Origin of the sequence: Alcaligenes pakistanensis (genome assembly GCF_014652815.1) — a bacterium.
GTDB lineage: Bacteria > Pseudomonadota > Gammaproteobacteria > Burkholderiales > Burkholderiaceae_B > Alcaligenes > Alcaligenes pakistanensis.
Genome location: NZ_BMZN01000002.1, coordinates 786,366 through 844,036, shown reverse-complemented (window position 1 = coordinate 844,036; position 57,671 = coordinate 786,366). Strand labels below are relative to the sequence as shown.

The 57,671-nt window shown below is 55.9% G+C and carries 47 protein-coding genes (2 of these 47 cut by a window edge); 21 read left to right on the top strand and 26 right to left on the bottom strand.

The genetic code is table 11. From position 1 onward, the window contains the following. From lpdA to IE156_RS08775, 3 genes are all read right to left on the bottom strand, one after another. Nucleotides 1-1,363, bottom strand: partial view of a dihydrolipoyl dehydrogenase gene (gene lpdA, locus IE156_RS08785; RefSeq protein WP_189392124.1) — the 5' portion only. It extends 65 nt beyond the left edge of the window; only the first 1,363 of its 1,428 coding nucleotides appear in the window; it begins with the start codon at nucleotides 1,361-1,363; the stop codon falls past the left edge of the window. A gap of 161 nt (nucleotides 1,364-1,524) precedes the next feature. After that, a complete protein-coding gene (gene odhB, locus IE156_RS08780) occupies nucleotides 1,525-2,733 on the bottom strand; it encodes a 2-oxoglutarate dehydrogenase complex dihydrolipoyllysine-residue succinyltransferase (protein ID WP_189392123.1) in 1,209 nt (402 codons plus the stop codon). Nucleotides 2,734-2,767: 34 nt separating this feature from the next. Beyond that, nucleotides 2,768-5,635, bottom strand: coding sequence for a 2-oxoglutarate dehydrogenase E1 component (locus IE156_RS08775; RefSeq protein WP_189392122.1), 2,868 nt, complete (start codon nucleotides 5,633-5,635; stop codon nucleotides 2,768-2,770). Nucleotides 5,636-6,155: 520 nt separating this feature from the next. Here IE156_RS08775 and IE156_RS08770 point away from each other — a divergent pair. Beyond that, nucleotides 6,156-8,450: an NADP-dependent malic enzyme gene (locus tag IE156_RS08770; protein ID WP_189392121.1), complete on the top strand. Its 2,295-nt coding sequence runs from the start codon at nucleotides 6,156-6,158 to the stop codon at nucleotides 8,448-8,450. Nucleotides 8,451-8,672: 222 nt separating this feature from the next. After that, nucleotides 8,673-9,248: a hypothetical protein gene (locus IE156_RS08765; protein ID WP_189392120.1), complete on the top strand. Its 576-nt coding sequence runs from the start codon at nucleotides 8,673-8,675 to the stop codon at nucleotides 9,246-9,248. A gap of 128 nt (nucleotides 9,249-9,376) precedes the next feature. On the opposite strand, the gene gltA is transcribed toward IE156_RS08765, so the two are convergent. From gltA to IE156_RS08730, 7 genes are all read right to left on the bottom strand, one after another. Further along, nucleotides 9,377-10,681 (bottom strand): citrate synthase, encoded by a 1,305-nt coding sequence (gene gltA, locus IE156_RS08760; protein ID WP_189392119.1) that lies wholly within the window; start codon nucleotides 10,679-10,681, stop codon nucleotides 9,377-9,379. Between the two features lie 18 nt (nucleotides 10,682-10,699). Further along, nucleotides 10,700-10,960 (bottom strand): FAD assembly factor SdhE, encoded by a 261-nt coding sequence (locus tag IE156_RS08755; RefSeq protein WP_189392118.1) that lies wholly within the window; start codon nucleotides 10,958-10,960, stop codon nucleotides 10,700-10,702. Nucleotides 10,961-10,978: 18 nt separating this feature from the next. Beyond that, nucleotides 10,979-11,695: a succinate dehydrogenase iron-sulfur subunit gene (locus IE156_RS08750; RefSeq protein ID WP_189392117.1), complete on the bottom strand. Its 717-nt coding sequence runs from the start codon at nucleotides 11,693-11,695 to the stop codon at nucleotides 10,979-10,981. A gap of 13 nt (nucleotides 11,696-11,708) precedes the next feature. After that, nucleotides 11,709-13,487 carry a succinate dehydrogenase flavoprotein subunit gene (gene sdhA, locus IE156_RS08745; protein ID WP_189392116.1) on the bottom strand — a complete coding sequence of 593 codons (1,779 nt, stop codon included), beginning with the start codon at nucleotides 13,485-13,487 and terminating at the stop codon, nucleotides 11,709-11,711. A 3-nt stretch (nucleotides 13,488-13,490) separates the two neighbouring features. Beyond that, on the bottom strand, nucleotides 13,491-13,874 hold the full coding sequence (gene sdhD, locus IE156_RS08740; protein WP_189392115.1) for a succinate dehydrogenase, hydrophobic membrane anchor protein: 384 nt from the start codon (nucleotides 13,872-13,874) through the stop codon (nucleotides 13,491-13,493). Then, entirely contained in the window at nucleotides 13,874-14,287 is a 414-nt protein-coding gene (sdhC, locus tag IE156_RS08735; RefSeq protein WP_189392114.1) for a succinate dehydrogenase, cytochrome b556 subunit, read from the bottom strand. Before sdhC ends, sdhD begins: the two co-directional genes overlap by 1 nt. A gap of 102 nt (nucleotides 14,288-14,389) precedes the next feature. Continuing rightward, complete coding sequence (locus IE156_RS08730) at nucleotides 14,390-15,160, bottom strand: GntR family transcriptional regulator (protein ID WP_189392263.1); 771 nt, start codon at nucleotides 15,158-15,160, stop codon at nucleotides 14,390-14,392. 289 nt (nucleotides 15,161-15,449) lie between these two features. On the opposite strand from IE156_RS08730, the gene IE156_RS08725 reads away from it, so the two are divergent. After that, nucleotides 15,450-16,439 carry a malate dehydrogenase gene (locus IE156_RS08725; protein WP_189392113.1) on the top strand — a complete coding sequence of 330 codons (990 nt, stop codon included), beginning with the start codon at nucleotides 15,450-15,452 and terminating at the stop codon, nucleotides 16,437-16,439. A gap of 69 nt (nucleotides 16,440-16,508) precedes the next feature. On the opposite strand, the gene prpR is transcribed toward IE156_RS08725, so the two are convergent. Further along, complete coding sequence (prpR, locus tag IE156_RS08720; RefSeq protein ID WP_189392112.1) at nucleotides 16,509-18,422, bottom strand: propionate catabolism operon regulatory protein PrpR; 1,914 nt, start codon at nucleotides 18,420-18,422, stop codon at nucleotides 16,509-16,511. A gap of 256 nt (nucleotides 18,423-18,678) precedes the next feature. Between prpR and prpB the strand changes: the two genes are divergently transcribed. The 11 genes from prpB (at nucleotide 18,679) to efp (ending at nucleotide 31,670) form a co-directional block, all read left to right on the top strand. Beyond that, nucleotides 18,679-19,578 carry a methylisocitrate lyase gene (gene prpB / locus IE156_RS08715; protein WP_189392111.1) on the top strand — a complete coding sequence of 300 codons (900 nt, stop codon included), beginning with the start codon at nucleotides 18,679-18,681 and terminating at the stop codon, nucleotides 19,576-19,578. A gap of 102 nt (nucleotides 19,579-19,680) precedes the next feature. Continuing rightward, nucleotides 19,681-20,844, top strand: coding sequence for a bifunctional 2-methylcitrate synthase/citrate synthase (gene prpC / locus IE156_RS08710; protein WP_189392110.1), 1,164 nt, complete (start codon nucleotides 19,681-19,683; stop codon nucleotides 20,842-20,844). Nucleotides 20,845-20,932: 88 nt separating this feature from the next. Then, nucleotides 20,933-21,334 (top strand): hypothetical protein, encoded by a 402-nt coding sequence (locus IE156_RS08705; RefSeq protein WP_189392109.1) that lies wholly within the window; start codon nucleotides 20,933-20,935, stop codon nucleotides 21,332-21,334. After that, on the top strand, nucleotides 21,331-21,621 hold the full coding sequence (locus IE156_RS08700) for a GNAT family N-acetyltransferase (protein WP_373296506.1): 291 nt from the start codon (nucleotides 21,331-21,333) through the stop codon (nucleotides 21,619-21,621). The genes IE156_RS08705 and IE156_RS08700 overlap by 4 nt, the downstream gene beginning before the upstream one ends. A 141-nt stretch (nucleotides 21,622-21,762) precedes the next feature. Continuing rightward, entirely contained in the window at nucleotides 21,763-24,348 is a 2,586-nt protein-coding gene (acnB, locus tag IE156_RS08695) for a bifunctional aconitate hydratase 2/2-methylisocitrate dehydratase (protein WP_189392108.1), read from the top strand. A gap of 323 nt (nucleotides 24,349-24,671) precedes the next feature. Beyond that, entirely contained in the window at nucleotides 24,672-25,838 is a 1,167-nt protein-coding gene (locus IE156_RS08690; RefSeq protein WP_189392107.1) for a TRAP transporter substrate-binding protein, read from the top strand. A 139-nt stretch (nucleotides 25,839-25,977) separates the two neighbouring features. Continuing rightward, complete coding sequence (locus IE156_RS08685; protein WP_189392106.1) at nucleotides 25,978-26,610, top strand: TRAP transporter small permease subunit; 633 nt, start codon at nucleotides 25,978-25,980, stop codon at nucleotides 26,608-26,610. Next, on the top strand, nucleotides 26,607-28,529 hold the full coding sequence (locus IE156_RS08680; protein ID WP_189392105.1) for a TRAP transporter large permease: 1,923 nt from the start codon (nucleotides 26,607-26,609) through the stop codon (nucleotides 28,527-28,529). The genes IE156_RS08685 and IE156_RS08680 overlap by 4 nt, the downstream gene beginning before the upstream one ends. 158 nt (nucleotides 28,530-28,687) lie before the next feature. Then, nucleotides 28,688-29,899, top strand: a complete 1,212-nt coding sequence (locus IE156_RS08675) for a DUF2863 family protein (protein WP_189392104.1) — start codon at nucleotides 28,688-28,690, stop codon at nucleotides 29,897-29,899. A 1-nt stretch (nucleotide 29,900) separates the two neighbouring features. Beyond that, nucleotides 29,901-31,040, top strand: coding sequence for an elongation factor P maturation arginine rhamnosyltransferase EarP (earP, locus tag IE156_RS08670; protein ID WP_229841136.1), 1,140 nt, complete (start codon nucleotides 29,901-29,903; stop codon nucleotides 31,038-31,040). A gap of 72 nt (nucleotides 31,041-31,112) precedes the next feature. Continuing rightward, nucleotides 31,113-31,670, top strand: coding sequence for an elongation factor P (gene efp, locus IE156_RS08665; protein WP_189392103.1), 558 nt, complete (start codon nucleotides 31,113-31,115; stop codon nucleotides 31,668-31,670). Between the two features lie 93 nt (nucleotides 31,671-31,763). On the opposite strand, the gene IE156_RS08660 is transcribed toward efp, so the two are convergent. The 5 genes from IE156_RS08660 to IE156_RS08640 form a co-directional block, all read right to left on the bottom strand. Next, nucleotides 31,764-32,516 carry an SDR family NAD(P)-dependent oxidoreductase gene (locus tag IE156_RS08660; RefSeq protein WP_189392102.1) on the bottom strand — a complete coding sequence of 251 codons (753 nt, stop codon included), beginning with the start codon at nucleotides 32,514-32,516 and terminating at the stop codon, nucleotides 31,764-31,766. After that, nucleotides 32,516-33,343, bottom strand: a complete 828-nt coding sequence (locus IE156_RS08655) for a PPC domain-containing DNA-binding protein (RefSeq protein ID WP_189392101.1) — start codon at nucleotides 33,341-33,343, stop codon at nucleotides 32,516-32,518. The genes IE156_RS08660 and IE156_RS08655 overlap by 1 nt, the downstream gene beginning before the upstream one ends. Before the next feature lie 41 nt (nucleotides 33,344-33,384). Beyond that, a complete protein-coding gene (locus IE156_RS08650) occupies nucleotides 33,385-35,007 on the bottom strand; it encodes an acyl-CoA synthetase (RefSeq protein WP_308430471.1) in 1,623 nt (540 codons plus the stop codon). After that, nucleotides 35,004-36,173: an acetyl-CoA acetyltransferase gene (locus tag IE156_RS08645; protein WP_189392100.1), complete on the bottom strand. Its 1,170-nt coding sequence runs from the start codon at nucleotides 36,171-36,173 to the stop codon at nucleotides 35,004-35,006. The genes IE156_RS08650 and IE156_RS08645 overlap by 4 nt, the downstream gene beginning before the upstream one ends. A gap of 65 nt (nucleotides 36,174-36,238) precedes the next feature. After that, nucleotides 36,239-37,039: an IclR family transcriptional regulator gene (locus IE156_RS08640; RefSeq protein WP_189392099.1), complete on the bottom strand. Its 801-nt coding sequence runs from the start codon at nucleotides 37,037-37,039 to the stop codon at nucleotides 36,239-36,241. A gap of 230 nt (nucleotides 37,040-37,269) precedes the next feature. On the opposite strand from IE156_RS08640, the gene IE156_RS08635 reads away from it, so the two are divergent. The 4 genes from IE156_RS08635 to IE156_RS08620 all read left to right on the top strand — a co-directional run bounded on the left by IE156_RS08635 (nucleotide 37,270) and on the right by IE156_RS08620 (nucleotide 41,635). Then, entirely contained in the window at nucleotides 37,270-38,280 is a 1,011-nt protein-coding gene (locus tag IE156_RS08635; protein ID WP_189392098.1) for a TRAP transporter substrate-binding protein, read from the top strand. 17 nt (nucleotides 38,281-38,297) lie between these two features. After that, nucleotides 38,298-40,160 (top strand): TRAP transporter large permease, encoded by a 1,863-nt coding sequence (locus tag IE156_RS08630; RefSeq protein WP_189392097.1) that lies wholly within the window; start codon nucleotides 38,298-38,300, stop codon nucleotides 40,158-40,160. A gap of 11 nt (nucleotides 40,161-40,171) precedes the next feature. Beyond that, nucleotides 40,172-41,002, top strand: coding sequence for an SDR family NAD(P)-dependent oxidoreductase (locus tag IE156_RS08625; RefSeq protein WP_189392096.1), 831 nt, complete (start codon nucleotides 40,172-40,174; stop codon nucleotides 41,000-41,002). Between the two features lie 123 nt (nucleotides 41,003-41,125). Further along, on the top strand, nucleotides 41,126-41,635 hold the full coding sequence (locus IE156_RS08620) for a GNAT family N-acetyltransferase (protein WP_189392095.1): 510 nt from the start codon (nucleotides 41,126-41,128) through the stop codon (nucleotides 41,633-41,635). A 116-nt stretch (nucleotides 41,636-41,751) separates the two neighbouring features. Here the strand turns inward: IE156_RS08620 and IE156_RS08615 are convergent, their stop codons facing one another. After that, a complete protein-coding gene (locus IE156_RS08615) occupies nucleotides 41,752-42,900 on the bottom strand; it encodes an iron-containing alcohol dehydrogenase (protein WP_189392094.1) in 1,149 nt (382 codons plus the stop codon). 135 nt (nucleotides 42,901-43,035) lie between these two features. Next, a complete protein-coding gene (gene exaC / locus IE156_RS08610; RefSeq protein ID WP_189392093.1) occupies nucleotides 43,036-44,562 on the bottom strand; it encodes an acetaldehyde dehydrogenase ExaC in 1,527 nt (508 codons plus the stop codon). A gap of 242 nt (nucleotides 44,563-44,804) precedes the next feature. On the opposite strand from exaC, the gene IE156_RS08605 reads away from it, so the two are divergent. Further along, nucleotides 44,805-46,703 carry a sigma-54-dependent Fis family transcriptional regulator gene (locus tag IE156_RS08605; protein ID WP_189392092.1) on the top strand — a complete coding sequence of 633 codons (1,899 nt, stop codon included), beginning with the start codon at nucleotides 44,805-44,807 and terminating at the stop codon, nucleotides 46,701-46,703. On the opposite strand, the gene IE156_RS08600 is transcribed toward IE156_RS08605, so the two are convergent. From IE156_RS08600 to IE156_RS08565, 8 genes are all read right to left on the bottom strand, one after another. After that, the gene (locus IE156_RS08600) at nucleotides 46,654-47,133 is read right to left on the bottom strand and encodes a DUF1178 family protein (RefSeq protein WP_189392091.1); all 480 of its coding nucleotides are present in this window, start codon (nucleotides 47,131-47,133) and stop codon (nucleotides 46,654-46,656) included. The two genes, IE156_RS08605 and IE156_RS08600, sit on opposite strands and share 50 nt — an antisense overlap. An 87-nt stretch (nucleotides 47,134-47,220) precedes the next feature. Next, nucleotides 47,221-48,906 (bottom strand): ABC transporter ATP-binding protein, encoded by a 1,686-nt coding sequence (locus tag IE156_RS08595; protein WP_189392090.1) that lies wholly within the window; start codon nucleotides 48,904-48,906, stop codon nucleotides 47,221-47,223. Next, nucleotides 48,903-50,357: an ABC transporter permease gene (locus IE156_RS08590; RefSeq protein WP_189392089.1), complete on the bottom strand. Its 1,455-nt coding sequence runs from the start codon at nucleotides 50,355-50,357 to the stop codon at nucleotides 48,903-48,905. Before IE156_RS08590 ends, IE156_RS08595 begins: the two co-directional genes overlap by 4 nt. A 7-nt stretch (nucleotides 50,358-50,364) precedes the next feature. Continuing rightward, nucleotides 50,365-51,342, bottom strand: a complete 978-nt coding sequence (locus IE156_RS08585) for an ABC transporter permease (protein WP_189392088.1) — start codon at nucleotides 51,340-51,342, stop codon at nucleotides 50,365-50,367. Then, nucleotides 51,342-53,531, bottom strand: a complete 2,190-nt coding sequence (locus IE156_RS08580) for an ABC transporter substrate-binding protein (RefSeq protein ID WP_189392087.1) — start codon at nucleotides 53,529-53,531, stop codon at nucleotides 51,342-51,344. Before IE156_RS08580 ends, IE156_RS08585 begins: the two co-directional genes overlap by 1 nt. Next, complete coding sequence (locus tag IE156_RS08575) at nucleotides 53,525-54,097, bottom strand: thermonuclease family protein (RefSeq protein ID WP_229841133.1); 573 nt, start codon at nucleotides 54,095-54,097, stop codon at nucleotides 53,525-53,527. The genes IE156_RS08580 and IE156_RS08575 overlap by 7 nt, the downstream gene beginning before the upstream one ends. A gap of 103 nt (nucleotides 54,098-54,200) precedes the next feature. Beyond that, nucleotides 54,201-55,802 (bottom strand): acyl-CoA dehydrogenase family protein, encoded by a 1,602-nt coding sequence (locus IE156_RS08570; protein ID WP_189392086.1) that lies wholly within the window; start codon nucleotides 55,800-55,802, stop codon nucleotides 54,201-54,203. A 48-nt stretch (nucleotides 55,803-55,850) separates the two neighbouring features. Further along, nucleotides 55,851-56,855, bottom strand: coding sequence for a magnesium and cobalt transport protein CorA (locus tag IE156_RS08565; RefSeq protein WP_189392085.1), 1,005 nt, complete (start codon nucleotides 56,853-56,855; stop codon nucleotides 55,851-55,853). A gap of 92 nt (nucleotides 56,856-56,947) precedes the next feature. Here IE156_RS08565 and IE156_RS08560 point away from each other — a divergent pair, with 92 nt between their 5' ends. Together IE156_RS08560 and IE156_RS08555 are read left to right on the top strand one after the other, a co-directional pair. After that, a complete protein-coding gene (locus tag IE156_RS08560) occupies nucleotides 56,948-57,328 on the top strand; it encodes a DUF423 domain-containing protein (protein ID WP_189392084.1) in 381 nt (126 codons plus the stop codon). Between the two features lie 57 nt (nucleotides 57,329-57,385). Then, nucleotides 57,386-57,671: the 5' end (the start) of an adenosine deaminase gene (locus IE156_RS08555; protein ID WP_189392083.1), read on the top strand. It continues 752 nt past the right edge of the window; 286 of the gene's 1,038 nt are visible here — the first part of the coding sequence; its start codon is at nucleotides 57,386-57,388; its stop codon lies off the right edge, out of view.

Below are 57,671 nucleotides of genomic sequence, written 5' to 3'. Positions count from 1 at the left end.
GGTGAGCATGGCAAATACGGGCGATGTCTTCCGACGCGCCACGGAATTCCATGATCGCAACCGCTTCAGCCACCAGCTCAGAAGCCACAGGGCCCACAAAGTGAACGCCCAGGACTTCGTCGGTCTTGGCGTCAGCCAATACCTTCACGAAACCGGTAGTATCACCCAGAGCGCGAGCACGCCCGTTAGCCAGGAAGGGGAAGCTGCCAGCGCGGTAAGCACGGCCTTCAGTCTTCAATTGCTGTTCGGTCTTGCCAACCCAAGCGATTTCGGGCGAGGTGTAGATAACCCAAGGTACGGTGTCGAAGTTGACGTGAGGTTGCTGGCCAGCCAGACGCTCGGCCACAGCGACACCTTCTTCTTCAGCTTTGTGGGCCAGCATAGGACCACGCACCACGTCACCCACTGCCCAGATACCTGGCAGGCTGGTTGCACAATCGTCGTCAACGACCACAAAGCCGCGCTCGTCCAGTTTCAAACCAATGGTTTCTGCACCCAGACCGGCAGTGTTAGGCACGCGACCAATGGACACGATCAGTTTGTCGGCTTCCAGCTTGTGCTCGGCACCTGCAGCGTCTACGTAGCTGATGGCAACGTGCTTGGCTGTCTTTTTGATCTCGCCAACTTTCACGCCCACATTGATCTTCAGACCTTGCTTGGTGAAGGCTTTCAGGGCTTCCTTGGCAACGTCGCGATCCACAGCGGACAGGAACTCAGGAGCACCTTCCAGAATGGTCACTTCGGCACCCAGACGACGCCACACGCTACCCAGTTCCAGACCAATCACACCGGCACCGATAACGGCCAGTTTCTTGGGAACCTTGGGCAGACGCAGAGCACCGTCGTTGGACAGAATTTGTTCTTCGTCGAACTCGGCACCGGGCAAAGCACGTGCCGAGCTACCGGTAGCGATGATGACGTTCTTGGCAACCAGCTCTTCAGCATTGGCACCGGCCACGTTCACCGACCAGCCGCCGTCAACTTTGGCACCAAACGTAGCGGTACCGTGGAAGAAAGTGACCTTGTTCTTTTTGAACAGGTACAAGATGCCGTCGTTGTTTTGCTTGACGACCACGTCTTTACGACCGACCAGCTTATCCAGATTCAGCGAAACGCCTTTAACGTCCACGCCATGCTCGGCCAAATGCAGATTGGCGTGCTCAAAGTGCTCAGAAGACTGCAACAAAGCCTTGGAAGGAATGCAACCTACGTTGGTGCACGTACCGCCAGGAGCGGGTTTGCCTTCAGCGGTGGACCAGGCGTCCACGCAAGCGACACTCATACCCAGTTGAGCAGCACGGATGGCGGCAATGTAGCCACCAGGGCCTGCACCAATCACGACAACATCAAATTGCTTAGCCATAAAAAATCCCATAAATGTGAGAAGAAACACTGGACCGCCCAACGATCAGACGGGAAGCAATCAGGTGGCTAAAGCCTACCCCCAGGTTCCTAAACAAAGTCGGCCAAGGCTCAGAATCAAGCACTTGGCCGTAAACATACTAGACCGAAACGACTACGTGCTTAGACGTTCAGCAGCAAACGCTGAGGATCTTCCAGCGCTTCTTTCATGGCCACCAGACCCAACACCGCTTCGCGACCGTCGATGATACGGTGGTCGTAAGACATGGCCAGGTAGTTCATGGGGCGAATGACGATCTCACCGTTTTCCACAACAGCACGATCCTTGGTGGCGTGAATGCCCAGGATAGCGGACTGAGGTGGGTTGATGATCGGGGTGGACAGCATGGAGCCGAACACACCACCGTTGGAGATCGAGAAGGTACCGCCTGTCATTTCTTCCAGGGTCAGCTTGCCGTCACGAGCACGGGCACCGAAGTCAGCGATTTGCTGTTCGATTTCGGCGATAGTCAGTTGGTCGGCGTTGCGCAAAATAGGCACTACCAGACCGCGTGGGCTACCGACAGCCACACCAATGTCGAAGTAACCGTGGTAGATGACGTCCTTGCCATCTACCGAGGCATTCAGCACGGGGAATTTTTTCAGAGCAGCGACAGCCGCCTTGACGAAGAACGAGGTGAAGCCCAGTTTGACGCCGTGCTCTTTTTCGAACTGATCTTTGTACTTTTTACGCAGATCCATCACCGCTTGCATGTTGACTTCGTTGAACGTGGTCAGCATGGCGTTTTCGGATTGCGACTGCAGCAGACGCTCGGCGATACGGGCACGCAGACGGCTCATGGGCACGCGCTGTTCTGGACGACCGTCCAGGGACAGAGTTGGAGGTGCAACAGGAGCAGCAGGCTTGCTGGCAGCAGGAGCGTTGGCTTGCAGTGCGTCACCCTTGGTGATGCGGCCACCACGGCCCGAGCCTTCCACGGAACTGGCTTCCACGCCTTTTTCTGCCAGGATCTTGGCAGCAGCAGGCGAAGCTACGGAAGAAGCGGCCGAACCGGCAGCCGGAGCGGCGGCTGGTGCAGCAGCAGGAGCAGCTTGTTCAGCGGCGGCCGGAGCAGCGGCACTGGCTTTGCCTTCGGAGTCGATACGAGCCAGCACGTCGCCGGAGGTAACGATGCTGCCGTTAGCCTTGACGATTTCGCTCAGCACGCCCGAAGCAGGTGCAGGAACTTCAAGCACGACCTTGTCGGTTTCAACTTCGATCAGGATCTCGTCGGCCTGAACCATTTCGCCAGGTTGTTTTTTCCACTCCAGCAAAGTTGCTTCGGAGATGGATTCAGAAAGTTGGGGAACCAGAACGTCGGTAATTGCCATGATTATATTTTCCGTATTTAAAATTTGGGGTGCGTTATTTGGTCAGCATGAAGCCTTTGCGTACGCCGAAAGCCTGCTCCAGCAACGCCTTGTGTTGTTCCTGGTGTTTGGCCAGGTAACCGACTGCAGGCGAGGCGGAAGCGGCACGACCGGCGTAACCCAGCTTCTGACCTTCGGTCATGTTCTCGTAGATGTGATGCTGAACGTAGAACCATGCACCTTGGTTTTGAGGTTCGTCCTGAACCCAGATTACTTCCTTGGCGTTGCTGTACTTGGCCAGTTCTGCCTGGAAGGCCTTGTGGGCAAACGGGTACAGCTGCTCCACACGGATAATGACAATATCGTTGCGCTCCAGCTCTTTACGGTGGTTAACCAGATCGTAGTAAACCTTGCCCGAGCAAGCCAAGACGCGTCTGACAGCAGCTGCATCAATCGCCTCGTCCACTTCGCCGATTACAGGCATGAAGTGGCCTTCAGACAGATCGCTCAAGGGCGACGTAGCGTCTTTATTACGCAGCAAGGACTTGGGCGTCATGATGACCAAAGGCTTGCGGAAAGGACGGATCATCTGGCGACGCAGCACGTGGAAGATCTGAGCGCCGTTAGTAGGCTGAACAACCTGAATGTTGTTGTCTGCGCACAGTTGCAGGAAACGCTCGATACGGGCGGAGGAGTGCTCTGGGCCCTGGCCTTCGTAACCGTGTGGCAGCATCAAGGTCAGACCGCAATGACGGCCCCACTTGGCTTCACCCGAGGTAATGAACTGGTCGATTACAACCTGGGCACCGTTGGCAAAGTCGCCGAACTGAGCTTCCCAGATAGTCAGGATGTTAGGTTCTGCGGACGCGTAACCGTATTCAAAGGCCAACACGGCTTCTTCGGACAAGACCGAGTCAATAACCGTAAAGCTAGCCTGGCCCTCGGAGACGTTTTGCAGAGGGATGTACGCACCGTCGTTCCAGCGTTCGCGCTTTTGATCGTGCAAAACAGCGTGACGGTGTGTGAACGTACCACGGCCCGAATCCTGACCGGTAATACGGATGGCGTAGCCATTGTTCACCAGCGTAGCAAAAGCCAAGTGCTCGCCCATGCCCCAGTCCACTTTAGCTTCGCCACGTGCCATGGCACGACGGTCGTTCAGCATGCGGTTGACCAAGGGGTGAACCGTGAAGTCCTCGGGAACGGTTGTCAGCTTTTCACCGATGCGCGTCAGTTCGGACAGTGGCAAGGCGGTATCAGCCTGGTCAGTCCATTTGGCGCCCAGGAAAGCGGACCAGTCAGTGGCGTACTTGTTCTTGTAGTCAGTCAGAACAGGTTCAACCGTACGCTTGCCGTCTTCCATCAGTTGACGGTAGCCCTTGACCAGATCTTCAGGCTCGTTCTCGGCCAGAATGCCTTGAGCTACCAGCTTGTCGGCGTACAGCTTGCGCGTACCGTTATGCTGGCCAATTTTCTTGTACATCAGCGGCTGGGTCATCGAGGGAGTATCTTGCTCGTTGTGGCCCAGTTTACGAAAGCAGACGATATCAACCACGACGTCGTGTTTGAACTCGCGGCGGAAGTCCAGTGCCAGCTGTGTCACGAACACGACGGCTTCGGGATCGTCGCCGTTGACGTGGAACACAGGGGCTTCAATCATCTTGACCACATCCGTGCAATACAGCGTGGAGCGTGTATCGCGGGGGTCAGACGTTGTGAAACCGATCTGGTTATTAATAACGATGTGCAGCGTACCACCGGTACCGTAGCCACGAGTCTGGGCCAGGTTCAGTGTTTCCATCACCACGCCCTGACCGGCAAAAGCCGCGTCACCGTGCACTAGCACGGGCAGTACCTGGCTACCTTCTTCGTCGTTACGACGATCCTGGCGAGCACGGACCGAACCTTCAACCACAGGATTCACAATTTCCAGGTGGGAAGGGTTAAAGGCCAGGGACAGGTGAACAGGACCGCCACGAGTGGACAAGTCGCTGGAGAAACCGTTGTGGTACTTCACGTCGCCGTCGGTTAAGCCCTCTGCGTGATGGCCTTCAAACTCAGCGAACAGATCAGCAGGCATCTTGCCCATGATGTTGACCAGCATGTTCAAACGACCACGGTGGGCCATACCCACGATGATTTCCTGAACACCGTTCTCGCCGGCATGGTTGACGACTTCATCCATACACGCGATGAAGCTCTCGCCACCTTCCAGAGAGAATCGTTTTTGACCTACGTATTTAGTGTGCAGGAAGCGTTCCAGGCCTTCGGCCTCGGTCAGCTGCTGCAAGATGTTGCGCTTTTGCTCAACGTTAAAAGAACCGGTACCGGGCTCTGACTCCAGACGTTGCTGAATCCAGCGTTTGACGACCGGGTCGGAGATGTACATGAATTCTGCGCCCACCGAACGTGCGTACGTATCACGCAAGGCCTTGAGCATGTCGCGCAGCGTCATGGTGTCAGCTTTGGTGAAGTAGGTGTTGGTGGCGGAGTAGACCTGGTCTAGATCCGCTTCGGTCAGTCCGTAAAAAGCGGGGTCCAGTTCAGGGATGCTGGGGCGTTCGGAACGCTTGAGCGGGTCCAGATCGGCAATGCGTGCACCCAGAGAGCGGTACGCCGCAATCATGGACTGGATCGAGACTTGCTTCATGGCAACAGCCAGATCCGGTGCTTGCGCGCTGGTCAGGAAGGCGTTGGCTTTGGCACGCTGAGCAAAGGACTCGACGATAGGCGCATGCGCTTGATCGCGGGTGCTGTCGCGGCCGTCAGTAGCAGGCTGATGCTGCAGCTGATCGAAGTACTCGCGCCACTGGTCAGCGACCGAGCCTGGATTGTCGAGATAGGACTCGTAGAGTTCTTCGACGTAAGGAGCATTGCTCCCGAACAAATAAGAGTTACTGAGCAGTTCTTTTTGCGATGACATTATTACGCTTCACCTAGCCGAGTGTTTCACTCGTGTTGAGATGCAGGAAAACCTTCCGCGACACGGACCTCGCCGGTTAGCGGATAGCAGGAGCAGAAGGCAACGTAGGACGCCTTATACAAGCCGTATCGATCTAGTATAACGCCGCACACCAAAGGCGCAATTAATGACATCTAAAATGCTTGGCGACTGCACCATACCGTTGGCATTAACAAACACATCAATCAATCACAAGGGCGAATTCTTACAAAAGAAGCGCGCCAAATCATGATTGACGCCTCTTAGCGGCCCCACATGAAGGAAAAATTCCGATATGCTAATCGGGTACAGCACGTATGCGCTTCGCGGGCCCTTTTCCACCAAACCGAGCCCACACTGCCCCAGGCCATCCTCTGGCGGGCATCCAAGCGTTGCCATGACATATGCTGTCTATAACAAATCAGCACCTACCTGGTGACTGTATTTCTTATAAATTAGATTCACTTTTACACTAGAAAATCCTATCAGGAGCTTTACCAAAATGGATGCCAACGCCGATCTGGCCAAACTTGCGCTGGACTATCACGCGTATCCCACTCCCGGGAAAATCTCGGTGGTTCCCACCAAGACCCTAGCCAATCAAGATGACCTCTCGCTAGCCTATTCCCCCGGCGTCGCATCTGCCTGCATGGCCATCTACGCCGAAGGCGAAGAAGCCGCCGCCAAGTACACATCGCGTGCCAATTTGGTGGCTGTTGTCACCAACGGTACCGCTGTGCTGGGTCTGGGCAATATCGGCCCTCTGGCCGCCAAGCCCGTCATGGAAGGCAAAGGCTGCCTGTTCAAGAAATTTGCCGGCATCGATGTGTTCGATATCGAGCTCAACGAAACCGACCCGGACAAGCTGGTCGATATCATTGCAGCGCTGGAACCCACCCTGGGTGGTGTAAACCTGGAAGACATCAAGGCTCCCGAGTGCTTCTACATTGAGAAGAAGCTGCGCGAGCGCATGCGCATCCCCGTCTTTCACGACGATCAGCACGGCACCGCCATTATCTCCTCCGCCGCTGTTCTGAACGGCCTGAAAGTCGTCAACAAGAACCTGAGCGACATCAAGCTGGTGTGTTCGGGCGCAGGCGCTGCCGCCATTGCGTGTCTGGACTTGCTGGTGGCATTGGGTGTGCAGCTCAGCAACATTTTTGTGGCTGACTCGCGTGGCATCATCTGGAAGGGCCGCGACGAAAACATGGAGCCCAACAAGGCTCGCTATGCTCAAGAAACCGATGCCCGTACCCTGGCTGATGCCATGGTCGATGCTGACGTATTCCTGGGTTGCTCGGCTCCTGGCGTCCTGAGCGCCGACATGGTCAAGACCATGGCCGACAAGCCTTTGATTCTGGCCCTGGCTAACCCCGAGCCTGAAATCCGCCCTGAAATCGCCAAGGCTGCCCGCCCTGATTGCATCGTCGCTACTGGCCGTTCGGACTACCCGAACCAGGTCAACAACGTGCTGTGCTTCCCCTTCATTTTCCGCGGTGCCCTGGACGTTGGTGCCAGCGTGATCAACGAAGAAATGAAGCTGGCTTGCGTGAAAGCCATTGCCGAGCTGGCCCAGGTCGAGCAAAGCGACGATATGGCGACCGCTTACGGTGGCGAAGACCTGCGTTTTGGCCCTGAGTACATTATCCCCAAACCGTTTGATTCCCGTCTGATCGTTCAGATCGCTCCTGCCGTGGCCCAAGCTGCGATGGACTCCGGCGTTGCCGCCCGTCCGATCGAAGACATGGACGCCTACCGTCAGAAACTGATCGCCATGACCTACCACACCGGCCCGCTGATGCGTCCGTTGTACATGCAGGCCAAGGCTGCTCCCAAGCGCATCATCTACGCCGACGGCGAAGACGAACGTGTCTTGCGTGCTGTTCAAACCGTCGTGGACGAAAAGCTGGCCCAGCCTATTTTGGTAGGTCGCCCCAGCGTGATCGAGATGCGCGTCAAGAAAGCGGGTCTGCGTCTGGAAGCTGGCAAGAACGTGCAAATCGTTGATCCTGAAGACGACGATCGCTTCACCGAAACCTGGACCTCCTACTACAAGCTCAAAGCGCGTGAAGGCGTCACTCCAGACATCGCCAAAGCCATGATCCGCAAGCACAACTCGCTGATCGGCGTGATGCTGCTGCAACGCGGTGACGCTGACGGCATGATCTGCGGTGTGGCCAGCAACTACGACAGCCAACTGCAATACGTTGAGCAAGTCATTGGCCTGAAGAAAGAAGCACAAACCTTCGCCGCCATGAACGTCCTGATGCTGCCAACACAAACTCTGTTTGTGTGCGACACGCACGTTAACGAGAACCCCAACGCCGAACAGATCGCCGACATGACGATCCAGGCCGCCGAGGAAGTTCGTCGCTTTGGCGTGGTGCCTCGCGTGGCTCTCTTGTCGCACTCGAACTTTGGCAGCCGCCAGACCGAGTCCTCGCGCAAGATGGCCAAGGCTCGTCAGATCCTGGCTGAACGTGCTCCAGACCTGGAAGTGGACGGCGAGATGCACGCTGACTCCGCTTTGTCCGAGAAGATCCGCCTGAAAGCCTTCCCCGACAGCACGCTGCGCGGTTCGGCTAACCTGCTGATCACGCCTAATCTGGACGCCGGCAACATCACGTACAACATGCTGAAGATGACAGGTAGCAACGGTGTGGCCATGGGCCCCATCCTGCTGGGTGCGGCTCGCCCCATCCACATCCTGACCACTAGCGCCACTGTGCGTCGCATCATCAACATGACAGCCCTGGCTGTTGTGGATGCCCAGCAAGAAGCTCAGCAAAACAGCTAATCCTGTTTAGCTAAATAAAAACCGGATGCGGCTTTACGCTGCATCCGGTTTTTTTATGGGACGTGTATTCATACATCCTTGCCCTACTCCTTACGCCGCACCGCAAACACAAAAGTAGCTGCGACCTCAGCAATCCTCCACCAGATTGCCATGGGTTCTCGTATCGCTAAGCCCCAGCCGAGTCATATAATTTGACATCCAGGTCACCCAAGGAAGGCGCACGTGTCTTTGAGCGACAAATACCTACCCAACTCTCATTTCCACGAAAGGCATGCGCTGGACATAGCAGCTACGCAAGCGGAGGTGATCGCAGCAGCACTCTGCTACAAACCGGATAGCGATCTGATATTTAAATGTGCTATTGCTGCACGCGGACTCCCCATGCGACTATTCGATTTATTGAAACGTCGAAAAGCTGTCTCCCAAGCGCCATTCAGCTTGGACAATTTCACCATGCTGGAGCAAAACGCAGACCAGGAATTGGCATTTGGCTTAGCGGGGAAATTCTGGATGCTTAACTACGGACAATCCGCAGTAAAGGATGGGGCAGAGTTTCTTGCATTCAAGGAGTCTGGTGCCGCCAAGCTGGTACTTAGCTTCAAGACTGAACAGCTGAACGACAGCCACACCCAGTTAAGCACCGAAACACGCGTGTTCTGCCTGGACAAAGAGGCACGACGTAAATTTACGCCGTATCGGTATCTGATCAGGCCTGTTAGTGGTTTGCTTCGACGCCGTATACTGGCCTCCATTCGTCAGGACGCCACCGACACTACACACCCCAGCACCACAGCCTGACAAAGACGATTCGCGCCTTCATGGCCATACACTGCTAAAACTATATTGAAAAAAAAACGCACCCCATCAAGGAGTGCGTACTTTTGCCTTCCCCTACTGCTGATGCCGCAGGGGAAAAGCATCAGCGATTAACGCTGAGCAGGTACGTCGCGCTGGACTGGACCCACGTACAACTGACGTGGACGGCCAATCTTGTAGTCTGGATCGGACAGCATTTCGTTCCACTGAGCAATCCAGCCCACGGTACGAGCCAAAGCGAAGATCGCTGTGAACAAGGACGTTGGGATGCCGATGGCGCGCTGAACAATACCCGAGTAGAAGTCTACGTTAGGGTAAAGCTTGCGTTCGACAAAGTAAGGATCTTCCAGCGCAATGCGCTCGACTTCCATCGCCAGCTTGAACAGAGGATCGTTCTCCAGGCCCAGGGCCTCCAGAACTTCCTTGCAGGTTTCTTGCATCAGCTTGGCGCGTGGGTCGTAGTTCTTGTAGACACGGTGACCAAAGCCCATCAGACGCACGCCCGAGTTCTTGTCTTTGACCTTCTCCATGAACTCGCCAACCTTGTCGATGCCGCCGTTGGCTTGCAACTCTTCCAGCATGTTCAGGCAAGCTTCGTTTGCACCACCGTGGGCAGGACCCCACAAGCAAGCAACACCCGCAGCGATCGCAGCGAAAGGATTGGTTCCAGACGAACCGCACAGACGAACGGTAGAAGTCGAGGCGTTTTGCTCGTGATCTGCATGCAAAATGAAGATACGGTCCAGAGCGCGCTCAACCACTTCGTTGACTTTGTAGTCTTCGCAAGGCGTCGCGAACATCATGCGCAAGAAGTTGCCGGTGTAGGACAAATCATTCTTGGGATAGATGAAAGGCTGTCCCAAAGAATACTTGTACGCCATCGCAACCAGAGTAGGCAGCTTGGCGATCAAGCGAATAGCCGACACATGACGGTGATGAGGATTCGTGATGTCCGTGGAATCATGGTAGAACGCCGACAAGGCACCGACCAGGCCAGTCAGTATTGCCATGGGGTGAGCGTCCGGACGGAAACCACGCAGGAAATGCTGCATCTGTTCCTGAACCATGGTGTGGTTCGTGACCAGGGAATCAAATTCCTGCTTTTGATCCGCGTCAGGCAAGTCGCCGTTCAGGATCAAATAGCACACGTCCATGAAATCGCACTTTTGTGCCAACTGGTCGATCGGGTAGCCACGGTACATCAACTGGCCTTTGTCGCCGTCAATGTAGGTGATACCGGATTCGCAAGCCGCCGTTGCCATAAAGCCCGGGTCATAGGTAAACATACCTGTCTGACCGTAAAGCTTACGGATATCGATCACGTCTGGACCTACGGTGCCCTTGTGTACAGGGAACTCAACCGAAGGGCTTCCGTCGGAGAAGGATAGCGTGGCTTTTTTATCTGACAATTCCATCACTTTTTTCCTCAATGGTTATAGCTTTCGCATAATGTCTACTAGTCGCTGAATGTCCGCTGTGGCGTACTGCCCTTCTGGCTCAGAGCGAGCCAAAAGGACATCCAGCAAAACTGTATCGTCCATTTCGAACAAGCGGGTCAGGGCCGACACGTCCTGATCAGTTAGCTCGTTTTCATATTGATCCAGAAAACGGGTGATCATCAGGTCGTTTTCAAGCAAGCCCCGGCGCGCACGCCAGCGCAGGCGCGCACGCTCCAATTCCGTCAATGTTCTCATCGGTACATACCCACCTTTTTAGATACTGCGACGCACCAGCATTTCTTTGATCTTGCCGATGGCATGCGACGGGTTCAGGCCTTTTGGACAGACATCCGTGCAATTCATAATCGTGTGACAGCGGAACAAGCGGTATGGATCTTCCAGATTATCCAAACGCTCGCCGGTCGCTTCGTCACGCGAGTCAGCGATGAAACGGTAGGCTTGCAACAACCCAGCAGGACCGACGAACTTGTCGGGGTTCCACCAGAACGATGGGCAAGAGGTCGAGCAGCAGGCGCACAGAATGCACTCATACAGACCATCGAGCTCCTCGCGAGCTTCAGGCGTTTGCAAACGCTCTTTCTCTGGCGGAGGGGCATCGTTGATCAGGAATGGCTTGACCGAATGGTACTGATCGAAGAAGTGGGTCATGTCCACGATCAGGTCACGGATAACCGGCAGACCTGGCAGCGGGCGCAACACCACGGGTTCTTTCAAGTCACGCATATTGGTGGTGCAGGCCAGACCGTTCTTGCCATTGATGTTCATGGCATCGGAACCGCACACACCTTCGCGGCAGGAACGACGCAGCGCAATACTGTCGTCCATGTCGTTTTTAATGCGCAGGATCGCATCGAGCAGCATCTTGTCGGTAGGTTCCAACTCGACTTCGATCTTTTGCATGTAGGGACGCTCGTCCTTATCAGGATCGTAGCGATAGATTTCAAATTTGACCTTACGTTTTTGGCTCATGTCAGTATCCTGCTTAGAAAGTCCGGGCCTTGGGCGGAATAGTTTCGGCTGTCAGAGGCTTCATCTGGACAGGCTTGTACTCCAGACGGCTGCCTTCCGAGAACCACAGGGTGTGACGCAACCAATTTTCGTCATCACGTTCAGGGTGGTCGTTCAGGGCGTGAGCACCGCGACTTTCAGTACGATTGGCAGCCGACTTGGTCGTGGCACGCGCCACTTCGATCATGTTGGCCACTTCCAGAGCTTCAATACGGGCGGTATTGAACACCTTGGACTTGTCTTTGAAGTAAATGTCTTTGACTTCGGGGATCAGGGAGTCGATCTGTTCAACACCCTTGTGCAGCAGATCCAGGGTACGGAACACGCCGCAGTGGGCTTGCATCGCCACACGGATCTTGTTGCCCACGTCTTGTGCTTTCTCGCCCGAGGTACGGGATTCCAGACGGTTGACGCGGTCCAGCGAGAACTCGATGGAGGACTCGTTGATTTCCTGGTGGGAGTGATCTTTCTCGGGGTGCGAATCCACAATGTGGTTACCCGCAGCACGGCCGAACACGATCAGATCCAGCAGGGAGTTCGTACCCAGACGGTTGGCACCGTGTACAGAAGTGGCAGCACATTCGCCGATGGCATACAGACCGTTAACGATCTTGTTCTCGCCCGTTGGCGTTTGGGTCACAACCTGACCGTAGTAGTTCGTGGGGATACCGCCCATCTGATAGTGGATGGTTGGAACCACCGGGATCGGATCTTTGATCGGGTCCACGTTACCGAACTTGATCGCGATTTCGCGAATCGATGGCAAACGTTTCTTGATGACATCAGCACCCAGGTGATCCAGCTTCAGCACCACGTAGCTGCCGTCGCCACAACCACGACCTTCCTTGATTTCCTGGTCCATGGAACGGGACACGAAGTCGCGTGGGGCCAAGTCTTTCAGGGTAGGCGCGTAACGCTCCATGAAGCGCTCGCCGTCTTTATTCAGCAAGATACCGCCTTCACCGCGCACGCCTTCCGTAATCAGAACACCTGCACCGGCAACGCCAGTGGGGTGAAATTGCCAGAATTCCATGTCTTGCAAAGGCAGACCGGCACGAGCAGCCATACCCAGGCCATCACCGGTGTTGATGAATGCGTTGGTGGAAGCAGCCCAGATGCGGCCAGCGCCACCGGTAGCCAGCACAACGCGCTTGCCTTCCAGAACGTAAATTTCGCCGGTTTCCATTTCCATGGCAGTTACGCCCAGGACGTCACCTGCTTCGTTACGCAGCAGATCCAGCGCCATCCATTCCACGAAGAACTGGGTGCGGGCTGCAACGTTACGCTGGTACAAGGTGTGCAACATGGCATGGCCGGTACGGTCAGCAGCGGCACAGGCACGTTGAACAGGTTTTTCACCAAAGTTGGCCGTGTGACCACCAAATGGACGCTGATAAATCGTGCCATCCTGGTTACGGTCAAAAGGCATACCGAAGTGCTCGAGCTCGTACACAGCGTGTGGAGCTTCACGGCACATGAATTCGATGGCGTCTTGGTCGCCCAGCCAGTCCGAACCCTTGACGGTGTCGTACATGTGCCAGTACCAATGGTCTTCGCTCATGTTGCCCAGAGAGGCGCTGACGCCACCTTGAGCTGCTACCGTGTGCGAACGGGTTGGGAACACCTTGCTAAGTACAGCCACGGACAAGCCGGCCTGAGCCAATTGCAGGGAACAACGCATACCGGCGCCACCGGCACCGACCACGACTACGTCAAACTGACGGCGGGGCAAAGAGTTTGTGATGGAAGCCACGGTTTAGAGACTCCAGATAATTTTTGCGAAAAAGACGACGCTGGCTACCAGCCACAGCAAGGTCAACACCTGCAGCAACAAGCGAAGACCGGCGGGCTTGACATAGTCCATCCAGATGTCACGCACACCAATCCAGGCGTGCCAGGACAAAGACAGGAAGAACAAGGTAGCGAGCAACTGGCCCAAAGGCAGGGAACCCACGGTGAACGAGAACAGGCCACGCCAGGTCTCGAAGTTCAGTTCACTGCTAAACAGGATGCCGCCGATGATGACCACGGTGTAGATGGCCATGATGACCGCGGTAACCCGCTGCGCCAAAAAGTCCAAGGTGCCGTAATGAGCACCCACTACCAGTCGGTTTGCGCCAATGCGTTCACGATTAGCCATTACCAAACCCCAAACAGTTTCAAACCAAACACGACGGTCAGCGCCAGGCTAACCCCGAAAACCATACCGGCCGATTTCTTGGCGGACTCTTTGTCGTTACCCAAGTGCAGGTCCAGGGCCAGATAGCGAATGCCTGCACAGAAGTGGTGCAAGTAACCCCAGATCAGAACCAGAAGAACCAGCTTACAGACAGGGTTATCAACGTAGCTGCGCATAGTCGCGAAGGACTCTGGAGAGCTGACGCTCAAAGAGAACAGTGGCAATAAGACGAGCGGCAGGCAAAGAAACAGCAATGCGCCGCTGACACGATGCAAAATCGACGATTTTGCAGCCAGGGGCAAGCGGTAACTCAATATCTGCGGCACGCCGATATTGCGATACTGCGGGCGCTGCTTGGGTGCGGTATCAGACATGATGGCCTCGAAGTAGATAAAAAAAAGTCATAAAATTTTTAACCTTGGTATTTTCACCTATTTGACACTGCGGTGCAGTATCAAATACCGTATGCCGCCGCACTAACTGAGCGTGTTTCGGTAATGAAAGCGCTCAGTCAGGTATAAACCCCGGCGCAATTCCATCGGTCGGTCACCATAGGTATAGGACACGCGTTCCACGTGCAGCAAGGGCGAGCCAAGCGCTACCTGCAAGACCGATGCGGCCTCGCTAGTGGCACTGACAGCACCAATCTTTTCATCGGCGCGCACCATGCTCACGCCAAACTTGCTCTCGAACCAGGCGTACATCGGGCCTTTATTCTGCTCAACGGCTTCCAGGGTCAGGCCCTTGAAGACGGAACCGGGCAACCAGATGTCGTCAAAAATAGTGGGCGTCTGATCAAAGGACAGCACACGGCGCAGGTTCACCACCATATCGGACGTGCGCAGATCCAGCAGCACGGCAACATCGGTGGGGGCCTTCATGCGGCGCACATCCAGAATACGGCTCTGGGAGGCAACGGGTTTGCCATCATCAGGGGCCAGACGCAAAAAACGAAAACGCACACGCGCTTCGTGGTGGGTGGCAACAAACGTGCCTTTCCCCTGGCGACGGATCAGGAGATTGTCGGCAGCCAGCTCGTCGATAGCTTTACGCACCGTGCCCTGGCTGACCTGGAAACGTGCGGCCAGCTCCAGTTCGCTGGGGATGGCTTCGCCGGGCTTCCACTCGCCACGATCCAGCCCTTGCAGCAGCAAAGCCTTAATCTGTTGATACAGAGGGCTATAGGCCGCGCTAGGAGCGGATTTTTCGATTTCCTGGGCGCGTAGCGGCGGCACGTTATCAGACATGGGGCTCATAAAAAATGCGCGATCAATACAGCCTAGGGCGCGCATTTGTTCATAAAATAGACAGTGCACTAATTTTCGCATGACCGGCCCCGAATGTCTAACGCTCTTATGTCTTATATAAGATATAAGACGTTTGACGGCGCTATCGTTTTGGTCTAGTCTGCGCAGTGAAAAAAGAGGCTTTCCCTCTTGCGAAAAACCGTTTTCCAGGCCAACAGTACGGCCCGCAAAAGATTTAAACTGTGTTTTTCGTCACCGTCTTCAAACCCAAAAACGGAGTCTTACTCTCATGTCCAAACCCGCAATGCGTGTCGCCGTTACCGGCGCTGCTGGCCAGATTGGTTACGCCCTGCTGTTTCGCATCGCCTCTGGCGAAATGCTGGGCAAAGACCAGCCTGTAATCCTGCAGTTGCTGGAACTCGCCGACGAGAAAGCCCAGAAGGCCCTGAAGGGCGTCATGATGGAACTGGACGACTGCGCCTTCCCGCTGCTGCAAGGCATGTCCGCCCACAGCGACCCTGAAACCGCATTCAAAGATGTTGATATCGCCCTGCTGGTCGGTGCCCGTCCTCGCGGCCCAGGCATGGAGCGTAAAGACCTGTTGGCTTTCAACGCCCAGATCTTCACAGCACAAGGCCGTGCCCTGAACAAAGTGGCGAGCCGTGACGTAAAAGTACTGGTGGTCGGCAACCCTGCCAACACCAACGCCTACATCGCCATGAAGTCCGCTCCTGATCTGCCAGCGAAGAACTTCACCGCCATGCTGCGTCTGGACCACAACCGCGCTCTGTCGCAGTTGGCCACCAAGTCCGGCAAGGCTGTTGCTGACATCGAAAACCTGATTGTGTGGGGCAACCACTCGCCCACCATGTACCCAGATACTCGCTTTGCGACTGTCAGCGGCGAGAAGATCGACGCCGTCATCAACGACCAGGCCTGGAACCGCGAAACCTTCATCCCCACCGTGGGCAAACGTGGCGCCGCCATTATCGAAGCCCGTGGCCTGTCCTCGGCTGCTTCGGCTGCCAACGCTGCCATCGACCACGTGCGTGACTGGGTTCTGGGCTCCAATGGCAAATGGGTCACCATGGGTATTCCTTCGGACGGCTCCTACGGCATTCCTGAAGGCATTATCTACGGCGTGCCGGTTACCACCGAAAACGGTGAGTACAAGCGTGTTGAAGGTCTGGAAATCGACGCCTTCTCGCGTGAGCGCATGGACCACACACTGAACGAGCTGTTGGAAGAGCGCGACGGTGTGAAAGACCTGCTGGGTTAATTGACCCGCTAGTGTCTGCAATCCCCGCCTTTATCGGCGGGGATTTTTTTTGCCTGGACGGTCATTACCTCAGCCCTTGCGCAACTTCCGCCACAAAGTACTGCGGCTGATCCCCAGCTGCTGAGCCGCCAGCGCACGGTTACCACCGTTCTCCTCCAACACTTTGGTCAGATACTCCTGCTCGCTACGCTCTTGTTGATCACGCAAGGCTGGCAAAGCGGGTTCAGTCACTCCGGCCCGTAACTCTGGCGCAATATCTTCCAGCACCACCGCCTGGTCACTTTGCACCGTGCCCAGCACCATCAAGCGCTCGATCAAGTTTTCCAGCTCGCGGATATTGCCAGGCCAAGGGTAGTGACGCCCCAACTCCAGCAGCTCGGCCAGCCAATCCGGATTCAGCGTGACTGCCCCACCCAAACGTTGCGCCACTTTTGCCAATAAATGTTCGACCAGTTCCGGCAAGTCCAGCGTGCGCAGACGTAAAGGTGGCAGGCGCAGCACCAGGATATTCAAGCGATAAAACAGATCCTGACGGAACACACCTTCTTTAACTTGCGCGGCCAGATCGCGGTGAGTGGCCGCAATCACGCGCACATCCACTGGGGTCGGTTCAATCGCGCCAATACGCAGCACTTCTTTTTCCTGCAAAACACGGAGCAACCTGGTTTGCAGCGGTAAAGGCATTTCACCGATCTCGTCCAGAAACAAGGTACCGGTGTGGGCGGCTTCGACCAGCCCCACTTTGCCGCCACGGCTAGAGCCGGTGAAGGCGCCTTCAACATACCCAAACAGTTCACTTTCCAGCAGGCTATCGGGAAATGCGGCACAGTTCACCGCCACAAAAGGCTGCGCTCGCCGGGAGCTGGCACTATGAATGCCCTGTGCCAATAGCTCTTTACCCGTGCCACTTTCGCCAATAATCAACGTAGTGGCGGCGCTTTGCGCACAAGCCTGCGCCTGGGCACGCAACTTCTGCATGGGCAAGCTTTGCCCTACCAAATCAGATAGCTCGTAGCGGGCATGCCGTGAGGCTGCTTGTTGACTGCGTGAACGCAAGCTGCGATCCAATCGCTGGATAGCCGCCGGGTCCTGGCAAAGCAAGACCGCACCACTCAAGCGCCCCTGTTCCAAAATCGGCATGCGGGTCACGATCGCTGTGCGGCCACCGACTTGTTGCACCGTATCCAATTGCACTTCCAAGCTACGCAAGGTCCCCGCCAAATCCAGCTCAGGATAGAGCGAGCCCAAACGGCGACCAATCACAGCCTGTGCTGGCTTGCCTAACCACGCCTCCATCGCCGGGTTGACGGTCTCAATACGTTCGTCCCGATCCACTGACACTACACCGTCACGTAACTGCGCCAAAATCGTATTCAAACGATCCCGGCGAGCCGCTTCTGCGCGCGCAACACGAGCCAACTCGATAGCTGATTCCAGAGCCTGACGTACTGCACCTTGGGAATAGAGCAAGACGCCCTGCATATTATTTTCCCGAGCCAGATCGACCACCAAACCAGGGGCCAGCACCCATTCCACCCCCAGCTCTTTCAAATCCTGAACACAGCTACGTGCATCGGCCTCGCTGCGGTAACTACGCAGTTCTACCGGCAAGTCGAAGCGCTGCACAAATTCCATCAATTCCAACGGCATTTCGCCGTAAGTGACCACAGCTTTGCGCTCGGCCTGCGCCAAAGCCAGGCTACCCATAATGTCAAAACCACCGGGATGCACCAATACAACCGGCACATCCAAGTGGTCACGCAAATAACTGCCATTGGAACCGGCAGAGATCAACACGTCGATTTCACCCGTCTGTCGCAAAACCTGTACGGCTTCCACCGCCTCGCCGTAGGCTTTATCGACAATCAAAATTTCCGCTTGGGCACGGAATTGCGGCACCAGCTCTTCCAGCAAAGAACGCAAGCCATGAAGCCCAAAGGCCACCAGGCGCAAACGGGCAGGAGAGGAAGAGGCATATGGCATATACGTTGCACCTATCGATCAGTAATGCGACATTGTTTCAAATTACGTTTCAATATTGAAACACAAAAGCAAAGCTACTGTACTTAGAAGAAAATCCCAGACGTCTGCCCAATGCCATCAATCCCCGCCTATTCTGGCTTTAGACGGTCCATCCCATACATATAGGAACTTGGCACGGCGTTTGCTTTAATAGAATCAACCCGTCTCAGCACTGTGCTGACGACCATTTTTTAAATGATGTGATCTGGAGCCCAGAATGAGCCAAAACCAACTGACATCGGCCGGCGCCCGTTTCCGCCAGGCCCTGCGTGAAGAGCAGCCTTTGCAAATCATTGGCGCCATCAACGCCAACCACGCCCTGCTGGCACAACGCGCTAACTACCGTGCCATTTACCTGTCGGGCGGCGGTGTAGCAGCTGGCTCTTTGGGCTTGCCTGACCTGGGCATCAACACCCTGGATGACGTGCTGACCGACATTCGCCGCATTACCGATGTGTGCGACCTGCCTTTGATGGTGGACATTGATACCGGCTTTGGCGCCTCGGCCTTCAACATTGCCCGCACCGTCAAAAGCCTGATCAAATTTGGCGCAGCCGCTTGCCACATTGAAGACCAGGTAGGCGCAAAGCGCTGCGGTCACCGTCCCGGCAAAGAAATCGTCAGCACCAGCGAAATGGCTGACCGCGTGAAAGCCGCTGTCGATGCCCGTACCGACCCCGAGTTTTTCATCATCGCCCGTACGGACGCCATTGCTGTTGAAGGCGTAGACGCCGCTCTGGAACGCGCCCAGGCTTGTGTGGAGGCCGGGGCCGACGGTATTTTTGCCGAAGCCTGCTACGACCTGGACACCTACCGTCGCTTTACCGAAACCCTGAATGTGCCGGTGCTGGCAAATATCACCGAGTTCGGCCAAACCCCGCTGTTCACGGTTGAGGAACTGGCTTCGGTACAGGTCGCCATGGTGCTCTACCCCTTGTCCGCCTTCCGCGCCATGAACAAGGCTGCCGAAGCGGTTTACCAGGCGATCCGTCGTGACGGCCATCAAAAAAATGTCATCGATTTGATGCAGACTCGTGAAGAACTGTACGATCGTATCGGCTACCATGCTTACGAGCAAAGCCTCGACAAGCTGTTCGAAAAAAACAAGAAGTCCTGAGCCATCACAGGCTCCCGCCGGGCTCTTTATCAAGGCCAGAGCGGGTAGAAACCCATTCAGCAGCCAGCCTCGTGCTGGCTGCCCAGCAACCAGGAGACCTTTATGAGCAGTACTGAGAACACCCCGAGCACTGGCTTCAAGCCCAAGAAATCTGTTGCCCTGTCTGGCGTTGTTGCAGGTAATACCGCCTTGTGCACGGTCGGTCGCAGTGGCAATGATTTGCACTACCGCGGCTACGATATCTTGGACCTGGCCCAGGCTTGCGAATTTGAAGAAGTGGCCCATTTGCTGATTCACGGCAAATTACCCAACCGCGACGAACTGCGCGCCTACAAGCAAAAGCTCAAGCGTCTGCGCGGCTTGCCTCTGGCCCTGCAAAGTGCGCTGGAAACCCTGCCTGCCCATAGTCACCCCATGGACGTGATGCGCACGGCCGTCTCGGTGCTGGGTTGCGTCCTGCCTGAAAAAGACGACCACAATTTGCCCGACGCCCGCGACATCGCGGACCGCCTGATGGCTTGCCTGGGTTCGGCTCTGCTGTACTGGTACCACTACAGCCACAACGGCGAAATGATCGACGTACAGACCGACGATGACAGCATCGGCGCTCACTTCCTGCATCTGCTGCATGGCGAGAAGCCATCGGCCGAATGGGAACAGGCCATGCACGTATCGCTGAACCTGTACGCCGAGCACGAATTCAACGCCTCCACCTTCACCAGCCGCGTCATCGCCGGTACCGGTTCAGACTTCTACTCTGCAATTGCCGGTGCCATTGGCGCGCTGCGCGGCCCCAAGCACGGCGGTGCCAACGAAGTAGCCTTTGAAATTCAGAAGCGCTACGAGAACCCCGACCAGGCCGAAGAAGACATCCGTAAACGCGTGGAAAACAAAGAAGTCATTATTGGCTTCGGTCACCCCGTCTATACCATCTCCGACCCACGCAATGAAGTCATCAAATCGGTGGCCAAAGAGCTGGCCGAAGCGGACGGCAATACGCGCATGTACGAGATCGCCGAACGCCTGGAAAGCGTGATGTGGGAAGTGAAAAAAATGTTCCCCAACCTGGACTGGTTTTCGGCCGTGTCCTACCACACCATGGGTGTGCCAACCGCCATGTTCACGCCTCTGTTCGTGATCGCGCGTACGGCTGGCTGGGCGGCTCACGTCATTGAGCAGCGCGTGGACAACAAGATTATCCGTCCTACCGCCAACTATGTCGGCCCTGAAAACCAGAGCTTTGTGCCACTGGATCAGCGCCCATAAGTCACAGATCCTAGGCTATTATTCGCCTGTGATTTGACTCACGGCCCCGCCGCATTGTGCAGGCGGGGCCGTCTTGCTGGTGACTTAAATGCTCTCTGATTTCGTACGCTATGCCCTGCCCCTGGCCGGAACCCTGATGATTGCCTGTGCCCTGACCAGTCTGGTTTCGGGTGCGTATCTTTTGCTTTTTAATCTGCGCCGCAGCAACCAGGTATTGCGACATCCTTATCTGGACCAATACCCCTGGGAAAAGCTCACCTTCTCCCTGAAAGCAGGCGTGCTGCTGGATTATTTTCTGCGCCTGAACTTTCCCAAACGCCAAAGCTCGCTGTTTGGCAATGCCAACCGTCTGCTCAAGCATGTACAGCCCGAAGACGTTCCCATGGGCGTCAAATGGCCCCTGATGGGACTGTGGGGCGGCTGCTTTTTGGGCATGATCTGCATGCTGGCTGTTTGGATTCTGATTGCCCTGCACTCCAACCCCACTTGAAGGAGATTGCTATCACTACCGAGATCCACCACGACCCGCAAGCACGTCTGTTTTATTGCGACGTTGAGAACCTGCGCTGTGTTATCGAATACGAACTGGACGATGCCATCATGAGCATCACCCACACCCGCGTTCCGACCGAGCTGGAGGGCCGCGGTATCGCCGGGCAACTGACTCGCTTTGCGCTGGAAACGGCAAAAAACCAACAGTGGAAAGTACGTCCGCTGTGCAGCTATGCCGTGGTCTATTTCCGCCGTCACCCCGAGTACGCCGAGCTGCTTGCCTGAGCCTCCGCATCATTCAGCTTAATGTAAGTCTTATATAAGATATAAGACCATTGCTTCGCTGCCCGCTTCAAATTACAATTGGGCCAAGAAGCGATTTATTGCATTTCCATCTCAACCATTTATCCGATAGGCCCCTGCACTATGCTGAACACTTACCGCGAACATGTTGCCGAGCGCGCCGCTCAGGGCATTCCCCCGCTGCCTTTGTCGGCTCAGCAGACCGCCGAGCTGATCGAGCTCATCAAGAACCCGCCTGCTGGTGAAGAAGCTTTCCTGGTCGACTTGATCACTCACCGCGTCCCCGCTGGTGTGGATGATGCCGCCAAGGTCAAAGCCTCCTACCTGGCCGCCATCGCGCTGGGCACAGAATCCTGTGCTTTGATCAGCCGCGAGCGCGCCACTGAGCTGCTGGGAACCATGCTGGGTGGCTACAACATCAGCCCGCTGGTCGAACTGCTGGACTCGCCCGAACTGGGCCAGATCGCCGCCAACGGTCTGAAAAACACCCTGTTGATGTTCGACTCTTTCCACGACGTTCAGGAAAAAGCCGAAAAGGGCAACGCCTTTGCCAAAGAAGTCATGCAAAGCTGGGCTGACGGCGAGTGGTTCACCAGCCGCCCCGAAGTCCCTGAAAGCCTGACCGTTACCGTTTTCAAAGTCACTGGCGAGACCAACACGGACGACTTGTCCCCCGCCCCTGACGCCTGGAGCCGCCCGGATATTCCGCTGCACGCTCTGGCCATGCTGAAAAACCCACGCCCAGGTATCGAACCTGAAGAGCCCGGTAAGCAAGGCCCTGTCAGCTTCATCGAATCCCTGAAAGAAAAGGGCCACCTGGTTGCCTACGTGGGCGATGTGGTCGGTACCGGCTCTTCGCGTAAATCGGCTACCAACTCCGTGTTGTGGTTCACCGGTGAAGACATTCCTTTCGTTCCTAACAAGCGCTTTGGTGGCGTGTGTCTGGGCAGCAAGATTGCACCTATCTTCTACAACACCATGGAAGATGCGGGCGCACTGCCTATTGAACTGGACGTCTCCGAAATGGGCATGGGCGACGTGGTTGAACTGCGTCCCTACGAAGGCAAAGCCTTCAAAAATGGCCAGCTGATCTCCGAATTCCAGGTCAAGTCCGACGTGCTGTTTGATGAAGTACGCGCCGGTGGCCGTATTCCCCTGATCATTGGCCGTGGCCTGACCACCCGTGCTCGCGAAGCCCTGGGTCTGCCTCCCACCAAGTTGTTCCGCCTGCCACAAAGCCCTGTTGATTCCGGTAAAGGTTTCTCGCTGGCCCAGAAGATGGTTGGCCGCGCTTGCGGTTTGCCTGAAGGCGAAGGCGTACGTCCCGGCACTTACTGCGAACCTCGCATGACGACCGTTGGCAGCCAGGACACCACGGGCCCAATGACTCGCGACGAACTGAAAGACTTGGCTTGCCTGGGCTTCTCGTCTGATCTGGTCATGCAGTCCTTCTGCCACACTGCTGCCTATCCAAAACCTGTTGACGTTAAAACTCACCACGAACTGCCTGCTTTCATCAGCACACGCGGTGGTGTTTCCCTGCGTCCCGGCGACGGTATCATCCACTCCTGGCTAAACCGCATGTTGCTGCCCGATACCGTTGGTACCGGTGGCGACTCGCACACCCGTTTCCCTATTGGTATCAGCTTCCCCGCTGGTTCCGGTCTGGTGGCTTTTGCCGCTGCCACAGGTGTAATGCCTCTGGATATGCCCGAATCCGTTCTGGTGCGTTTCAAAGGCGAAATGCAAGCCGGCGTCACCCTGCGTGACCTGGTTAACGCCATCCCTCTGTACGCCATCAAGCAAGGTTTGCTGACCGTTGAAAAAGCCGGCAAGAAGAACATCTTCTCCGGTCGTATTCTGGAAATCGAAGGCCTGCCTAACCTGAAAATCGAACAGGCTTTCGAGCTGTCCGACGCTTCGGCCGAGCGTTCTGCCGCGGCATGTACCGTACGCCTGAACCAAGAGCCCATCATCGAATACCTGAACAGCAACATCACGCTGCTCAAGTGGATGATTGCCAATGGCTACGAAGACGAGCGCACGATTACTCGTCGTATCAAGGCCATGGAAGCCTGGTTGGCCAATCCTGAACTGCTCGAACCTGATGCAGATGCAGAGTACGCCGCTATTATTGACATCGATCTGGCTGAAATTCACGAGCCTATCGTGGCTTGCCCGAACGATCCTGACGACGTGAAAACCATGTCCGAAGTATCTGGCACCGTGATCGACGAAGTGTTTATCGGTAGCTGCATGACCAACATTGGTCACTTCCGTGCAGCCTCCAAGCTGCTGGAAGGCAAGCGCGACATTCCAACCCGTCTGTGGGTCGCTCCGCCGACCAAGATGGACCAGCAACAGTTGACTGAAGAAGGCCATTACGGCGTTCTGGGTGTCGCCGGTGCTCGTATGGAAATGCCCGGTTGCTCGCTGTGCATGGGTAACCAGGCACAGGTTCGCGAAGGCGCTACTGTCATGTCCACCAGTACCCGTAACTTCCCCAACCGTCTGGGCAAGAACACCAACGTGTTCCTGGGTTCGGCTGAACTGGCTGCCATTTGCTCGCGTCTGGGTCGCATCCCAACCCGCGAAGAGTACCTGGCCGATATGGGCGTTCTGCAAGCCAATAGCGAAGACATCTACCGCTACATGAACTTCGACCAAATCGAAGAGTTCAAAGAAATTGCCGACTCCGTAGGTCTGTAAGCCCTAGCGCTTGCAAATAACGCCTTCGTCGCTTTATGCGGCGAAGGCGTTTTTCTTTGCCCGTTTGAAATAACTCTCCCCAAAGGGGCATGCAAAAAGCGTCGATGTCAGGGGCCACCCGTAGTGATCAGTGCGCACATCTACGGCTACTTACTCGCGGGTATACCCCTACAGGTATTGTGGTTACTCCTTATGTACGGCTGGCGTTTGAATCGCATATAAAGCTGAAAGCAAACTGAAAGAAGACTGAAATAAAGCTGAAACAGCATCAGATTGCTGCAGTTTGCTCTCGAACGCTTACAGCCACTTCGGAGACACACCCCATGAGAAACAGGATCAAAAAAAGCACCGCGCCCCACGAACAAACTGGCGCTTCCCGGCGCAAGTTCCTGAGCGGTGCTGCAGCCGGCACCGCGGCTGCAGCAACGATGGGCTTTCCTGCCATCGCTCGCGCGCAGGGCCCCACCAACTTCCGATTCCAAAGCACCTGGCCCACTGTCGATATCTTCCACGAATTCGCCCTTGATTTCGCCAAAAAGGTCAACGACATGACCGGTGGCGACCTGAAAATCGAGGTCCTGCCTGCAGGGGCCGTCGTACCGGCCTTTGGCCTGCTTGATGCCGTCTCCAAGGGCACGCTGGACGGCGGTCACGGCGTACTGGGCTACAACTACGGCAAGCAGAACGCCTTGGCTCTATTTTCGTCGGGGCCAGCCTTTGGCATGGACGCCAATATGGTGCTGGCATGGCACAAATACGGCGGCGGCAAGGAGTTGCTGGCCAAGCTCTACGATGCCATCGGTGGCAATGTCGTCTCGTTCCTGACCGGCCCGATGCCCACTCAGCCGTTCGGCTGGTTCAAAAAACCCATCACCAAAACCGAAGACCTCAAGGGCCTGAAGTTCCGCACTAATGGCCTGGCTATCGACCTGTTCACCGAAATGGGCGCCGCTGTAAACGCATTGCCAGGTGGTGAAATCGTCCCTGCCCTGGATCGCGGACTGCTCGATGGTGCCGAATTCAACAACGCCGCATCGGATCGCGCCCTGGGCTTCCCGGACGTGTCAAAGGTTTGCATGCTGCAAAGCTTCCACCAGGCCTCGGAAACCTTCGAGATCATGTTCAATAAGGACAAGTACAACGCGCTGCCGACACAACTAAAGGCCATCGTTGACAACGCTGTCGAGGCCTCATCGGCCGACATGTCCTGGAAAGCGGTTGACCGTTACTCGCAGGACTACCAGCGTCTGCAAAAGGAAGACGGCGTCAAATTCTACAAAACACCCGACACCATCCTGCAACAACAGTTGATCGTGTGGGACCAGATCGTCGCCAAGAAAGCCGAGACCAACCCCCTGTTCAAGGAAATCGACGCATCGCAACGTGCGTTCGCGGCACGCGCCATGGCGTGGGACATGGATACCAACAACAACCGCCGTATGGCCTACAACCACTACTTCGGTCGCAAGGCTCCTCAAGCCAAGAGCTGACCCTCTAGCGGTAATCGCAGCACGTCATCCCATCCACCCGGATGTGGATGACGCCTCCTCCCCTACTCCAGGCCGGCCGCGCCCAATCCTGCAGCCGACACACATCAGACCCTTTCCGCGCTAGCAAGGTGAACTTACCATGCAGAAACTTCTGGTCTTCATCGACCGGTTCAATACGTGGATAGGCCAGTTGTTCGGCTGGCTAGTCCTGGCATTGACCCTGTTCGTTTCGTTCGAAGTCTTCTCGCGATACGTGTTGTCCAACCCACACGCCTGGGCCTTTGACATGATGAACATGCTGTACGGCGGCCTGTTCATGATGGCAGGTGCCTACACGCTCTCCAAGAACGGCCATGTCCGAGGGGATGTGCTGTACGGTTTTTTCCCGCCCCGCCTGCAAGCGGGCCTGGATCTGATCCTGTACATCTTGTTCTTCATTCCAGGGGTCGTCGCCATGTTCTGGGCCGGTTTCTACTTCGCCGCCGAGTCCTGGTCCATCATGGAGCACTCAAATATCACGGCGAATGGGCCACCCATCTATCCGTTTAAAGCCATCATCCCGCTGGCAGGTTTCTGCCTTCTGCTGCAAAGCTTCGTGGAGATGGTGTACTGCGTACGTTGCCTGCGAGACGGAAAATGGCCATCGCGCGACAAGGACGTTGAAGAAGTCGATGTAGACAAGCTCATGGATATGGTCGATGTCAAAAGCGACGATATTAAAAAGCTGGATGTCTTTGTGACTGAACACGGAAAGAAAGGGAGCCCAACATGAGAAAAGAAATCTGGTTCGGGCTCACCATACTGACCGGGATCGTCTTGAGCATCGCCATCTTCATGCCAGCCCCTGCCGACATGAGCAACGGCCACTTGGGCCTGCTGATGCTGGCCCTGATTGTCGTCACCATCATGCTGGGCTTTCCCACGGCCTTTACGCTGATGGGGATGGGAGTGATCTTCACCTGGTTCGCCTATCGAGACATGGGCACACAGCAAGCTATCCAGCAAACCCTGGACCTGATGGTCCTACGCACCTACGCCGTCATGACCAATGATGTGCTGATTGCGGTACCCCTGTTCATCTTCATGGGTTACCTGGTTGAGCGCGCCAACCTGATCCAGAGTCTATTCCAGGGCATGCACCTGGCCATGGCTAGAGTCCCGGGCTCCTTAGCTGTGGCCACCATTGTCACCTGCGCCATCTTTGCCACGGCCACGGGTATCGTGGGCGCCGTAGTGACACTGATGGGGTTACTGGCGATGCCAGCCATGTTGCGGGCGGGCTACAGCGTACAACTGACTGCCGGCTCCATCACCGCCGGGGGCTGCCTGGGTATCCTGCTGCCGCCCTCCGTGCTGCTGATCCTATACGGCGCCGTCGCTGGCGTCTCGGTCGTGAAGCTGTATGCCGGTGCCTTTTTCCCTGGCCTGATGCTGGCCGTCATGTACGTGCTGTACGTCATCATCCTGGCCAAGCTCAGACCCAGCGTCGCGCCGCCCCTGTCTCCAGAAGACCGGATCGTGCCGCTGCCGGAATTCGCAAAAGTCATCAAGGAGACCATCACGGACCGTGCCGTGCCCGGCCTGATTAGTGCGATGAAGGGACCTCGCAACATCAACGTCCCCATGCAACTACTGCTCAAGAACCTGGCGGTCGCCCTGCTGCCCGCTGTAATTTTCTTTGCAATCATGGGCTTTAGCTATCAATCGGTCACCGCACCCAAGACAGCCGAGCACTACGAGTTGCAGGAAATGGGCGGCGGTTTCAACGATTTCGGCAGCGACTACAGTGGCGGCGGACTGGCAGAACCTCCAGGCGCTGGCGGTTTGTCTGAACCTGAAGGCAGTGAGCCGCTCGCGGCGCTGGGTGCCAACGAACTGGACTCAGAGACCCCTACCGCGGAGACAGAAACCGCCGAAGAAGTCACTACGGCAGAGCGCCGAGCCGCGCCCATGACGTTCTGGATATTTCTGATCGTTGGCAGTCTGGCATTGCTGTGCTACTACGCAATGCTGAACTTCGCACGGCTGGAAATCTTCAAGATGCTGCTCAGCTCGTTCTTTCCGCTGACCATCCTAATTCTGGCCGTGCTGGGCAGTATCGTCATCGGTCTTTGCACCCCCACCGAAGCGGCGGCGATGGGGGCCTTAGGGGGCATCCTGCTGGCCTTCGCCTATCGCCGATTGAACTTCTCCATGGTGCGCGAATCGGTGTACCTCAGTGCCAAGACCAGTGCCATGGTCTGCTGGCTGTTTGTCGGCTCCAGTATTTTCTCGGCTGCCTTTGCCTTGCTAGGCGGCCAAGAACTGATTAATAACTGGGTGCTGTCAATGGATTTGACTCCCATCGAGTTCATGATCCTGGCGCAGATTGTCATTTTCCTGCTGGGCTGGCCACTGGAATGGACCGAGATCATTATTATCTTCATGCCCATTTTCCTGCCGCTGCTGGCCCACTACCAGATCGACCCGCTGTTCTTCGGTCTGCTGGTCGCCCTGAACCTGCAAACGGCATTCCTATCGCCGCCGGTCGCCATGTCGGCTTTCTACTTAAAGGGCGTCTCGCCACCCCATGTCACCCTGAACCAGATATTCCTGGGCATGATGCCATTCATGGGCATCCAGATCCTGGCTATCATCATCCTGTATATGTTCCCCGGCATTGGCCTCTGGCTGCCCAGCGTGCTGTACTAATCGCGGTTGGTAGCGCCGGATCGAAGCAGAAGCCGCCGCATTTCCGGATGCGGCGGTTTTTTCATTTCACGACCGCTCCTAGGGGGCTACCCTCATTCACACACCCGGGTCGTGGCAAAGGGTAAACTAGCTTGTCCCTATACCGGTTTTGTAAGTCCATGTCGCAACTCAATTCCAAACTGCTCGCCCAACAACCCAAAGAGATTCAGCGCCTGCTCAATTACACGGACGCGCTGGTCCGTTCCGGCTCGCAGATCGAAGATCGCTACTGGCAAGGGCTAACCGCTCAAACGCTGGACAAACTCTATAGCGGACGGCGCAACAGCATCGTCGAGCAAACCCTGGAGCTACTGGGCAGCGAGCAGCAAAGCCAGCATTACGAAATTCTGATGGAACTGGCCGAGTCCCACGCCGAATGCCAGCAAATCGAGCACGATGGCGTGCTGTACGACGCCCTGTTGTTCTCCGCGCCACTGACCGCCTGGACACGTTACCAATTGCCTCAAGGCACGCTCAAACCACAACAGCACCAAGAGCTGGAAAAGGCCTTGCGCGAAACCATTCTGGCCGAAGGCACGATGTGTACCCTGCTGCCCAATCTGGTCAATTACGACGAGATGCCCCAGACCTACCAGCAGACCTACGAATGGACTCGCAGCCTGACCGCGCAAGCCCTGGGCCGCAGCCAGGAAGCCGTCCCCCTGAATAAGCCGGAAGAAGCCAGCAGCCTGCTGGCCGATGCCCGCTTTCTGATTGGTGTCGCCCTGGCCCCCGTGGGGCAGCCCTTATTCCGTTGGCAACAAAATGCGGAGGCCCTGCAGACCGAACAGCTGCGCCTCGTAGAGCAATGGATAGAGCGCTACTCCGCCATCGTCACGCCCTTGTTTACTGGCTGCCAATTGCAGTTTCTAGCCCCTAACGCCTACTACGTGAACAATCGCGAATCAGACCGCGAAATCCGCCCGCTAGCCCTGAAAGCAGGCATCACCTGGTTGCAAACCGCCGTCAAACTATCACCTGATCACTTGCGTGCCGTCATCGTCGCTTGCGGTGAAGAACAGATCGAAGAATATCGCGTGGGTTTTAGTACCATCTCCTCGCCCACCGTCATCTATGGCTGTATCTGGCCAGTGTTAAGCCAGGAAGAGGCCGAATCCTCCTTCCATAGCGAAGACCACGTTGATATTCCTGATGTCATTGCCGCCCTGCTCAGCACCTTAGGCCTGATCCAGATTCAGCGCCTGCCCGGCCTGCATTCGACCGAGACCTGCGACGATTGCAATGCGCCTTTCTTCCCGGACATCAATGGCGAGATGCAGCACCCGGAACTGCCCGACGAAATCGATCTGGACCCCGTACAACTGCACTAAATTGAATACCGTCACTGCTTCCCAACCTATATCTATTGACCTGTTTTGCCGAGTTATCGACAATCTGGGTGATATAGGCGTGTGCTGGCGGCTGGCCCGCCAGCTGGCCGCCCAAGCAGAAGTGGCCCAGCTGCGCCTATGGGTTGACGATCTGCACAGCTTTGCCCGTATCCAGGCCGATGTACGCTGCGACCTGCAAAGCCAGCACGTGCAAGGTGTGCAGATCGAACACTGGCATCCGGACCGCCACGCTTACCCGCCCCCCTACCCTTTTATTATTGAAGCCTTCGCCTGCGAGCCTCCAGAGCCGATGACGCGACCGCTGAACGACGCGGAGCACGTCTGGATCAACCTGGATTATTTAAGCGCTGAACCTTGGGTGCAGGGCTGCCACGGCCTGCCCTCCCCACAAGCAAACGGCGCCAAAAAATATTTCTTTTTCCCGGGCTTTATCCCACAAACAGGGGGGCTCTTACGTGAGGCCGACCTGCTGACCCGCCGCGACGCCTTTCAACAGGACGACCAGGCTTACCAAGCCATGCTGAATCGCCTGGGGGTGGCACAGGAACACATACAAGCCCTGCTCAAGGGCGAGATGCAGCAAATGTTCCTGTTCTGCTACCCGGATGCACCGGTACTGACCCTGCCAGAAGTGCTATCCACACTTGAGCAGAAAACCCTGTTGCTGGTGCCCGAGTCCGTCGCTCTACGCATTCCGGAGCTAGCCCAAGGCCAGTTGCTGATCCAGCGCATCCCCGCCGTCGATCAAGCCGACTTTGATCCCCTGCTCTGGCGCAGTGCGCTAAATATTGTGCGTGGTGAAGACTCGCTGGTACGAGCCATCTGGGCCGGCCAGCCCATGTTGTGGCAACCCTACGTGCAAGAAGAGCAAGCCCATCTGGACAAGCTCCAAGCCTGGTTGGACACTGGAACCTTGCCCGAAGCTGCCCAGGCCCTGCATCTGGGCTGGAGCAGTGCCGATCAAGCCGGCTCCACCGCCGCACTGGCACGGTGCCTGGAACCCCAGGTGTTGCATCTATGGCAACAAGAAGCCCGTGCATACAGTGCAAAACTAGCCGAACAAGCCGATTTGGCCAACAGCTTGCTGAGTTTTTATACCCAAGTCGCCCGAAACCGCTAAAATAGCCGATTACTTCTTAAAAGCTCCCTGACACTGCGTTTGGCGGAGCCTGTCCCATTCGGAGTTTTTTTAATGAAAACCGCACAAGAACTGCGCGTTGGTAACGTCGCGATGGTCAATGGCGACCCTCTGGTCGTTCAGAAAACGGAATACAACAAATCCGGTCGCAACTCCGCCGTTGTCAAACTGAAGTTCAAGAACCTGCTGACCGGCTCGAACAGTGAAGCCGTGTATAAAGCTGACGAAAAACTTGAAGTTGTCCAGCTTGAAAAGCGCGAATGCACCTACTCCTACTTCGCTGACCCCATGTACGTTTTCATGGACGAAGAGTACAACCAGTACGAAATCGAAGCAGAGAGCATGGGCGACGCCCTGGACTACCTGGAAGAAAACATGACCGTTGAGGCTGTTTTCTACGAAGGTCGTGCTATCTCGGTTGAATTGCCCACCATCATCGTGCGCGAAATCACCTACACCGAACCTGCTGTGAAAGGCGATACTTCCGGTAAAGTCCTGAAGCCTGCCAAGATCAACACAGGTAAAGAAATCAGCGTGCCTTTGTTCTGCAATATCGGCGACAAGATCGAAATCGACACACGCACTGACGAATACCGTAGCCGCGTGATGTAAGTAAGACGCTGTGTAGCCCAGTGCTGCACACGCAAAAAAAGGGGCTGTCTTTACAGCCCCTTTTTCCTGCCTGCTCGATTCAGCACATAAATCTCAGGCCAGCAAACCGGTGTTCACAAAACCACCGTCCACGCTGATAATCTGCCCCGTCATATATGCCGTTTTTTCTGTATCCAGCAAAAAACAGATCGCCTGCGCCACTTCACGCGGTGTGCCATAGCGATGCATGGGTACGGCAGACTTCCAGGTTTCCTGCACCTGTTCCGTATGCACCTGCATGGCCAATGGCGTCATGATGGGACCGGGACACACACAGTTCACCCGTATCCCTTCCTGAGCCAACTCATTGGCCATTACCTGCGTCAGATTGATCAAACCCGCCTTGGTGATGCCATACGCTGCACGCCCTCGGTTGCCTACCAGACCGGATACCGAGGAAATATGCACAATCGCGCCCTGCTTGTGCGCACGCATCAGCAAGGCCGCTTCCCGACTGATACTGAAAGCCGCCAGCACATTCACCTCGAAGGTCGCTCGTAGCAAGGCAGAGTCCGTATCCAGAAACGTCACGTCCCGCCCGAACCCGGCGGAATTCACCAGCCCGCCTACGGGACGTTGTGCGTGATAGTGTTGCAGCAAAGGGCCAATGCGTACCTCGTCGGTAATATCCAGCAGCTCGGCGGCTAGATGATCACCATAGTGCTTGAACTGCTCCCTCAAAGCCGCCAATTTCTCGGCGTTATTGTCCAGAGCCAGCACATACGCGCCCTGCTCCAGCAACAGCTCAACGGTTGCCTGCCCAATGCCTGACGCCGCCCCCGTCACGACCATCCAGGAATTTTGCATCAGGCTGCCTCCAGAACCATTTCAAAGGTGACTAGAACCGAATTCACCTCCGGCTTCAAACGACCACGATGCACACCGTGCTGGTAATCAATAATGATCACATCCACCTGCACTTGCTGATCGGCGGGCAGGCTGAGATCAATTCGCCCTTCCTCGATCAGGACTTCAGTGACGAAGGGCTCAACCACAAGCTCCGGTTCCAGAATCGCCCCCACCAGACTCCCGACGCCACCACGAATATCAGCACGCGTCAGACCCAGTTCCCGGCAAATATCTCGCAAGACAGCCGAGATGTTCTGATTCGGAGCCAAGGTCACGATCCAGCTTTTGGGGCTTTCGGGCTGAGCCTGGGCCGGCAGCAGCTCAGGCCTGGCCACCGGCGTGAACAAGCTGAAATTCGTCTCTGGACACGGCACAGTCTCAAACGCAGCCCCACGCACATAGGTAATGTCCAGTTCCGGCGAGCCACCCAAAATAGTTTGATCCGGCAGAATATGCCCAGCCTGCAATAGCCCTTTTGCATCGCGCCAGGCAGCATGGCAATGCAACCAGAGTTCGCCTTCACGATTACGCCCCAGGGTCACACTGGCCTGCTCAATCTGCACCGGGCCGGGGTGGGTGTAATGCTGGCTGTAGTACACCGAATGCTCGGGCGATGAAGACAGCGCTGGCATCACATAATGCAGATCCGCAAATTGCCCGCCCTTGAAACGCCCGACCGCGCTGTACAAATCATGTGTCTCTCCCGCGAGCCGAAAGGCATCCAGCAAGGAATGCCCAGCCCGCAAGGTCTGTACATAGCTGTCCGTCTGGCAAGAGGCAAGCATATACGGCTGCGCACGCCTGGTTCCAGGATGCTTGACCTCTCTTAGCATGGTGTCTCCTGCGCCAACTGAGGCAGAGATTTCAGCAGTTCCTCTTTCACCATACGCTTGGGAACCTTGCCGTAGCCAGACTTGGGCAGAGCATCCCAGAACTGGATGTACTTGGGCATCTTGTAGCGGGCGATGCGGTCTGTGAGCCAGGTACGCAGCTCTGCCTCAGTCAAAGCCGCGCCTTCTTTCAATACACAAACCGCTACCCCAACTTCGCCCCACTGGCGATCCGGCACACCCACTACCGCCACCTCGGTAATCGCGCCATGCAGCAGAATGTATTCTTCGATCTCGCGCGGGTAGATATTGGAACCGCCGGAAATGTACATATCCGAAGCTCGGCCGGTCAGATACACATAGCCGCGCTCGTCCATATGGCCGATATCGCCCGTGCGAAACCAGCCATTGCGGAAGGACTCGGTATTGGCCTTGGGATTGTTGTAGTAGCCCGCGAACACGGCTGGGCCAATCACGCAGACTTCCCCGGTTTCACCATACGTTACTTCCCGGCCCTGCTCATCCTGAATGGACACTTGCATACCGGTACGCTCGTAACCACAGCTGGCAGGATGACTGATGCTGCCATCAGCGTCCTGGTGATCAAAAGGTGGCAGTACGGTGATATTGCCCGTCACCTCGCCCAGGCCGTAGTACTGCACCAGCACAGGGCCGAACTTTTCCAACGCCAGACGTAGATCCGCCTCGTACATGGGCGCACCAGCATAAATCACATGGCGCAGGCTGGAGTGATCGTACTGATCGATATGCGGGCACTCGGCCAGCAATTTCAAAATCGTTGGCACCGTGAACAAGGTGCTGAGCTTGTACTTTTCGATCAAGGCAAAGGCTTGCTCGGTACTGAAACTGTCGCCCGGCAAGAGTACAGTTTTCGCACCACGCAACACAAGATTCAACTGATGCACGCCCGCCCCATGCGATAAGGGAGCCAATACCAGACCACCATCTTCACACCGCGTTCCCGGTAAGAGATCGGCTAAGTGATTCGTCAGAACAAACGCCATCTGCCCATGCGTTAACACGGCTGCTTTGGGTTTGCCCGTCGTCCCGGACGTAAACAGCAACCAGCAAGGGCTGTTGGAAAACACATCCTGATTGGGAGTGTGAGCACCGCTATGCTGCTCCAACAAATCCCGTACCAGCGGACGCGAATCCTTGGGCTCTGGCGTGCCGCGTAACCACATCAAATCCATATCCGGGAAATGCTGGGTGACGGTTTCTGCATGCTCAGGAAAATCTGTCTGACACAGAAACACCGTGCTGCCGGAGACTTCCACCATATGCAGCAACTCTTCCGGTTTGACGCGGAAGTTGGTTGGCACCCAAATCGCCCCCAGACGGAAGGCGGCGAACATGGAGAGGAACATCTCATTGCTATTTTTGGAGTGCACCAAAATAGCACTGCCAGCCTGCACGCCACGGGCCTTCAGGCCCGCCGCCAACGCTGACACCTGCGCGTCCAGCTCCTTCCAGCTCCAGCTTTCCTCGCCCCAGATCAGCGCAGGCTGATCCGGCAAGCGGCGAGCATTCTGAGTCAGCAGATGCGACAAATTCATGGCCCGATTCGACATGGGCTGTACCACGGCGTTTGTCATCATTTCAAGCGTTCCAGAATCGAGACATAGTTAGCCACCGCTGCACCACCCATATTGAAGATGCCCGCCAGCTCGGCCTGCGGCAATTGCATATCACCGGCCTCCTGAGCCAGTTGCATGGCAGCCATGACGTGCATGGAGACACCGGTTGCACCCAAAGGATGACCGCGTGCCTTCAAGCCACCAGACACGTTCACAGGCAGTTGCCCATCTTTACGGGTGCGACCTTCCAGAATCACCTTCCAGCCCTCGCCACGCGGGGCCAGGCCCATGGCTTCGTACTCCAGCATTTCAGCCGTGGTAAAGCAGTCGTGAGTTTCCACCAGATCCAGATCCAGAATACCCACACCGGCCTTGGACAAAGCCTGTTGCCAGGCACGATGCGCCCCTTCAAACGCAATCGGGTCGCGACGCGACAAAGGCATGAAATCATTCACCTGCACACGGGAACGGAAGCGAATTGCGCGGCGCAAGGCACGGGCAGTTTCTTCGTCGGCCAGAATCAGGGCAGCAGCGCCGTCAGACACCATGGAGCAGTCGGTACGGCGCAGCGGACCAGCAACCAAAGGATTCTTTTCCGAAACCTGATCGCAGAACTCCAGACCCAGATCACGGCGAACATGGGCATAAGGATTAGCCAAGGCATTGATGTGGTTCTTGGCAGCAATCTGCGCCAGGGAATGACTGTGATCGCCATACCGATCAAAATACGCCTGGGTGATCTGACCAAAGATTCCCGCAAACCCCAGAGGATTGTCCTCTTCCTTTCGGTAGCAACCGGAGCTAAGAATTTCAGGGATGCGGGTAGGCGGCACACCTGTCATTTTTTCTGCCCCGATGGCAATACCAATGCGGGCACGGCCACTTTCAATGGCATCCATCACGCTATGGATGGCAGCACTGCCCGTGGCGCACGCATTTTCCACGTGCACAGCAGGCGTAAAACGCAGATCCGGCTGATGCAGGGACAGCAATCCGGCCTCAAAGCCTTGAGGATTCAAGCCATTGTTATAGACACCCACGGCAGCAAAGTCGATATCGCTGGCCTGTATGCCCGCGTGCGCAATCGAATCCCTGACCACGGCTTGAATCAATTCTTCAATGTCGATGTTATCCAGCTTTCCAAACGGGGTATGTGCCCATCCCACAATACATGCGTGTCCAGACATAGTTTTCCTTGAACGTAAAAATTTGATCAATGAATCACTCACCCCTGAAAAGCCAAAACGGCACCTCAAGGGCCAGTAACTTGCTCCCCAATCTTCATGGACTCGATGACGGCTTTTTCTTCCATCAACAGCGCCACCAACTCTTCATGTCGCTTATTGCGCAAACGGCTCTCTACACTGGCAATCGCCAGAGAAGCAGGCATACCACTGGTGGGATGAGACACACACACCGCCACCCCCCAAGAGCCCTCAAAAATAAAACCGCGGTTAAAGGCATAGCCTTGTTCACGAGTCTCGGCCACCAGATCCCACAGAATGTCGGTGCTCAGTTGCGGGTAATGGCGCAAACGTTCCGCATTCGCCTCCAAGGCCTCACCAATCTGCTCATCGCTCATGGCAGCCAGAAATGCGATCCCGCTGGCCCCGCACCCCAAGGGGTGACGGTCCCCCGGTTGCAGCACATGCGAACGCAAGGGGTGATGCCCTTCCTCGCGCGACAGACACACGGTTTCATAGTCACGCCGCACGCTCAGCAAGGCACTGTCACCCGACACCTTGGCAATGCGCGCCAAGCTGCGTTCGGCAATGCGCTGAATACCAAAACGATGCGCTGCCATCAGCCCTAGGGAATAAATCTCCGGGCCGGGGAAATACTTGCGCGATACCGGGTCCTGCTCGATCAAGCCATTCCCCATCAAAGCCAGCAAAAGGCGACGGGTGGTGGGCTTGGTCAGCTCAACCTTTTTCACGACATCACTCAAGCCTATACCCTGGTTACGAAGACCAACGACCACCTGCATAACGTGCACGGCTCTATCCAGGGTTTGACTGGCAGAAATCGACTCTGGGCTCTCTTTGGAATCCATTTTTCACACTCTTTATAATATAGGTCCGTATATTGGACCATTTAGTGATTCAGATTGGAATACATGAACTGCCCTTTAGCTAAGCATTTTGGGCAGTATATTAAATATTTACGTAAATCTCGTAGGTAAAAATACTAGGTTGTCCTAACTTACGGCCTGTCTTGTAATGCGGAAGGTCAGCTTACATAAATCTATAGGTCCATTAAATGGACCCCACGGGAGATTAAAAAATGAAGCGTCGCGCATTTCTGAAAACAGTCGCTGCCAGTAGCGCCCTACCTTGGGCATTGAGCTTTTCCAAATCCGCCCAGGCAGCCGAGTTCGAGTATCGCATTGCTCATAGCGTGCCTACCCATCACCCCCTGCATATCCGCCTGGTTGAAGCCGCAGACCGTATTCGGGAACAAACAAACGGGCGCTTTGACCTACGCATTTTCCCCTCAGACCAATTAGGTTCGCAGACCGATGTGATGAGCCAAATCCGCTCAGGTGCTATTGATTTCCTATGCCTGTCCGGCGTAGTGCTCTCCACCCTGGTCCCCTCCAGCGCCATTAGCGGCTTAGGCTTTGCGTTCAAAGACTACGACCAAGTCTGGAAAGCCATGGACGGCGGTCTGGGCGAATTTATTCGCGCCGAGATCGCTAAAACCCGCTCGCTGTTCGCCTTTGAAAAAATCTGGGACAACGGCTACCGCCAGATCACCAGCTCGGGCCGCGCCGCCGCCACGCCCGCTGACATCAGCGGCATGAAGATCCGCGTTCCGCCCTCCTCCATGTGGACCTCGCTGTTCAGCTCCCTAGGCGCCGCTCCGGCCACCATCAACGCCAACGAGCTGTACTCCTCCTTGCAGACCAAAATTGTGGATGCCCAGGAGAACCCGCTGGCCGTGATTTCCACCCTGAAGCTATATGAGGTGCAGCAGTACTGCGCCATGACCAACCATATGTGGGACGGTTTCTGGCTGCTAGCCAACCGCCGCAACTTCGACGGTCTACCGGAAGACATTCAGGAAATCGTGCGCAAGAACCTGAACCAGAGCGCCGTGCAGGAACGTGCCGACTTGCTGTCCCTGTCCGAGCAACTACAAAGCGATCTGGAAGGCAAAGGCATGCAATTTGTTCAGGCTGATACCACCGCCTTCAAGCAGCGTCTGATTGATGCCGGTTTCTATGCTGAATGGAAGAAGAAATTCCCGGCAGCAGGCTGGGAGCAATTGGAATCGGTGGTCGGAAGTTTATAAGTTAAGGGCACAGCACAATGACAAATGACAGTCAGAACCTGCAGATACAGGAACGGCCATCACTGTGGCAGAAATTTGAAACTTGCTTGTTTAAAGCGACGGCCTTTATCAGTGCGATTTTGCTGGCCTTAGTCATTGTTCTTTTGCTCTCGGGCGTGGTGTCGCGCTATGTATTCCACTCCCCACTGACCTGGTCCGACGAGCTGGGCGGCATTCTTTTCCTGTGGCTGACCACCTTTGGGGCTGCCCTGGCGACTTATCGCTTTTCCCATATGCGCATGACCGCCGTGGTCTCGCGCCTGGGTAGCGAATGGGAGCCCTTTTTTACCGCTTTTGCCATCACGGCCACCACGCTGTTCTTCGCCCTGATCCTGTATCCGGCGATTGATTTTGCGATGGAAGAGGCCTTCATCACCACCTCTGCCCTAGAAATCCCCAACGCTTGGCGTGCCTCGGCCCTGCCGGTGGGTTTTGGGCTAGCGCTGATCTTTGGTCTGGGCAAGATGGCGGAAGTCATACGCCGACCTAAAGCAATTTGGGCCGTCTTGAGTGTATTTGCTCTGGCTTTAGTGGTCTGGATGATCAAACCCTACCTACAAGGGCTGGGCTACCTGAATCTGGTAATTTTCTTTGTACTGATTGTGGGTGTCAGCGTACTAGCCAGCGTACCTATTGCTTTTACCTTTGCACTGGCCACACTGGGCTATCTGGCCCTGACCACCCGCGTTCCCGTGATGACCCTGGTTGGTCGCATGGACGAAGGCATGTCGCACCTGATGCTGCTAGCCATCCCCACCTTTATTTTCCTGGGCCTGTTGCTAGAGATGACCGGTATGGCACGCGCCATGGTGCAGTTTCTGGCCAGCCTCCTGGGTCACGTCAAAGGTGGACTGTCTTATGTATTGATTGGCGCCATGTATCTGGTGTCCGGTATCTCTGGCTCCAAAGCCGCTGATATGGCCGCCATCGCCCCGGCCCTGTTCCCGGAAATGACCAAGCGCGGCGCCAAAGAAGGCGAACTGGTCGCCCTGCTATCCGCAACTGGCGCACAAACAGAAACCATCCCACCGTCTATTGTGCTGATCACGATTGGCTCGGTTGCCAGTGTCTCTATCGCTGCTCTGTTTACCGGCGGCATGTTGCCTGCGCTGGTGCTGGGTATCGGCCTGTGTGTGGTCGTAGGCTGGCGCAATCGCCACGAGGACCTGTCCAACATTCAGCGCACACCCGCCAAAGAAGCCCTGAAGCTTTTTCTGATCGCCCTGCCTGCACTGGCCCTGCCCTTCGTCATCCGTGCTGCCGTTGTTAAAGGCGTGGCCACGGCAACCGAAGTCTCCACCATCGGCATCGTCTACGCCATGATCGCGGGCCTGGTGATCTACCGCCAATTCGACTGGCGCAAGCTCTACCCCATGCTGGTGGATACCGCTGTGCTGTCGGGAGCCATCCTGATCATCATCGGCGCCGCGTCCGGCATGGCCTGGGCCTTGACCCAATCTGGCTTCTCCCGCGAGCTGGCCCAATTCATGCAAACCCTGCCCGGAGGCCGCACTGGCTTTCTAATCGTATCGGTGATTGCCTTCATTGTCCTGGGCAGCCTGCTCGAAGGCATCCCCGCCATTGTGCTCTTCGGTCCACTGCTCTTCCCGATAGCCCGGGTCATGGAAGTGCACGACGTGCACTACGCCATGATCGTGATTCTCTCCATGGGTCTGGGCCTGTTCGCACCACCATTCGGCGTCGGTTACTACACCGCCTGCGCCATCGCCCGAGTTAATCCGGATGAAGGCATCCGACCTATCTGGGGCTACATGCTGGCCCTGCTGATTGGCCTGGTCTTTGTAGTCGCCTTCCCCTGGATTTCGATTGGTTTTCTGTAAGAGATATGGCTATGACACAGCAGCACAACTCCGCCGTTTTTACGCAAAGCTTACAAGGCAAAACAGTATTGATTTTTGGGGCGGGTGCGCCGCTGGAGGATTGGAATAACGGCAAAGCGGCGGCAGTGGCGTATGCCAGCGCTGGGGCACAGGTAGTTTGTGTGGATAAGGATCTGGCGGCGGCTAAACGCAGTGCGGATCATATTCTTGGGGAAGGTGGAGAAGCGCTGGCTTTGGAGGCGGATGTTTGTGATACCGAAACGGTGGAACGAACAGTCGCTTTAGCTATCGAACATTTCGGGAAAATCGACGTCCTGCATAACAACGTAGGCATTGCGCCTGCGGGTGGGCCATTGGATATCGACGATGCTCTATTTCAAAAGACCATGGATATTAATGTCGGATCTATTCTTCGAACCACCCGCGCTGTATTGCCGCACTTCCTGAAACAAGGCTCAGGGGTGATTACTAATATATCTTCCCTGGCTTCAATCCGTTGGAGTGGCTACTCTTACTTCGCCTATTACGCGTCTAAGGCGGCGCTGAATCAGGCTACCGTTGCTACGGCATTGGAGTTTGCTGATAAAGGAATACGGGCGAATGCCATTTTGCCAGGGGTGATTGATACGCCACTGGTTTATCAGCAGATTGCGGCTCAGTATGATTCGGTTGAACATATCAAGGAGCAGAGGGCTAATGCGGTGCCAATGAAGAGGACAGGGACGCCGTGGGATATTGCGAATGCAGCGGTGTTTTTGGCTTCGGATGCGGCGGGGTTTATTACAGGAGTTTGTCTGCCGGTGGATGGGGGGCACTCTTGTGCTATGCCGGGGATGAGGTGACGATTAATTCCGAGTGATAGACATACTTCACAACAGTCTGCAATCGGCCACAAGCGGACGTTGATTGGGAGAGGTCAGATCGGTGACAATCTAAGCCTGCCCATGTTTACACGATGGAGACCCATGAGCATCATTCAGATACGTCGAGTGACTCCCACTGACGCCGCCGACTTAATTGCCGCTAACTTAGCAAATCAAGACTACCACTTGCCTTGGGTCACACCCTTTACGGATAAGGCGGGATTCGATAATTGGTTTTCCCGTGGCCTCACTGGACCGAACGTCGGTCTCATTGCGCGAGAAGTGGCATCTAAGAAAGTTATTGGCGTAGTAAACATTAACGAGATAGTCGCAGGGGCTTTTCAGAGTGCATATCTCGGGTACTACGGGATGCAGGATTTCGCCCGAACCGGGTTGATGACTCAGGTGCTACGAGCGGCTGTGGACTATGCTTTCAGCGAACTGGGCTTGCATCGGCTGGAGGCGAACATCCAACCTGGGAATGCAGCTTCGATCGCACTTGTGCGTCGGGTGGGTTTCAAATATGAAGGCTTTTCGCCAAGCTATCTCTGCATAAACGGCGAATGGCGAGACCATGAGCGTTGGGCTTTGCTTGCCGATCTGTACAAATAGGTGAGCTTCCCCTCTGCGTAAAGCCGACAGGCGGCTTCGGGTCGAAAGCAGTCATACCCAATACGACTCCTCGTCATCCAGCAAGCAGAAAAGGAAGGGCTTTCAGCCCTTCCTCTCTACCTCACCCCAAACGCCTCCTCAAAAATCCCCATAATGGTCTTCTTATCTGTCTGAATCGGATTAGTTGCCCCACAGACATCCTTGAGCGCGTTATCCGCCAGAACCGGGAAATCCTCTCGCTTCACGCCCAGTTCTTCCAGCGACTTCGGAATCCCCACAATATCCGCCAGCTTTTTAATCGCTGCGATAACATCCAGGCCTTTCAAATCTGCATTGTTATCCGATAGCAGCTTGCCGATTTCATTCAGACGTTCCCCCGCCACCTGCATATTGAAAGCCTGCACATGTGGCAGCAGCAGTGCATTACAGACTCCATGTGGCAGATCGTAGAAACCGCCTAGCTGGTGCGCCATCGCGTGTACATAACCCAGCGACGCATTATTGAATGCCATCCCTGCCAGGAACTGCGCATAGGCCATTTGTTCACGAGCTTTCTTGTTATGTGGCTCACGCACTGCGACGGGCAGATATTTGGCGACCAGCTCTACCACTTTCACCGCACAGGCGTCGGTGATGGGGGTGGCGATTGTGGAGACGTAGGCTTCGACGGCGTGAGTCAGTGCATCCATGCCAGTTGCAGCGGTTAACGATGCAGGCATGCCTTCCATCAGGTCGGAATCGTTCACTGACAGGAAGGGTGTGATGTGGCGGTCGATGATTGCCATTTTTACGTGGCGGGTTTCGTCGGTGATGATGGTGAAACGTGTCATCTCTGACGCTGTGCCTGCTGTGGTGTTGATTGCCAGCAGTGGCAGTTGCGGCTTGGCGGATTTATCTACGCCTTCGTAGTCAGCAATCTTGCCGCCGTTGCTGGCGACCAGGGCGACACCTTTGGCACAGTCATGCGACGAACCGCCACCCAGGGATACGATCAGGTCTGCGCCGTGCGCTTTCAAGGCATCCAGGCCTGCATTGACGTTGCCGACCGTAGGATTAGGCTGCACCTTATCAAAAATCGCGGTATTGATACCTTGCGCAATCAGCTTGTCAGCCACCAGTTTCGCCATACCCAGCTTGGCCAGATCGGCATCAGTAATGATCAGAGCTTTTTTGAAACCCATTTTCCCGACAATCGGCATGGCCTGATCCAGCGCGCCGGGACCCAGGATATTGTGCGAAGGGATAAAGAATTCCGAGACTGTCATTGTGCGTATTCCTTATTGATGATCGAAGAGATTCCTTGCGGCCCTCTGGGATAAACACATAGCAAGCGCGCAAGAAGGGCATCCCCCCATATTGCATGGGGGGAGGTCTGACTACACTACGAATAGATCAAAGGATCAGAAGAAGCCCAGGGCGTTCGGGCTGTAGCTGACCAGCAAGCATTTCGTTTGCTGGTAGTTATTGAGGGCCATCTTGTGGGTTTCGCGGCCGATGCCGGATTGCTTGTAGCCACCGAAGGCGGCGTGAGCGGGATACAGGTGATAGCAGTTGGTCCAAACGCGGCCAGCTTCAACGCCACGGCCTACGCGGTAGGCACGCGAGCCGTCGCGGCTCCAGACGCCAGCACCCAGACCAAACTCGGTGTCGTTGGCGATGGCGATGGCTTCTTCTTCGTCCTTGAAGGTGGTCACAGCGGCCACCGGTCCGAAGATTTCTTCCTGGAAGGTACGCATGCTGTTTTTACCCAGCAGCATGGTGGGGCTGATGTAAAAACCATCGTCCAGGCCTTTACCCAGTCGATTGCGCTCACCACCAACCAGGCGTTGGGCGCCCTCTTCACGGCCCAGATCGATATAACCCAGGATGCGTTCCATTTGTTTCTCGGAGACTTGTGCGCCAACCATGGTTCCAGCGTCCAGCGGATTGCCCGCTTGAATGCGTTTGACGCGCTCTACGGCACGCTCGATAAAGCGTTCGTAAATGGATTCCTGAATCAGGATGCGTGATGGGCATGTGCAGATCTCGCCTTGGTTCAGGGCGAACATGCTCAGACCTTCCAGGGCTTTGTCCAGGAAGGCGTCATCAGCCTGCATGACGTCTTCAAAGAAGATGTTGGGGCTCTTGCCACCTAGTTCTACCGTGGCAGGAATCAGGCGATCAGCCGCCGCGTGCAGAATTTCTCGACCAACTGGCGTGGAGCCGGTGAAGGCGATTTTGGCGATACGCTTGGAGTTGGCCAGGGCATGGCCTGCTTCTTTTCCGTAGCCGGTGACGACGTTCAGAACGCCTGCAGGTAGCAAGTCGCCAATGATTTCCATCAGCAAAAGGATGGACGCGGGGGTTTGCTCGGCGGGCTTCAGGACGATGGGGCAACCGGCAGCCAAGGCTGGGGCCAGTTTCCAGGCGGCCATCAGCAATGGGAAATTCCAAGGGATGATCTGGCCAACCACGCCGATAGGCTCATGGAAGTGGTAGGCGACAGTGGTACCGTCGATATCCGAAAGGCTGCCTTCCTGAGCGCGCAGGCAACCGGCAAAGTAACGGAAATGGTCGACAGCCAAGGGCAAGTCAGCAGCACGGGTTTCACGGATAGGTTTACCGTTGTCGATAGTTTCGGCTACAGCCAGACGTTCCAGGTTTTGCTCGATACGGTCTGCAATGCGCAGCAAGACAGCAGAGCGTTCGGCAGGTGACGTATTCGCCCACTGCTTGCGTACTTTGTGCGCGGCGTCCAAGGCCAAGTCGATATCAGCCGCACCCGAACGCGCCACCTGGCAAAACACCTGGCCTGTCACTGGCGAGACGTTATCAAAATACTCGCCTTCAACCGGCGGTACCCAGCGGCCACCAATATAGTTGTCGTAACGGGATTTGAAGGGGAACTCCAGATCCAGGCCCATGGATTTGAGATCGGACAGATTCATGATGTCTCCTTATTGATTTAGTTAAGTGTCACAAGACGCGCACCGTAGAGAAAGGTTAGGGGTGCCTTTATCCTGTTTTAACTAAAGCAAATAACGTGCCAAACTAAGTAGCGATTGTCCCGACTCGCTCCTGGGCTTGCCCGCCTCCATAATGGAACGACCTCCAGTCGCAGGCTGCGACAGCTACTGTCGCAAAACGCGTGCACTGTCGCAGGATGCGACACCCTTCCCGGAGCACTCTGATGACATCTTTACCTTCGTTTTGCCCGCAAACCAACGAAACCATGTGGCGTCAGTCCTGGGAGCGCTGTCAGACGATGGAGTCGGAGCTAAGCGCCGCGCCTAGAGACATGAGTCAGGGCGCACTGCGACAGTTATTGGAACAGCAGCACCACTTGATGCACCACTCCTCTGCAGCCGTTCAGGATTTGGCCGCGCTGGTACATCCGCATCGCAGCCTAGTTTTATTGTGCGATGCACAAGGCACGGTGTTGCAACAGGCGGGCGACCCGCATTTTTTACAGCGGGCTGAGCAGGTAGCCTTACGGGCTGGTGTCAGTTGGGCGGAGAATCATCGCGGCACGAATGCAATTGGTACCGCCCTGGTTTGCGCGCAGCCCATCAAGATTCATGGTAGCCAGCATTACCTGCCGGATAACCGGATTTTGAGCTGCCATGCCGCCCCCATCTACGACCCGTATGGTCAGATTATCGGTGTGCTGGATATTTCCGGGCCGTCGGAGCTGGAGCATCATTACGCTCTGGACTTGGCACAGCTATACGCTCGTCAGATCAGCCGTCAGATGCTGGAATCCCTGTGCACACCGACGCGTCGTCTTTTGCATCTGCATACTGACCCTGGCCTGCTCAATAGCGCTTTTAGCGGTCGTCTGGTGTTGGAGGACGACATGATTGTGGCCGCCGACGAACTGGCGGCTCATTTATTGCGGCAGGATTGGCAGGAGCTGCCGGGTCAGGATCTGAATTCAGTATTGGATCAAGCCAAAAACACCAGTCGGCCAGTGACGCTGCACCTAAGCACGGCGACAAAAACTCGCCCCCCTGTCCGTCCCGTTCAAACTCAAAGCGTTACGGCAGATACCCCGCAGCTTTCTCCTCAACAAGAAAATGCACTAGAACCGGCGGTACGAGCCATGCAAATGGGCTTGTCTATCTTGCTAAGCGGCCCCAGCGGCTCGGGTAAGGAACGGATGGCACGTGAACTGCATCGCCGCCACAAGACTCAGTCCGGCCCTTTTGTGGCCATTAACTGCGCTGCACTGCCCGAAAGTCTGATTGAAGCTGAGTTGTTTGGTTATGAGGCGGGCGCGTTTACCGGCGCGCGTCGTCAGGGCTATGCCGGTAAATTGCGTCAAGCTCATGGTGGCGTGCTGTTTTTGGATGAGATTGGCGATATGCCAGTAGGTCTGCAAAGCCGCTTGCTGCGGGTTCTGCAAGAGCGTGAAGTGCAGGCACTGGGATCAGAACGTACGCACAGGCTGGACTTCCAGCTGATCAGCGCCAGTCATCAACCTTTAGAAACCTTGGTATGCGATGGGCGATTCCGGGCTGACTTATATTTCCGGCTGCAAGATTACATCTGCAAGGTGCCCAGCCTGCGTGAACGTGCAGACCTGGGCGACTATATTTCCAAAGAGCTGACTGTACTGGCCCAAGGTCAGGCTGCGCCCCAGCTACATCCAGAAGCCCTACAGCGGCTGCAAGACTATGACTGGCCCGGCAACTATCGCCAACTGCGCTCGGTACTTTTGCAAATCATTGTGCAGGATACCCCCGGGCGTCTCTGGCGGGCGCAAGATCTGCCTGCCCTGCCGTGTCTACGCTCTGAACATAACTCCATGATGGCTCCGACTCTTGCGCCGGACAGCGCGAATCGCGTAATCAGCAACTACACCGCTATTTCTGCTGTCCCCGGCACTATTCCCAAGGCACAAACCTTGAAGGAACAGGAATACGCGGCCGTGCAGCAGGCCTTGGAACAGCATCAGGGGAATATTTCACAAGCAGCGCGTGCCTTGGGCTTGCATCGCAGCACTTTGCATCGGCGGCTGAAAGAAATGACGCAGCTAATTACTGCAGGCGATCATCATCCAGAAAGTCAGGAATCGGCATGGCAATAATGCCGTCTTCAGCCAGATCCTGATATTCCTGCACAGTAGCCTGACCGCGTATGGCTCGCGGCTCACTATCACCTTCGTGCATGCGACGCGCTTCCTGAGCAAACTGGGTGCCCACATTGTCCGACTTGCGAATGACCGAGCGCAGTTCTTGTAAAAGCTGGCCTTGAATCGCCCGCATTTGCTCTTCGGTCGGCATGGTTGAAGGCAGGGGCGCTGGCACTGGGGCACTACTGACAGGTGCGCTGATGCTTTCTTGAGCACCCACATTGATACGCGGAGCCGAGAGCTTGCGTTTGACCTGATGGCTGTCGCAGACGGGGCAACACAATAGCCCACGACCAAGCTGCTCATCGTAACTATCGCGTGAGCTAAACCAACCCTCGAACACATGGCCGAGTTCGCATTCAAGATCAAAAACCTTCAGACTCATAATGTGTGTATCAATGGGCGGAAAGACCGCCGTATTGTGGCATACAAGTGCCGGGGGAATCAGCGCTACCCCCGCCTGCAGTGGGGCTTAACGGGGAACAGCGGCCAGCAAGCGCTGAGTCAACTCTTCCTGTGGATTGAACAATACCTGCTGCGCACTGCCCTGCTCCACAATACGGCCTTTGGCCATGATAGCAATGCGATCCGCCAGATATTCCACCACCCCGAAGTTATGGGTAATGAACAAATAAGCCAAACCCAGTTCCATCTGTAATTCGCGCATCAAATCCAGAATCTGTGCCTGTACGGATACATCTAGGGCAGAGGTGGGCTCATCGCAAATCAGGACGGCTGGCTCTACCGCCAAAGCTCGTGCAATGGCAATGCGCTGACGTTGCCCACCGGAAAACTCATGTGCATAACGCTCTAAGGCGTTCTTAGGCAGACCGACCTGATCCACTAAAGTTTCAATACGTTTGCGACGCGCCTGGGTATCCAGGTCGGGACGTAGCGCGGTCAGGCCTTCCAGCAAAATATCGCCCACCATCATGCGCGGGTCCAAAGAGCCGTAAGGATCCTGGAAAATGATCTGCAAGCGTGACCGCAGTTGCCGCAGCGCCTTGCCTTTAACCTGCAAGACATTCTGCCCCTGCATGTGCACTTGCCCGCTGATCTGCGCCTGATGATCCAGCAAGCGCATCAAAGTACGCGCCACAGTACTTTTACCGCAGCCGGATTCGCCTACCAACGCTACGGTTTCACCTTTATGCAGTTGCAGGCTCAAATCCTTAACCACGGGAATGACGGGCAAACGCCGCCACCAGGACCCAGCCTGCTTATAGGCAACTGACAAGCTTTGGATATCCAGCACCAGCTCTTTGCTGCTATTACGCGCTGCCACGGCCTCGATGGGTGCGGCGGCGCGAGACAAGGGCCGGCCACGTTTTTCAAACGTAGGAATAGCGTCCAGCAATTCTTTTGCATAGGGGTGACTGGGGCGCAGAAAGAACTGGCTGGCCAGTCCCGCTTCCACAATTTGCCCATGGCGCATCAAGGCCACATAGTCCGCATACTGCCGCACCAGCAATAAGTCGTGCGTAATCAGCAAGATGGCTAGACCCATCTCTTTCTGTATATCGGACAACAACTGCAAAATCTGCGCCTGAACCGTTACGTCCAGCGCTGTGGTGGGCTCGTCAGCCACCAACAAATCAGGCTCCGCAGCCAAAGCAATCGCAATCATGACGCGTTGCTTTTGTCCGCCAGAAAACTGAAAGGGAAAGTCGTCGTACCGTTGTGCCGCGCCGGGAATGCCAACGCGTTCCAGCCATTTAATGGCCGTTGCCCGTTCCTGTCCGGCAGGGACCACGGCGTGACGTCGGATCACCTCACTGATCTGCCGCCCAATGGACATGACCGGATTCAGGCTGGTGGACGGTTCCTGGAAAATCACACTGACACGTTTGCCGCGCACGTCCTGCATTTGCTGCTCGGGCAACAACGGTAGCTCCAGTCCATCCAGAGCAATGCTGCCGGACTGCATCCAGGCGGCCTCTGGCAACAGACGCAGAATCGCCATGGCCGTCATGCTTTTACCGCAGCCGGACTCCCCCACCAAGGCAAAGGTTTCACCTCGCTGTACGGCCAGGGACAAATTACGCACCACGCTCTGGATACCAGCGTCGGACTGTACACGCAGCTCCAGCTTATCGATCTTCAACACAGCGGGTGTGGCAGAGGGTTTCACGGCGGAGACACTTTCAAGCTGGCTCATACCTTGGCTCCTTCTGTGCGACGCACTCGCAAGGCTTTAAAACGGCGGGTACGCGGATCAAAGGCAGTTTGAACCGCATCGGCAAAGATGTTTGCAGACAGTACTAGCCCCAACATCATGACAAACGCCCCCGCCAGCCCCCACCAGATAATAGGATCACGGGACAACTCGCTGCGAGCGGCATCAATCATGCGCCCAAAAGACGGCATGCTCGGGTCCACGCCTATACCCAGATAGGACAGCACCGCTTCATACAGCACCAAGCCGGAAAACTCCAGAATCAGGGTAATCAAAACGATGTGCATCACGTTGGGCAGCAAGTGACGGAACATGATGCGCAGGTGGCCCACACCAAAGGCTTGAGCCGCCTGAACATAGTCCAGCTCGCGCAGTTTCAACACCTCGGCACGCAGCAGACGGCACAGGCCTGCCCAACCAGTCAGCCCCAGAATCAGGCACAGCATGAACAGGCGCAAGTCAGCGCGGGCCGCTACGGTATCAAAGCTGTCGGGATGAGTGTCGATATAAACCTGCATCATCAAGACGCAAGCGGCGATCAACAAAACCCCAGGGATGGAAGTTAGGGTGGTGTAGATGTACTGAATGACATCATCCACCCAGCCGCGGAAATAGCCTGCGGCCAAGCCCAGGATAATGGCGGGCGGCAACATGGCAAAGGTGGTTAAGGTGCCAATCACCAAGGCGGTACGTATACTTTTCAGGGCCTGCCAGATAATGTCGTTGCCGGTACGATCCGTGCCCAACACGTAATAGTTGGCGCTGAGGCTGACGACCAAGCAAAGCATCAGCATCAAGGCGCAGGCACTGAACCAGACCAGCCGCCAGTTGACCAAACCTTGCCCCTGCCACCAGTACCGCCAAGCCGCCCCCCAGCCCGGTTCCATAGACTGTTTGCGTCCCCAAAGGGTCAGCAGCAAGGCTAGAACAAGGCTAGAGGCTACGCCCCAGCCCAGCCCTTTGGCACTTAGCCGCAAGATATCGCGTTGATGCTCGACGGGTGTGTCCATGCCCACCCCGGCATTGACTAGACGCGGGAAGTCTCGAACCGGCCGGCCACCAATCAACATGCTCTCTTTGGTCAGCTGAAAACGTGCCAAGGGAGCGGAATAGGTTTTTTCAAGCTCAGTCAGCCCTGCTTTTTTTAAAATATCGTCCAGGGCCGAGCGGGCCACGGGCGCGTAGCTGGGCGCGCTGGCCTCCTGCCCTGGAACCGCCGGTAACAGCGGCCGATAATGAATGGAATCCAGCAGGCCGACCAGCAGGAAAAAGATTAGGAATACGGCTGCACACATGGCTGACGGTGTACGCGCCACGCTGGCCCAGGCCGAGCGCAAAGCAGGACGCCTGACCACGCGCCAGGTGTAAAGCGCCATGGCCAGAAACAGTGCCAGCACAAAGGTATCGGTCCAGAGAAAGACGAACTGTGGCATGGCGGGCTCAACTGAAACGAATGCGAGGGTCGACCAGGGTGTAGGAGATATCCGCCAGAATCAAACCGGCGATATAAAGCATCGATCCTAAAAACACCATGGCACGCACAATGGAAAAGTCCTGGGCATTGATGGCATCAATGGTGAAGCTTCCCAGACCCGGAATACCAAAAAAAGACTCTGAAATCAGGCTGCCCATGAACAGAAGCGGCAAGGCAGACACGGTGCCTGTCAGGATGGGCAGGAGCGCATTGGGAAGGACATGACGGAACAGCACGGTAGATTCCGCCAACCCCTTGGAGCGCGCGGTACGTACATAGTCGCGACTGGCCTCTTCCAGAAACAGGCTGCGATAAAAGCGGGACTCGGCCCCGACTCGGGACAGAATTCCGACCAGTACAGGCAAGACCAGGAAGCGCCAGTTATCCATGCCTTCCACCCAGCCTGAAAACGGTACCCAGCGCAGCACTCTCGCAAACATCCACTGCCCGGCAATGATGTAGAACAGGCCTGAAATAGACATCAGCACTACACACAGCACAACGGCAGAAAAATCCAGCCGCGTTCCCCGGAAGAACACCATCAACAAGGCAAAGCTGATACACACCCATAAACCAAGGAAGAAGGTGGGCAAGGCCAGTGCCAGACTAGGCCCCATGCGTTGCTTGATCTGATACGCAATGTCCTGCCCTTGATCGGACAGGCCAAAATCCAGCCGTAGCAAGGGGACGGAGCGTTCGTAAAAAATCGTGTCGGTCAGACTCTTACTGCCCTGGGCTTCGGAGTTATAAAACAGCGGTTTGTTATAACCACGCTCCACCTTCCAGTTATCGATAGCAGTCTGGCTGACGCGTTGGCCACCAATAGACAGGCGCGCCATATCGTCGGGCGTATTAACAGCAAAGAACAGCACAAAGGTCAGCAGATTGACCCCGATCAGAATCAGTACGCCATACAGAATGCGCCGCAGCATATAGGAAAACATCAGTCTTTCTCCTTGCGCAGTGCTACCTGACGACGTCGCGCCTGCGCTTGCGAGCGCAGCATCCACAACAAGACCAACACGATCAGCACCACCGGAATGGCGGGCCACCAAACGGGGCGGTTCCAGCTGTCAATTCGTTCCACGCGCTGCTCGGGGTCAATACGGTAATACTGGATTCCATCACGCACCATCAAGGAGGGTTTGGCATTGCCAACCCAACTTTGATAGGCGCCACCGGCATTAGGCACATAGCCGAACATCCAGGGTGCATCGTGCTGTACCAAGCGAATCATTTTCTGCACCACGGCCTCTTTATCCGGGCCATCATTTAAAAAGCGCATTTGCTCGTAGAGACGGTCAAATTCGGCGCTTTGATAATTGGCCGCGTTTTCGCCACCAAAGTCTTTTTTTGCCTGCGGCCCGTACAGCAGAGTGAAGAAGTTTTCGGCATCCGGGTAGTCGGCCACCCAGCCCCAGATGAACATCTGCGCTGCGCCGCGCTTCATCTTGTCCTGAAAGCGGTTGTAGTCGCTGGCACGTACTTCCAGCTGTAAACCCACCTGGGCCAGTTGACGCCGCATCCAGTCCACAGTGGCGTCCGAGCCCATGCCCATCATGGAGTCGTAATACAGAATCAGAGGTTTGCCAGTGCGGCTGTCGCGCCCATCGGGATAACCGGCTTGGCGCAGCAAGTCGCGTGCCTCGTCCAGGCTGCGACGCTTCACCACACCATTGTCTTTGGTATAGACGTAGGGGTTAGCACCTTGCGGCAGAGGCTGGTAACCGGGCACACCGGGCGGCAAGGGGCTATGTGCGGCCTGCCCCTGATCATTCATGAAAATGGAAACGTACTGCTCCCAGTCGAACACGATGCTGATAGCCAGACGCAGCTTGCGATTTTTCTCGAACTGCTCGGGCGTGTCGCCCTGCCCGACAACCGGGTCGTGCCAGTTAAAGCCCATGTAGAACAATTGCGCTTCCGGGGAAGTGCGCAATTGCAGGCCACGCTCCTGATACAGATTCGCTTTGTCCACGGAGTCCTGTGCGGCCACGGTCATGGCAACACCGTACTCGCCCCGCTCTACCTGTGGAATGTCGTAATAGCCTTGCAGGAACTTACCCATCAAAGGCACGCCCTCTTTTTCCAGGGAGAACACGACTTTGTCTAAAAAGGGCATGGGTTTGCCGCAGTCTTTCAGCAGCCCGGCAGCCTGATCGCCGGGCTCGCCTACACATGGGTAAAGCTCGCCTCGGTAATTCGGATTGCGGCTAAGCACATGGCGGCGGTTGGTCAAGGATTCCGTCAGCATGAAAGGGCCCGTTCCCACCGGCCAGCTATCCAGCGTCAGATTGTGCTGCGCCATGCGAGGCTGGCTATAAAAGCGCTCGGCCTCCCAGGCCATAGGAGCCGTAAAAGTCATGGCCAGCCAATACTTAAACTGCGGATACTTTCCTCTCACCTCGATGCGCAGCGTGTGCTTGTCCAGGGCTCTTACGCCCGGCAAGGAATAGGGACGTAAATCCAGCCATTGCGGACGTGGCTCTTGTTTGTCGATCTGCGCCAGCTCTTCGCTGAACTCTTTAAAGCCGCGAATATGCTCGGCCATCACGCCTAAAACGGGCGAAGCCAAACGCGGGCTGGCCAAACGTTTGAAGGCGTACACATAATCATGAGCCGTCAATTCTCGTGAGCCGGTATAGGCAAAGTCACCAATACTGAAGGCGTCGTTCAAGTCCGGAGCCCGCATGGGGTAATAGCGGTAGTCCCCTTGCTCGTCTTGAGCAAAGGCTGGGTGCGGCTGAAAGGCGATGCCTTTCTTGATAGGAATGTCATAACGACTGATCGCCACCTGTTCACCCGGCGCATCGGCAGGCAATCGATTACCTTGCTCATCCAGATACACCGGATCACCCAGCAGCTCGGCGGCAGCTTTGGGAATCAGGCGATACGGCCGATCCAGGTAGTGATAGCCGTAAAGTGGTTCATAGATCGAATAGGTAAATGGCGTTTCATCCCCGGAGTAGGACAAGGCCGGGTCCAGGTGATTGGGCGAGCGGGTCGTGAACGCGCTGTACAGCGTGTTTTCCGCAGCACTTTCTTCGTGATAAGGGCTGTTAACAGGCTTGGAACAAGCGGCCAATACAGTACATATCAGAACCAGCCCGAACCGCCGCAAGGGGCTCAACATTGCCCTTGCTGCCAGCAGTCATAGCGCCACTTCCAAGGTGCTACCGGATTGGGCTCGGACCAAATACCGACACGTGCCTCTTTGGCTTCACGCTCAAGCCCGTCAATGCGCGGGTCACGCAGGAAACGGCCACGCTTTTCGCGATTCGCCATTGCCATACCGGCACGCACCAGCTTCTGATTGGCGGTTTCGCCATCTTCCAGCGGCACATCGCACACGGCACGGCCATGACGGTCGCGCTCATAGCAGGACAGGGTCAGTTGCTTGCCGGCCACCAGGTCCGACAAGAAGCGTCGCGAGGCAACCGCAAAGGGCTGACCAAGGCGACGGCTGTCTTTGCCGGTTTCTGGCGCATCAATACTGGCTAAACGCACCCGCTGCTGCTTATTATTACTGCTCAAAATCGTCAGGGTATCGCCATCGGCTACCCGCACCACGCGTCCCGTCAGCTCGAAGTCTTGCGCCTGAACGGGCAAGGCCCAGGCAGCCATCAGGGCAGTCAAGCCTGCACAAACGGCTACGCGCCGCGTTAAAGAGGAAAAGCCGGACAGGGAAAACACAGTCATGATGCGGACAAGGCTCCAGGCGGATAGCAGAAAACTAGGCTAACAAATTATAGATACTGCGCACCGCCTGTCCAGAGCAATCTCCCTAGTAGTCAGGCCTGAATCAAGACGCTTGCAGACGGGGCCAGGCACGGTGCAGATACCAAGAGGTCTGCTCTACGCCTTCCACACCAAATACGGTCGATGGTTCCTGCTGTACACGCTGGGCCGTAAACAGATCGGCCACGGCATCCGGGGCCAGTTGGCGCATCAAACAAGCCTGGTACAAAACGGCCAGTTTCTGTGTCCAGGCCCGCCCCCCGGCTTGGGAAACATTGCCCAACAAGGCCTCAGCTGCCCGGCCCAATTCAGCATCATCACCACAACGAATGCGCAGGTCTGTCTGCAAGGCCTCGAATACACCGTCCTGACTCAAGGCACGTTGCACATCCAGGCACATGACATTGCCTGAACCTTCCCAAATAGAGTTAACAGGGGCTTCTCGCAAAAGACGCGGCATGGGCCCCTCTTCGATATAGCCATTGCCACCCCAGGTTTCCATGGCTTCGGCACATAAAGCAATGGCACGGCGGCAGACCCAGAACTTGGCGGCGGGGGACAATATCCGCTGCACAGACTGCGCGACCGGATCATCGACACGATCTTGCAAGTCCACCAGGAATAAAGCCAGATGCGCGGCAGCTTCACTTTCAATGGCCATGTCCAGTAGGACAGCCTGCATCAAGGGTTGCTCGATCAAGGTTTTACCAAAACCAACCCGGTGCTGACAGTAGTGCAAGGACTGGACCAAAGCCTGCCGCATCAAAGCCGCACTGCCCAGCACACAATCAATACGGGTTCGGGCGGCCATTCCAGCCAGCAAGGCAATACCACGACCGGCCTGCCCTACACGCCAGGCCTGAGCCCCATCAAAATCGATCTCGGCACTGGCGTTGGAACGATTCCCCAGCTTGTCTTTCAGCCTGCGTATATAGCGACGGTTCAGGCCGTACTCGGTATAGCGCGGCATCAAAAAGCAGGAAAACTGTTCATGCTCACGTGCCAGTACCAGATGAGCATCGGCCTGCGGCACGGAGAAAAACCATTTATGCCCATAAAGGCGGAATGCAGCGCCATCCGGATGGGCCTCAGTGGTGCAGCCGCGCAGGTCAGAGCCGCCCTGCATTTCTGTCATGCCCATTCCTAAAAGCACGCTGTGCTTTTGGCCCATTACCTGACTGGAAGGGTCGTACTGATTTTGGTCCAGCTGCGCAGCCCATTCCTGAAACGGGTCCGCCTGCAAGAGGGGGGCCGCGGCACGCGTCATGGTTAAAGGGCATAGGGTGCCAGCCTCGATCTGGCCGTGCATATAAAACCCCATGGCCCGTTCCAGATGCTGACCGGGCTGCGGCTGGTGAGGCCAGATATGCAGGCCCTGCTCCATGCCCAGGCTCATCAAGTGATGCCAGGAGGGATGAAAGTCCACCTGATCAATGCGCTGACCTTGCGCTGACCAGCCACGCCATTGCGGTGGCTCTTGATTGGCCAAGGCCCCCTGCTCACGCCAATAGGCCGAGCCCAGTTTTCGACCGTAATCCGCCAGTCCCGCCTGAGCCTTGTTTGACAACAGTTTTTTTTGCCAAAGCAGTAAAACCGGGTCCTCGCCAAACAGATCATCATCCATCAAATCCGGCACCTGATTCTGTAACTGCTGTTTCAGATCCATCACGCCTCCTTGATATCAGCCCCCGGCTCTTTTTACCCCTGTCTTACGCTAGAGCCATTTGGCCTTCTTGAATTTCCAGTATAAAAAGCCGCAAACGCTACCCATCAAACCCAAGGCCAAGGGGTAACCCAGCGCCCACTCCAGCTCCGGCATGAATTTAAAGTTCATACCGTAGATACCCGCCACTGCCGTTGGCACCGCCAATATAGCGGCCCAGGCTGCCAGCTTGCGGGTGGTATCCGTTTGCTGCATCTGCCCGATCATCAGGCCACCTTCAAACGCGAAGGCCAACGCTTGGCGCAAGCTGTTGATAAATTCAGAGGTACGAGCAATACGGTCTGCTACCTCACCAAAATAAGCACGGCTTTCAGCATCCACATACGCCAACTCAATCCGCGCCAAACGGCGGCTTAACTCCGCCAAGGGCGACACCACGTTATAAACACGCAGCAAATCGCGTCGCAAACGATAAATGCGCCGCACATCGTTCTCTTTGAAGCCACGGATCAAAAACTGCTGCTCAATGGCTTCTACGGCCTTTTCAGTTTGCTCCAGACAGGCCTGATACTGATCCACAATCAGATCCAGCAATTCCGATGCTACAAAATCACTGCCGCGCGCCAGCAGTTCCGGCGTGCTTTCCAGGCGGGCGCGCAATTGCAAATAATTGCTGTTGGAGCCTCGACGTACGGTCAGCAGCAAGCCGTGTGCAATCAAGATCTGAGTAGTACCAAAAATGGGCCGCAGCTCTTTCAAGCCCAAGGTGATCGCCACCACAATCAGACAATTGCTAAATTCCAGCAGTTTGGGACGACGATGCGGAGCAATCAATTCCTCGATTGCATTCTCTGGCAGACCAAGCTGAGCCCCAATCTCGCGCAAGCTCGCCTCGCTGGGATCTTTCAGGCCTATCCAGATAAAGCCATCTTGCGAAGGACCATGGCCGGGCAAATGGTGGATATCCAAAGCCTGAGCAGGCTGGCCAGATCGATAGCGATACGCGGCCACTACCACATCCTGTGCATCGGGCGTGGCCGGAGCTACTTCTTCCATGCTGTCTCCTTGCAGACAAAGCAGATTTTTTTGTTCGATAATAGCACTGGCCTACCCCGGCACTGCGACAGTAGCAACTTGCAAGGAAAGACATGAAATCACGATCCATCCTGTGCCTTGGCGCACTGATTCTGGCTGTAGGCGTAGGTTTGGGCGCCTTCGGTGCCCATGCCCTGCGTGCCATGGTTGATGCCTCCGCGCTGGCAACCTGGCATACCGCCGTCCTGTACCAATTGCTGCATGGCCTTGGCCTGTTGCTGATCGCCGCCTTGAGCTCGCAATTGAATCCGGTCTGGCAATCCCGCAGTGCCATTTTCATGCTGGCTGGCGTGCTGATTTTCAGTGGCAGCCTGTACATTCTGGTACTGAGCGGTGTGAAATGGCTGGGTGCGATTACCCCTATCGGCGGGGTGGCCATGATTCTGGCCTGGCTCTTTCTGGCTATGGGCGCCTGGCGCGGCAAGGACGCCTGACCCAAGGCCTCTGTCTCCGTATAATGGGGCGCATATTCTGCCTACCAGGAGCGCCCCGTGTCTGATTCCGCTTTTTCTTTACGCGAATTTACTCGCCAACTGCCCAAGGCTGAACTGCACCTTCATATTGAAGGCACGCTGGAGCCGGACTTGATCTTCAAACTGGCCCAGCGCAATCACATTACGCTGCCCTACCCCGATCAGGCCAGCCTGCACGCTGCCTACCAGTTCACCGATCTGCAGTCTTTTCTGGATCTGTATTACGCCGGGGCGGGCGTGCTGATTACTGAACAAGACTTTTTCGACATGACCTGGGCCTACTTTCTGCGCGCCCAGGCCGATG

Excerpts from the sequence above, each read along its gene's own strand:
- IE156_RS08625 (WP_189392096.1), top strand. The coding sequence starts at position 40,172 with ATGACACAGCAGCACAACTCCGCCGTTTTTACGCAAAGCTTACAAGGC.
- IE156_RS08605 (WP_189392092.1), top strand. The coding sequence starts at position 44,805 with ATGACATCTTTACCTTCGTTTTGCCCGCAAACCAACGAAACCATGTGG.
- gltA (WP_189392119.1), bottom strand. The coding sequence starts at position 10,681 with ATGGAATTGTCAGATAAAAAAGCCACGCTATCCTTCTCCGACGGAAGC.
- IE156_RS08705 (WP_189392109.1), top strand. The coding sequence starts at position 20,933 with ATGCTCTCTGATTTCGTACGCTATGCCCTGCCCCTGGCCGGAACCCTG.
- IE156_RS08590 (WP_189392089.1), bottom strand. The coding sequence starts at position 50,357 with ATGCCACAGTTCGTCTTTCTCTGGACCGATACCTTTGTGCTGGCACTG.
- IE156_RS08560 (WP_189392084.1), top strand. The coding sequence starts at position 56,948 with ATGAAATCACGATCCATCCTGTGCCTTGGCGCACTGATTCTGGCTGTA.
- odhB (WP_189392123.1), bottom strand. The coding sequence starts at position 2,733 with ATGGCAATTACCGACGTTCTGGTTCCCCAACTTTCTGAATCCATCTCC.
- sdhD (WP_189392115.1), bottom strand. The coding sequence starts at position 13,874 with ATGGCTAATCGTGAACGCATTGGCGCAAACCGACTGGTAGTGGGTGCT.
- IE156_RS08600 (WP_189392091.1), bottom strand. The coding sequence starts at position 47,133 with ATGAGTCTGAAGGTTTTTGATCTTGAATGCGAACTCGGCCATGTGTTC.
- IE156_RS08725 (WP_189392113.1), top strand. The coding sequence starts at position 15,450 with ATGTCCAAACCCGCAATGCGTGTCGCCGTTACCGGCGCTGCTGGCCAG.
- sdhC (WP_189392114.1), bottom strand. The coding sequence starts at position 14,287 with ATGTCTGATACCGCACCCAAGCAGCGCCCGCAGTATCGCAATATCGGC.
- prpB (WP_189392111.1), top strand. The coding sequence starts at position 18,679 with ATGAGCCAAAACCAACTGACATCGGCCGGCGCCCGTTTCCGCCAGGCC.
- IE156_RS08770 (WP_189392121.1), top strand. The coding sequence starts at position 6,156 with ATGGATGCCAACGCCGATCTGGCCAAACTTGCGCTGGACTATCACGCG.
- IE156_RS08570 (WP_189392086.1), bottom strand. The coding sequence starts at position 55,802 with ATGGATCTGAAACAGCAGTTACAGAATCAGGTGCCGGATTTGATGGAT.
- IE156_RS08730 (WP_189392263.1), bottom strand. The coding sequence starts at position 15,160 with ATGTCTGATAACGTGCCGCCGCTACGCGCCCAGGAAATCGAAAAATCC.
- IE156_RS08750 (WP_189392117.1), bottom strand. The coding sequence starts at position 11,695 with ATGAGCCAAAAACGTAAGGTCAAATTTGAAATCTATCGCTACGATCCT.
- IE156_RS08755 (WP_189392118.1), bottom strand. The coding sequence starts at position 10,960 with ATGAGAACATTGACGGAATTGGAGCGTGCGCGCCTGCGCTGGCGTGCG.
- IE156_RS08575 (WP_229841133.1), bottom strand. The coding sequence starts at position 54,097 with ATGACTGTGTTTTCCCTGTCCGGCTTTTCCTCTTTAACGCGGCGCGTA.
- IE156_RS08580 (WP_189392087.1), bottom strand. The coding sequence starts at position 53,531 with ATGTTGAGCCCCTTGCGGCGGTTCGGGCTGGTTCTGATATGTACTGTA.
- IE156_RS08585 (WP_189392088.1), bottom strand. The coding sequence starts at position 51,342 with ATGTTTTCCTATATGCTGCGGCGCATTCTGTATGGCGTACTGATTCTG.
- IE156_RS08615 (WP_189392094.1), bottom strand. The coding sequence starts at position 42,900 with ATGACAGTCTCGGAATTCTTTATCCCTTCGCACAATATCCTGGGTCCC.
- IE156_RS08685 (WP_189392106.1), top strand. The coding sequence starts at position 25,978 with ATGCAGAAACTTCTGGTCTTCATCGACCGGTTCAATACGTGGATAGGC.
- IE156_RS08675 (WP_189392104.1), top strand. The coding sequence starts at position 28,688 with ATGTCGCAACTCAATTCCAAACTGCTCGCCCAACAACCCAAAGAGATT.
- IE156_RS08620 (WP_189392095.1), top strand. The coding sequence starts at position 41,126 with ATGAGCATCATTCAGATACGTCGAGTGACTCCCACTGACGCCGCCGAC.
- IE156_RS08655 (WP_189392101.1), bottom strand. The coding sequence starts at position 33,343 with ATGCTTGCCTCTTGCCAGACGGACAGCTATGTACAGACCTTGCGGGCT.
- IE156_RS08630 (WP_189392097.1), top strand. The coding sequence starts at position 38,298 with ATGACAAATGACAGTCAGAACCTGCAGATACAGGAACGGCCATCACTG.
- IE156_RS08640 (WP_189392099.1), bottom strand. The coding sequence starts at position 37,039 with ATGGATTCCAAAGAGAGCCCAGAGTCGATTTCTGCCAGTCAAACCCTG.
- IE156_RS08645 (WP_189392100.1), bottom strand. The coding sequence starts at position 36,173 with ATGTCTGGACACGCATGTATTGTGGGATGGGCACATACCCCGTTTGGA.
- acnB (WP_189392108.1), top strand. The coding sequence starts at position 21,763 with ATGCTGAACACTTACCGCGAACATGTTGCCGAGCGCGCCGCTCAGGGC.
- IE156_RS08595 (WP_189392090.1), bottom strand. The coding sequence starts at position 48,906 with ATGAGCCAGCTTGAAAGTGTCTCCGCCGTGAAACCCTCTGCCACACCC.
- IE156_RS08680 (WP_189392105.1), top strand. The coding sequence starts at position 26,607 with ATGAGAAAAGAAATCTGGTTCGGGCTCACCATACTGACCGGGATCGTC.
- IE156_RS08650 (WP_308430471.1), bottom strand. The coding sequence starts at position 35,007 with ATGATGACAAACGCCGTGGTACAGCCCATGTCGAATCGGGCCATGAAT.
- IE156_RS08635 (WP_189392098.1), top strand. The coding sequence starts at position 37,270 with ATGAAGCGTCGCGCATTTCTGAAAACAGTCGCTGCCAGTAGCGCCCTA.
- IE156_RS08565 (WP_189392085.1), bottom strand. The coding sequence starts at position 56,855 with ATGGAAGAAGTAGCTCCGGCCACGCCCGATGCACAGGATGTGGTAGTG.
- IE156_RS08660 (WP_189392102.1), bottom strand. The coding sequence starts at position 32,516 with ATGCAAAATTCCTGGATGGTCGTGACGGGGGCGGCGTCAGGCATTGGG.
- exaC (WP_189392093.1), bottom strand. The coding sequence starts at position 44,562 with ATGAATCTGTCCGATCTCAAATCCATGGGCCTGGATCTGGAGTTCCCC.
- IE156_RS08775 (WP_189392122.1), bottom strand. The coding sequence starts at position 5,635 with ATGTCATCGCAAAAAGAACTGCTCAGTAACTCTTATTTGTTCGGGAGC.
- prpR (WP_189392112.1), bottom strand. The coding sequence starts at position 18,422 with ATGCCATATGCCTCTTCCTCTCCTGCCCGTTTGCGCCTGGTGGCCTTT.
- IE156_RS08690 (WP_189392107.1), top strand. The coding sequence starts at position 24,672 with ATGAGAAACAGGATCAAAAAAAGCACCGCGCCCCACGAACAAACTGGC.
- prpC (WP_189392110.1), top strand. The coding sequence starts at position 19,681 with ATGAGCAGTACTGAGAACACCCCGAGCACTGGCTTCAAGCCCAAGAAA.
- efp (WP_189392103.1), top strand. The coding sequence starts at position 31,113 with ATGAAAACCGCACAAGAACTGCGCGTTGGTAACGTCGCGATGGTCAAT.